The organism is Sphingobium sp. B12D2B (assembly GCF_025961775.1).
Classification (GTDB): Bacteria; Pseudomonadota; Alphaproteobacteria; order Sphingomonadales; family Sphingomonadaceae; genus Sphingobium.
On the sequence record NZ_JAOQOH010000002.1, the window covers coordinates 56,649 to 114,319 of the forward strand.

Annotated in this window: 34 protein-coding genes, 1 pseudogene and 1 riboswitch (2 of these 36 cut by a window edge); of the genes and pseudogenes, 5 read left to right on the plus strand and 30 right to left on the minus strand. The window is 62.1% G+C overall.

All coding sequences use genetic code 11. The features are described 5' to 3' along the window. Both M2335_RS16210 and M2335_RS16215 read left to right on the plus strand, forming a co-directional pair. Positions 1–976, plus strand: the 3' portion of a protein-coding gene (locus tag M2335_RS16210; RefSeq protein WP_264595487.1) for a nucleotidyltransferase domain-containing protein. Its footprint begins 11 nt before the window's first position; the window shows 976 of its 987 coding nt (coding positions 12–987); its start codon lies off the left edge, out of view; its stop codon occupies positions 974–976. A 96-nt stretch (positions 977–1,072) separates the two neighbouring features. Further along, positions 1,073–1,270 (plus strand): hypothetical protein, encoded by a 198-nt coding sequence (locus M2335_RS16215; protein ID WP_264595488.1) that lies wholly within the window; start codon positions 1,073–1,075, stop codon positions 1,268–1,270. Between the two features lie 6 nt (positions 1,271–1,276). Here the strand turns inward: M2335_RS16215 and M2335_RS16220 are convergent, their stop codons facing one another. From M2335_RS16220 to M2335_RS16315, 20 genes are all read right to left on the minus strand, one after another. Beyond that, positions 1,277–4,093, minus strand: a complete 2,817-nt coding sequence (locus M2335_RS16220; RefSeq protein ID WP_264595489.1) for a conjugal transfer protein TraG N-terminal domain-containing protein — start codon at positions 4,091–4,093, stop codon at positions 1,277–1,279. An 18-nt stretch (positions 4,094–4,111) separates the two neighbouring features. Continuing rightward, positions 4,112–5,509 (minus strand): conjugal transfer protein TraH, encoded by a 1,398-nt coding sequence (locus M2335_RS16225; protein ID WP_413716152.1) that lies wholly within the window; start codon positions 5,507–5,509, stop codon positions 4,112–4,114. Between the two features lie 56 nt (positions 5,510–5,565). Further along, entirely contained in the window at positions 5,566–6,396 is an 831-nt protein-coding gene (locus tag M2335_RS16230) for a conjugal transfer protein TraF (protein ID WP_264595491.1), read from the minus strand. Then, on the minus strand, positions 6,380–6,619 hold the full coding sequence (locus M2335_RS16235; RefSeq protein WP_264595492.1) for a hypothetical protein: 240 nt from the start codon (positions 6,617–6,619) through the stop codon (positions 6,380–6,382). The genes M2335_RS16230 and M2335_RS16235 overlap by 17 nt, the downstream gene beginning before the upstream one ends. Before the next feature lie 65 nt (positions 6,620–6,684). Next, positions 6,685–8,520 (minus strand): conjugal transfer protein TraN, encoded by a 1,836-nt coding sequence (locus M2335_RS16240; protein ID WP_264595493.1) that lies wholly within the window; start codon positions 8,518–8,520, stop codon positions 6,685–6,687. Further along, complete coding sequence (gene trbC / locus M2335_RS16245; RefSeq protein ID WP_264595494.1) at positions 8,517–9,260, minus strand: type-F conjugative transfer system pilin assembly protein TrbC; 744 nt, start codon at positions 9,258–9,260, stop codon at positions 8,517–8,519. The genes M2335_RS16240 and trbC overlap by 4 nt, the downstream gene beginning before the upstream one ends. Before the next feature lie 10 nt (positions 9,261–9,270). Then, positions 9,271–10,290: a conjugal transfer pilus assembly protein TraU gene (traU, locus tag M2335_RS16250; RefSeq protein ID WP_264595495.1), complete on the minus strand. Its 1,020-nt coding sequence runs from the start codon at positions 10,288–10,290 to the stop codon at positions 9,271–9,273. Further along, entirely contained in the window at positions 10,287–10,556 is a 270-nt protein-coding gene (locus M2335_RS16255; RefSeq protein WP_264595496.1) for a hypothetical protein, read from the minus strand. The genes traU and M2335_RS16255 overlap by 4 nt, the downstream gene beginning before the upstream one ends. After that, positions 10,556–11,212 carry a type-F conjugative transfer system protein TraW gene (gene traW / locus M2335_RS16260; RefSeq protein WP_264595497.1) on the minus strand — a complete coding sequence of 219 codons (657 nt, stop codon included), beginning with the start codon at positions 11,210–11,212 and terminating at the stop codon, positions 10,556–10,558. The genes M2335_RS16255 and traW overlap by 1 nt, the downstream gene beginning before the upstream one ends. Beyond that, complete coding sequence (locus M2335_RS16265; RefSeq protein ID WP_264595498.1) at positions 11,209–11,745, minus strand: S26 family signal peptidase; 537 nt, start codon at positions 11,743–11,745, stop codon at positions 11,209–11,211. Before M2335_RS16265 ends, traW begins: the two co-directional genes overlap by 4 nt. Beyond that, positions 11,726–12,403: a type-F conjugative transfer system protein TrbI gene (locus M2335_RS16270; protein ID WP_264595499.1), complete on the minus strand. Its 678-nt coding sequence runs from the start codon at positions 12,401–12,403 to the stop codon at positions 11,726–11,728. The genes M2335_RS16265 and M2335_RS16270 overlap by 20 nt, the downstream gene beginning before the upstream one ends. Further along, entirely contained in the window at positions 12,396–12,686 is a 291-nt protein-coding gene (locus M2335_RS16275) for a hypothetical protein (RefSeq protein WP_264595500.1), read from the minus strand. The genes M2335_RS16270 and M2335_RS16275 overlap by 8 nt, the downstream gene beginning before the upstream one ends. A 71-nt stretch (positions 12,687–12,757) precedes the next feature. Beyond that, the gene (gene traC, locus M2335_RS16280; RefSeq protein ID WP_264595501.1) at positions 12,758–15,349 is read right to left on the minus strand and encodes a type IV secretion system protein TraC; all 2,592 of its coding nucleotides are present in this window, start codon (positions 15,347–15,349) and stop codon (positions 12,758–12,760) included. A gap of 1 nt (position 15,350) precedes the next feature. Further along, positions 15,351–16,259, minus strand: a complete 909-nt coding sequence (locus M2335_RS16285) for a TraV family lipoprotein (protein ID WP_264595502.1) — start codon at positions 16,257–16,259, stop codon at positions 15,351–15,353. A gap of 83 nt (positions 16,260–16,342) precedes the next feature. Beyond that, positions 16,343–17,221 (minus strand): DsbC family protein, encoded by an 879-nt coding sequence (locus M2335_RS16290; protein WP_264595503.1) that lies wholly within the window; start codon positions 17,219–17,221, stop codon positions 16,343–16,345. Then, positions 17,208–18,545, minus strand: a complete 1,338-nt coding sequence (locus M2335_RS16295; protein ID WP_264595504.1) for a TrbI/VirB10 family protein — start codon at positions 18,543–18,545, stop codon at positions 17,208–17,210. Before M2335_RS16295 ends, M2335_RS16290 begins: the two co-directional genes overlap by 14 nt. Position 18,546: 1 nt before the next feature. After that, the gene (locus tag M2335_RS16300; protein ID WP_264595505.1) at positions 18,547–19,359 is read right to left on the minus strand and encodes a type-F conjugative transfer system secretin TraK; all 813 of its coding nucleotides are present in this window, start codon (positions 19,357–19,359) and stop codon (positions 18,547–18,549) included. Further along, positions 19,359–19,925 (minus strand): type IV conjugative transfer system protein TraE, encoded by a 567-nt coding sequence (locus M2335_RS16305; protein ID WP_264595506.1) that lies wholly within the window; start codon positions 19,923–19,925, stop codon positions 19,359–19,361. The genes M2335_RS16300 and M2335_RS16305 overlap by 1 nt, the downstream gene beginning before the upstream one ends. Position 19,926: 1 nt before the next feature. Then, a complete protein-coding gene (traL, locus tag M2335_RS16310) occupies positions 19,927–20,217 on the minus strand; it encodes a type IV conjugative transfer system protein TraL (protein WP_264595507.1) in 291 nt (96 codons plus the stop codon). 58 nt (positions 20,218–20,275) lie between these two features. Next, on the minus strand, positions 20,276–20,596 hold the full coding sequence (locus M2335_RS16315) for a TrbC/VirB2 family protein (protein ID WP_264595508.1): 321 nt from the start codon (positions 20,594–20,596) through the stop codon (positions 20,276–20,278). A 371-nt stretch (positions 20,597–20,967) separates the two neighbouring features. On the opposite strand from M2335_RS16315, the gene M2335_RS16320 reads away from it, so the two are divergent. Beyond that, positions 20,968–21,429, plus strand: a complete 462-nt coding sequence (locus M2335_RS16320) for a hypothetical protein (protein ID WP_264595509.1) — start codon at positions 20,968–20,970, stop codon at positions 21,427–21,429. Positions 21,430–21,475: 46 nt separating this feature from the next. Continuing rightward, positions 21,476–22,051, plus strand: a complete 576-nt coding sequence (locus M2335_RS16325) for an XRE family transcriptional regulator (RefSeq protein WP_264595510.1) — start codon at positions 21,476–21,478, stop codon at positions 22,049–22,051. 27 nt (positions 22,052–22,078) lie between these two features. Here M2335_RS16325 and M2335_RS16330 read toward each other — a convergent pair whose 3' ends face one another. Continuing rightward, positions 22,079–23,071, minus strand: a complete 993-nt coding sequence (locus tag M2335_RS16330; protein ID WP_264595511.1) for a lytic transglycosylase domain-containing protein — start codon at positions 23,069–23,071, stop codon at positions 22,079–22,081. Between the two features lie 68 nt (positions 23,072–23,139). On the opposite strand from M2335_RS16330, the gene M2335_RS16335 reads away from it, so the two are divergent. Beyond that, positions 23,140–24,435 (plus strand): hypothetical protein, encoded by a 1,296-nt coding sequence (locus M2335_RS16335; protein ID WP_264595512.1) that lies wholly within the window; start codon positions 23,140–23,142, stop codon positions 24,433–24,435. Positions 24,436–24,623: 188 nt separating this feature from the next. Here M2335_RS16335 and M2335_RS16340 read toward each other — a convergent pair whose 3' ends face one another. The 9 genes and pseudogenes from M2335_RS16340 to M2335_RS16375 all read right to left on the minus strand — a co-directional run. Next, on the minus strand, positions 24,624–25,934 hold the full coding sequence (locus M2335_RS16340) for a hypothetical protein (protein WP_264595513.1): 1,311 nt from the start codon (positions 25,932–25,934) through the stop codon (positions 24,624–24,626). Between the two features lie 285 nt (positions 25,935–26,219). Then, a complete protein-coding gene (locus M2335_RS16345; RefSeq protein ID WP_264595514.1) occupies positions 26,220–26,546 on the minus strand; it encodes a hypothetical protein in 327 nt (108 codons plus the stop codon). Then, positions 26,547–35,894, minus strand: a complete 9,348-nt coding sequence (locus M2335_RS16350) for a hemagglutinin repeat-containing protein (RefSeq protein WP_264595544.1) — start codon at positions 35,892–35,894, stop codon at positions 26,547–26,549. A 5-nt stretch (positions 35,895–35,899) separates the two neighbouring features. Further along, positions 35,900–36,586 carry a hypothetical protein gene (locus M2335_RS16355; RefSeq protein WP_264595515.1) on the minus strand — a complete coding sequence of 229 codons (687 nt, stop codon included), beginning with the start codon at positions 36,584–36,586 and terminating at the stop codon, positions 35,900–35,902. A 13-nt stretch (positions 36,587–36,599) separates the two neighbouring features. After that, positions 36,600–37,784, minus strand: coding sequence for a ShlB/FhaC/HecB family hemolysin secretion/activation protein (locus tag M2335_RS16360; protein ID WP_264595516.1), 1,185 nt, complete (start codon positions 37,782–37,784; stop codon positions 36,600–36,602). Positions 37,785–37,808: 24 nt separating this feature from the next. Continuing rightward, positions 37,809–38,279: pseudogene (locus M2335_RS16555) on the minus strand (POTRA domain-containing protein); the annotation flags it as partial. Between the two features lie 25 nt (positions 38,280–38,304). Further along, positions 38,305–38,381: riboswitch (cyclic di-GMP riboswitch) on the minus strand. A 194-nt stretch (positions 38,382–38,575) separates the two neighbouring features. Beyond that, positions 38,576–39,103 (minus strand): helix-turn-helix domain-containing protein, encoded by a 528-nt coding sequence (locus tag M2335_RS16365; protein ID WP_264595517.1) that lies wholly within the window; start codon positions 39,101–39,103, stop codon positions 38,576–38,578. Between the two features lie 236 nt (positions 39,104–39,339). Continuing rightward, positions 39,340–45,786: a YDG domain-containing protein gene (locus M2335_RS16370; protein ID WP_264595518.1), complete on the minus strand. Its 6,447-nt coding sequence runs from the start codon at positions 45,784–45,786 to the stop codon at positions 39,340–39,342. A 125-nt stretch (positions 45,787–45,911) separates the two neighbouring features. Beyond that, on the minus strand, positions 45,912–57,671 hold the 3' portion of the coding sequence (locus M2335_RS16375) for a YDG domain-containing protein (protein ID WP_264595519.1). It continues 693 nt past the right edge of the window; only the last 11,760 of its 12,453 coding nucleotides appear in the window; its start codon lies off the right edge, out of view; its stop codon occupies positions 45,912–45,914.

Here is a 57,671-nt window from a genome sequence, read left to right on the forward strand (position 1 = left end):
ACCATTTTCCGATGAGCAAGCAAGGGTCATCGTCAATCTTGAACAGGCCTATCAGGTCTGGATGGAGACCCTGCGCACGCTCAACGACATGCCCTATAATATGCGGATCAAGGAGGTCTCCGGACGCGAATATCTCTATGAGGTAACGGATCGCCTCGGCTCCATGAAAAGCAAGGGTCCGCTCGATGCTGAAAAGCAGGCAGACTTCGATCAATACAAAGTGGAAAAGGCGGATCTCAAAGAGCGCCTCGCCCAGAGCAAGGCGACCCTTAAGGAACAAGGCAGTCTCTACCGCGCGTTGCGGCTGCCGATCTTGCCCACGGAAGCCGGCAAGATCCTGCGCGAGGCGGATCGGATGCGCTTTCTGGGCGAGCAAGCCATGGTTGTTGGGACCAACGCCTTGCTTGCCTATGCGCTGGAGGCGAACGGCTTCATCCGCGATGCGCCCGATACGACGATGGACTTCGACATGGCCCTGACTGCGATCGAAGCCGATGATGAGCGACCCACGTTATGGAAAGTGCTCAAGGAGGTCGATATGACCTATTCGGTCAACGCTGAGCGTCCCTTTCAGGCGCGCAATGCCAAAGCCTATGAGGTCGAAATTCTGTCGGCGCCAAGCCGGTTGGGCGGACAAACGGCACGCGACAAACCGCGCCCCGTCCCACTCCCTGAGCAAGAATGGTTGCTCAACGGTCGGCAGATCGATCGTGTGGTTGGCGTTCGCGATGGCGAGGCAGCGAGACTGGTCGTTCCCGACCCTCGATGGTTTGCGCTGCAAAAGCTCTGGATGGCGGAGAAGCCCCAGCGCAATCCGCAGAAGAAACCCAAGGATCGCAAGCAGGGCATCGCGATCCTGAACGCCGTCTGGCAGTCGATGCCCCACTACGCACTGGACGAAGCATTTCAAGAGGAGCTTCCCGATGAACTAAAACCTCATTTTGAGCTCTGGGACGGTCAGAAACCGGAGCGGTAGGCTTACTTTGGGAATTCCACCCGTTCATCGCAGTCAGAGCATCTTGTCGAGGCGCCCGAAATATCATATATCTTAAGATGTTCGGGAGCACCGTCGATGTACGACCTTAGAACTCATCAAAGCACCAAAGATATGCCCGGTGGACCACAATATATCCCTCAGGAACACCTCGTGCCTATTCAATTTGCTGATCGCGATGACAATCAACCGCTGACGCATGGAAAGCTAATCGGCAGCATCGTTTCGCTTGGGTTGCTTGCAGCGACGGGCGCCTACTTATTGTTGGCATTCTAGAGGAGTTCATTTCCGCAGATTGGGATCTGTAAAGAATCCGTGGTCATGGTCTTTCGCTACCTCAGATTGCAGAGCAACGGTGGCTGCTCCTCGATTGGTCCTGGCGGCTTGCGCTGAAGCCTGATCATCGCTCAGCTTCGCGCGACCTTCCTCTATGATGCGGGCGGCAGCATTAGGGTCTCCCCCGGCATTTCCACCACTGACCCGATCGACGCCACGTGGTCGATATGAGGCCCGCACATCGGCGACAGATCCGACGGTGGTGTGACGCACGTCAACAAGCGACGGCTCAGCGATGCTGCCCTCGATTTCCCGCCAGAGAGCATCGCGTTTCTCCTGCGACCACTGATGGATCATTTCCGCCCGAACGGCTCGCTGTTGATCGGTCAAGTCGGTCGCCCAAAGCTCAGGCGCCTCCATGTTGGGATGCATCGCCTGCTGGTGGCGATACCATTGCGCAAGGTCCTGGCTCAAATTCTCACTGAGCTGCATCCCATGTGTTTCGGCGTAGCTGGCGTCGCGCGACAGGGATTCAGAGAGTTCCTCCATCCGCCGCGCAGCCTCGGTATATGAGCGCGCTTTCGCCAGAGAGTCCTCGGTACTCTGCGACGACGAAGACGTTGACGACCCACGGCTGAATACACCGGAGCGATCATAGGTAGCATCCGACGTTGATGCTCCGCGACCGCTCGAATGCTCATCGCGAACGCCGCTTGAGGAGGCGCTCGAGTTCTCGGTGGAGCGGCTTTCATCTGTTCCATATCTCAGGTTGTCATTCTGCGTGCCTGTTCTGCTCACCCCGAGGCTACCTCCCACGCTTGGAAGGCCGCCTCCCGCCTTGCCTCCAACTGTGCCGGATCCTCTGCCGGGACTACTTCCCAGTCCGCCGGCCAAGGAGCCTGTAACTTGATCGCTGGAACCAGCAGTTCGGTCATGACCCTTTGTTATCCGTTGGCTCTGGCCGGTCGACGAGCGTTCCTCCATTCCCTGCGAACTCGATCCGGTCGTCCGGTCGAATTGCTCGATGTTGGTGTTGGAGGAACTGCCTCTGCCGGTTTCGAAGCCGGACGAGCGCTCGGCCGAGGTTCCGAAAGCGCTGCGGTTCGTATGTGTGCTGGTGAGAATTTCCTGTGCGGCGTTTTCGAACGATTGCGCCTGGCGGTGGGCCTCGTTCGCCATCTCGCGCCACTCGGCGACCGTCCCGCTGTTCATTGTCGGCGTGAAGCCGAGGCGCGAGATTGCGCCGCTCGTGTCGATGACGTCTTGCCCATTGCCAAATCCCGACACGACCGCGCCATTGTCCTGGCGCCATCCTGTGCTGGTCGCGCCGCCTATGAAACTCGGGGCGACCGACCATTGATCGCTTTGGCGCATGTTGGAGGTGGCATTCGCCCAGCTCACATTACCATAGGAATAGTTGCCAGTTGTCTGCTCAACCGCCGCCGCTTCGGCCGCGTTCTGCGCAGGCGCCAGCATTGAGGTCGCCTGGCCAGCGATCGACATCGCGCCGCGCGCCAGCCCGGCCGCCAGAAACGGAATGCTCATGAGCATGAAGCCGGCGATCGTCGCTGTCTCGCCGTTCACAGCACCGATGCCCGCATAGGTGCCGAGCGTTACGCCGCCACCAGCGACACCGGCGGCCGCGGCCTCCGCTCGGGTCATGCAGATCATGTGGAGGATGACGTAGAGTGGTCCCCAGGCAGCCAGATAGAAGAAGCCCATCGCATAGCCCTTGAGCGATGCAAGCCCCGTTTGCGGCATCAGGAAGAGAGGGAAAATGACCGGGAACATTGCGAAGAAGACGACGGTCAGCACGATGTTGAGGATTGGCACCCAAGCCATGGCCTGCTGGGCAATCGAATTGTAAGTGTTGCGTGCCTGAACATCGGCACGTGTCTGGGCAAACGTATCGATCGTTGCTGCGCCCGACCCTCCCGACATGCTGTTGCGAGCCTGCATGAAGGCGTTGATCGCCGTGTTCTGCCGCATGGCGTCGCTATAGTTGCTCCCCGACCCCGTGAAGGCGGCATTGGCGATCGGGAGATCGTGTCTGAGCTTGTCGGCCGCCAGCGCGTTGCTGAGCTTCGGGTAAAGCGCCTTGCCCCAGAGGGGCGTGTTCGCCTCGATCATCGGCGCCCACTGAGCACTCAGCATATCATAGGCTTGCCGGCAGGTGACGATCGCGCTGGTCACGGTGCCGTCACCCTGCCGTTCAAGCCATTCCTGAGATCGAGCCTCCGATCCAGGGCCGATATCGGTCCACAGATCTTTCGACTGCGCGAGAACCGTGAGCGACTTCCGATAGAGCATGACGTCGCCAAAGAGGCACTTCTTGAAGTGCTCCTCCAGATTGGTCGAAAACTCCGCGTCACGAATGACGAAGTTGCGGGTCGCGTCGTAAAGGCGCGCGCCGTAGACCATGCCGTTGGTTGAATAGTTGAGCTCGCTTGGCATCACGAACACGGTCTCGGCGGTCCGGGTGAGCCAGTCTCCAATCTGGGTCGTAAAGCTCGCGAGCACGCCCAGCCCCAGGGGAACATTCGAGACCGTGGCGGGCGCCAGCGACGGGTTTATCCGATCGGTCACCTTCACGTCGATGGTGGGGACCATGAGGCAAAGGTAGATTGCCGTGGACTGAAGAAACCAGTTCATCCAGACGCGGAAGTTCATCGTGAAGGCGACGACGAGCAGGGAGTAGATCAGCCCCATCACCATCACGACGCGGAGGAGGGATTTATAGCCCCCTCCCCCTGACCACGCGGCAACGGCGTTGAAAGTGTTGACGAGATACTCCCCGCCCCCGACCGTGAAGACTTCGAGCATCGCGCTGGCTCCCCTGCCCTACATCAGGCCCTGTGCGTTCAACCCGCGCGAGAAGTTCAGCGCGGAGGACATGCCCGGCGTCATCGAGTTCTGAAGGGTGGACTCCAGCATGATGCTGCGGTCGATGATCTGCATCGTCACCTGCAGCTTGTTGGACAGCTTGACATCGCGCTGTGCGAATTTCTGGCGCGTGGCGGCAATCTGTTGCTTCCACTGGGCGGCAGTCGCCTGATCGAAGGTCTGGTAGTGGGTCTGCGCCTGCTCGACCCGGTCCAACATATTGTCGAGCATGGCCGCCAACAGGTCGACAGCCACGATCTCCGAGAGGGTTTCGATTTCGCCGTCGGTGAGCGCGTAGTGCGCATAGGCCTGGACCGCGAGGATCTTGTAAAGCGGCACGGTCGCAAGATTAAGAAGTTGCTTCTCTGAGGCGTCGAGCGCGGTGTCCGTCCGGATCTTGCTGCTCATCGACCGAATCATCCCACCGATCCGCGGCTGTAGCGCCGACGATGCTGGAACGGACAGGGTCTGCTCGCCTACATCGTAGCATTCGGAATCGTTGCACTTGAGCATCTTGACGGGAGGCGCATCCGCTGTGCCGTCGAGCAAGGCAGTCACCACGGCTTCCTCGGCCGGACCGAACATCACGACCTTGCCGCCCACGGTTGGATCGGTCGACGGGGTCGTCACCACCGTCCCGACCAGGGTCATGATATATTCCGAGAAGGACTGGTCGAACGCCCCGAACTTGGCCGACTTCTTCAGTGCCTCCCAGGTATAGTTGTGCGGCTCGCCGACGAGCTGGTCCTTCATGTTGGCATCAGTGTTGCCCGCAATCGTGCTGTCGCGCCGGTTCCCGTTGTTGCAACCCTGCCGGGATGCGGCCCAGTCCGAGAAGATGCCCTGACTGTTTCCGACAGCCTCACAGATCGTCGACCTGGTCGTCTCCATCTGTGGCCAGATCCCACCGACGAGCGCCTGCGCGGTTTCGCAGCTAGAGATGTTCATCTGGTTGAGGAGCTGAGCCTTCTGGCTGAACTCGTCCATGACCTTACCGATTTCGGGCGACACGGAATCGATCGCGAGCTTGAAGGCAAACCCGAGCGCATTGTTCGCCGTCGCCTTCAGCATCGCCACGATCTCGGAAGCGTTGATGAAGGAGAAGCTGCCAGCGAACAGATCGATGCCACCGCAACCCGCCCGCGCAGCTGGGAGCTGAAGGTTGAAGGGCGTCACGCTTTTCTGGGGAAAGCGGGTCCAGACATTGCCGAGCGAATAATAACCGGCCGACTGGCCCTGAAAGGCGGTCGGTCCGGTAACATTCGCGGCGCCGCCGGCATCGTTGAAAAAACCGTTCATCTGGGATGCGACATCTGCCTGCGCGACGCCGATAAGGGCGACGTGCGAAGCGGCCATGAGCGCAAGGCCAGCACCCAACCGATGGCGCAGCGCGCCCTTCTTCCCGCATGCCATCAGTAGTCGCTCCCCACCTTGGTGTTGGTCAGCATGAAGATGCGGTCCATGATCTCGTCGGCGCTGAGCACGCCGTACCCGACCGGGATCGTCCGCTTGGTCTGGGTATCGAACAGGACAAGCGCCGGCGTCTCATTGCCGGGAACGCCCATCCGCGCCCGCTGGCCTGAATCGACGACGTAGTTCGGGAATTCCCTGTTGGGGCCGCCATCCATCGAAACGGCCATGACGGTCAGCCGATGGCTGTCGGTCACCGAACGCAGGATCGGCGCAAACACCTCGCAGGCGCCGCAGCTCTGGGCGTAGAAATAGAAAAGACCGTAGCGCTGCCCAAGGCTCGTCAGCACAGCATCGCGGTCGGCTTGACGGTTGTCGAGCCAGAGGCGTTTCCCCACCGTCGAGACCGGACGCTGCAGCGTGTAGTCGAGATCGGGGTTCTGCCAGAGCGCGCGCTGCCAGGTGTCAGAGAATGTGGACGCACGATCGAGCTGCTCGCGCTGGAACCGCACATAATTGATCACGTTGGCCTCGGTTGGATCGAGGATCGCCTTCGCCTTCAGCTCGTCGAGCTGCCTGCTAATCGCAGCGATGCGGTCTGTCGCGCTCACCACTTTGCCTTCCCCCCTTTGCAGGGCGTTTTCGGCGGGCTTTGGCTTTGCGCAGTAGAACCACTGGCCTAGCCGCCGCTCACCGCAATAGAAGTCGTCGGGTTGATCCTGCTCGATCGCGTCGCGCTGCCCGGCCGGCGCCTCTTGCGCCAATGCAGGCGGAGCCCAGATAGCGGCCGACAAGATGGCGACCAGCAGCGAAGTCTTACCAAAGACCGACATGGCTCGCTTTCCTTTCGCTATCTTTGGGAGTGTCGCGGAGGGGGGTAATCAGGACGAGGTCGAGGTGCCGGTCCCAGTCCGCGAGGTGGACGTAGCAATCCGCCACGGTCCGCGGATGCTGGCCGCCGCACGGGATCGGAGCAGGGCGCGTGGATGGGTTGGCGGCAGGCTCCAGAATGAAGGCCGTGGCGATGATCGGCAGCTCAATAAGCGGCAGTGGCATGATCGTTCTTTCTGATGTCTAGCCGCACCGCGGCCTCCTTGAGCGCGGGTGCCAACGGGCGCCCGTTAATGGCCATGGAGGTCGTAGTAGGACTGAATTTTGGTCTGGATGTCCGCCATGGTCTGGACCTCGTCGGGCAGCTTCGCGGCATCCAGGAAGTCCGAATAGACGTCGGTGAAATCCATCACCGACAGGTCGAGCCGCGCAAACTCGTCGACCGTGAAGCCCTCGCAGCTTTCCTTCTTCGGGCTGCCCCAGGGTTTGCCGAGCTGCGGCCGGCCTTGCTCCTGGAGCACGCGCGAGAGCTTGCTCTCGAAACAACAATAGGCGGTCCGCTTCATGGAGCAGATCCCGAGGAAGCTCGACGAGCAGTAACTGCCGAGATTATGGCAGAGGCCCATGCGGTCCTTGATGTCGAGCTTCATCTCGTCCTGGCTGCACGCGAACAAGACGAGGAACGGGGTCACGAGGCCCGCGATCGCCACGGGCCCGCCCGCCAGCGCGGCTGCGCCGGTCGCCAGCGGGATCGCACCCGACACCTTGCCCGCGCAGCAATTGATGAGGCCGAAAACGGGCTTGTGGCATGTCTCGCGGTCGCCCGAGAAGACACGGTAATTGGTCTCGTCGAACTCCTTCCCAGCCTGGTCGAGCGCGTGCAGCCCGACGAGGGCATCGCGGAACTCGGTGGAGGCCTCGCGGACGATGGGCTCGCACTCGCCGTTCACGCAATAGACGTCGTCACCACAGATATATTGATTGTCGGTCGGCACGCTGCTCGCCGGCGTCGGGCAGCGGTAGACCTTTTCGGTCACTTTGCAGGGGCCGTTCTGGGGATCGTCGAGGCAATCATCTCGGACATAGGTGCAGGCGGCATTCGCATCGAGAGAACCGCAGTCGTTGCCGGCAGTCATGACCTTGCAGGAGAAATCCCGCTTCCACGCCCAACAGGGTTGTGTGATCGGCACGCCGTCGATGATGCGGGTCTCAGGCCCTTGCGTGCACACCTCGCCTGCCGGATCCGCGGTGCACATGCTGTCGCCAGCCAGGCCCGCGCAGCCATCCACCCGTCTGACACTGACCTGCGTCTCGGTCGTCTTGGCGTGCCATCCCTCCCCCGTGATCGGGCTCGGAAGCAGCGCGAGGTCCGTCAGGTTCGCCGAGCAAACATATTCGGTGGCGTTGTAGCCGTTACAAAATTTGTTCGTATCGAAGCCGTAGATCAGGTGTGCCGCGCAAGCCTTCATGACGACGCCGGTCGGCCTGCAGGTGCCGTCCGCAATATGGGGCGCCATTGCGTCATAGCGCGCGAACGGCGTGCCATAGGCCCCGTTCGGAACGACGAAGAACTTGTAAGCATCCCTACTCGTGGTCTCGGGGACCATGGTCACCGAGCAGGATCGCGGCTGATCCTCGATCTTGGTGCCCTGGTTGCAGGTCGCTTCATAATAGCCGGATCCGCTGGTCGACGGCGGCAAGGGCGTACAGGTGCCCGATCCGCTCGTGATCGACTGGCCCTCGAGATAGGTCGTTGGATCGTGCTCGACCGACGTCGCCCGGTTGGTGGTCGCCTTGATGTCCGCGTTGCTGAAGGTCGGGCGGACATGATCCGCGTCGGTCGACACCCGATAGCTCTCGCTGCTCGACTTCATACCCTGGGCATCGGAGATCAGCTTGTCGGGATCGTCGTAATAGATGCTCTGTGGTTGGCTGGCGCCGGTATAGCCGGGCACTGCGGTTGCCTGGGCGTCGGTCGACGGCACCAGCGAGGAATCGGTCCTCTTCTCCTGGGCGATCGCCTTGCCTTCCTGCCGGGCCTGATCGACGGTCATCGTCTGCGCCGCGGCAGTCCCGGCCACCAGAAGGATCGAACAGAGCGCGCTCATGAACAGGCGGGCGATCATGGGTTTGACCGCTTCATGTTGGACAGGGCCACAGCGGCGACACGGGCACCCGGGCCACTCCCCTCGGCAAATGTGGTCAGTGCATATTCGACCGTCACGTTGCCAATCATCCGGTCATAGGGCGGCACCTTCGTCGTGCAGGAAAAGCCAGCACACAGATCGAAATCGGACGAGACGCTCACATAGGTCGGCACCGCCTCGACCTGGAAGGCGCGGAAGAGCCGTGGATCGATGCCGATGCTCGCGAGCTGATCTTTGTCGACCACCTTGCTCAGCCGAGACACGAACGCCCTCGCCGAATTGTTCGGGAATCCGCGGAAGACGACGACGCCGCCGGCCGACGCCGTATCGCGCACGAGCTGCCTCAGCGCGTCATCGGGCATCGACAAGCTCGCGAAGGCAATAAACTGTGGCGCCTCGCCGCCATTGGCGGTCATGTTCTTTGCAGCGCCCTGAACGATCTCATCGAAGTCCACTGGACTTGCTGGTCCCTTCGGAAGCCCCTGAGCCGCAATGCGCCGCATGTTATCTGTGCCAGCGTCCCGCGTCGTGGCGGCGTCCTCCCGAAACCGGTCGCCACGATCCTTCACCTGGTCCACGAAGGCCTGAGCTTCCGCGGCCAGGTCTGCCGAGCGCGTCTTGACTGCCTGGACGTCAAGGCCGTCCACGGTCTGCGCCAGCAGCGCCGTCAACCCCGCGGTTCCCAGCAGGGCCAAGATGCCCAAAGTAAGAAGGCGCATCGTGGATCTCCTAGAGCACGCAGCAGTTGCGCTTGCGCCAGACGAGGTAACCCATGTCCTCGCCACCGGCAGGATAGGCGCGGCCCGCGTCGGGCGGCATTGTCGACGCCCCGATTGCCGAGCAGGCAAAGCGGCCGCTCACAGTCGGGATCGGATTGACCATCTGAAAGCGGTATTGCTGCTTCCGCATGATCGGCATGAGGTACTTTGCGCAGAGCCCCTTGGAGCCCATCGTGCCCCAGGCCAGCGCCTCACGGTGCATCTTGTAGGCGAAGCGTGAGAGCGCGAGCCGCGACGACTGAACATGCCCGATCGAGGAGGGGATGTTGCCGTTCAGCGGATACATCGAACCCTGGCAGCCAGAGCACCAGAAGAGCGGATCCAGCGGCAGGTTGACGGTGCCGGCGATGCAGTCGCCCGCGCACGCCGCCTGCGCGATCGGATTGGCAAAAACAATCGCCTCGGGGTTGATGAGCGCCGCGAGGGCGTCGTCCTGCCAGAGAGGGTCGATCTCGGTGATGTAGGCGATATCGAACGAGGCCTGCTCGAAGCAGACGAAGTCCGTCAGGATCTCCATCCAGTAGAGAAGCGGATAGACATACCAGTGGACGTGCCACTTCGCCGTGCTCTGCGACCGGCCGCCCACCATCGATGGACCTGCCAGATAGCCTTGGCCAATATCGAAACCTGGCGCGATCCGGATGCCGCCGAGATTCGGAAAGCACCAAGGCTTCATGGTGACGTCGGCGAGGCGCGCCGGCTCCCAGAATCCAACCGAGATGCCGATGCGCGGCAGCGGATCAGCGCAGGCACAAATCGGCGAGGTGGGGTTGCTCGGGTCCGGCCTGCCGCTCGGCCAGATCTTCAGGCCGCCAACCGAGAGCGGGAAGAGACACGACCAGCAGACGTCCGTGATCGGATTGACGAACTTGCCATTGCAGGTCGGCGTGGCCTCCGAGCGCTGTGCGAAAGCCGAGATCGCGAGGACAAGCGCGAACGCGCCCACGAGCGAGCGAAGCCAGCGCGTCATTCGGTTTCCCCCAGGCTGTCGAGGTAGGCGGTGTCAGCACGCTGCTTCCGGAGCAAGTAGAGGCCGGTCCAGACGCCGCACACGAACAGGAGCAATGCCATCGTCATCGGGGCGTATCGGCCGACCGCGCGATGGAAGGGACCAAACAGGCCGGCGCCGGCCGCCGTTGTCAGGCAAAGCCCCTGCCAGATGAAGCGCATGCGGCGCAGTCCCGTCGTTTCGGGTGCGGCCATCGGCGTTCGCAGAAGGTCAAGCCAGAGCGGCATCAGCCGGCCCTCCCCTTCGGCACCACCTCTTCCGACACGCGCATCGCGCGGCCCGTCTGTCGGACCACCGCCGGCGTGTGCTCGATCCCGAATTTTGAGGTGAGCTTGCCTTCCTGGTCAAAGTAGAAGCGCCTTTTCCGGGTCGTCATCGCCTCGATCGGCGAGCCCCTCACGAAGATGATCTTGGCGTTGAGCTCGGTGAACTTGCTTGTCGCCCAGGCCATCTGGTCGGCGTTGTCTCCATCCACAAAGACGAGAGCCTGCCGTACACCCACGAAGTCGAGCGGGTTGATCCGTTGGCCTGCCGTCGCGATCAGATTGCCCTTCTGGTCGCGAATATCGTGCTCGACCTGGACGGTCGGATCGAAATCCCACGCCCGCGCCTCCTTGGCTGGCGAGATGGCAGAGACCGGGGTCGGGCGCCGGACCTTCGCTTCTGCCCGCTTGGCGAACATCTCGTTGGTGCGAGCAAGTTCGCCGCTTGCCTCCGCGCGCTTAAGCCTCTTCTCGATCGTCGCCAGCAGGTCGGGCTCGAGCACCGGGAAGGCTTCGCCCGTCTGACCATAGTCGCGCGCCTCTGTGCGCACCGACGTAACTACGAGGCCACCGATCACCAGGGCGGTCGCGGCAGCGGCACTGGCAAGGATCCTCTTCATAGGATCGCCTCCCCGACACCGATGATCTGCCGCGCGCAAATGAACCCGATCTCAGCATAGCGGCTATCGAGCCCATCCGGGTGCGGTGAGCCGGCATAATAACAGCCGGTGGGGATCGCCCCAACGGCGCCCATCGTCAGCGGCTCGCCGCTGCGCGTGTTGGGTTTCATCCGCCCGACGGCCCTCCCGTTGATCAAGACGACTTCGCCCTGATGCGCCACGACGTCTCCGGGCATCCCGTAGACGAGCTTGCCGAACATCCGTGGCTTCGCCCCGAAATGGCGCCGCACAAGGTCTCCGTGCGGCGGATCGAAGAAGACGAACTGCCCGCGCCTTGGGAGCTGCTGCCGATGGATGACGAACGCCCAGTTGGGCAGCGAGTTTGTCGCGTTGATCAACAAAAGATGATCGTCGCGCCAAGCGCTGATCGCACTGAGGCACGTGGTGCCGATCACCACCATAAGCAGCGCAGCCCACAACTGCTTGCGCGGCCGGCAGCGGACGGGCGCAGCGTTATTGGCCGCCGTTGCCATCGGGGCCTCCGAAGGTCGAGACTGACGCACCGAGCACTTGGGACGGGATCTGTTGAGAGGGAACTGGCAACCCGACCGGCATTTGCGGCTCCCCCGCCGGGACGCCAGCCATCGGATCGATCGTGGCGCCGGCCGCGGCCTGTGGGGCGGCACGCAACGCGCCGAGCGCGGACTGCGCGGCCGATAGCTCTTGCAGGCGCTGGATCTCCTCGACCGACATGCGCTTGGGCTCTGGCACGCCCGAGGCGAACACCGCCTTCTTCAGGCTGTCTGTGATGTCCGGGACGTTCTTGGTGAGCACCGCTTCGCCGACCAGCACGATTTGCCCGTCCGTGCTGCGCCGCTGCAGCTCCTTGTCGAGCGACGACATGAACGCCTGCATCTCGGCACGGACGCGATCGGGCGGCGACCCCGAAAAGCGCTGGGCCTCGACATAATCGCCGACGAGCGCGGACAGCCTCGCAGAGACGATATGATCCTCTTTCGACAGGGTCAGCGCCCGGGTCACCCACATGCCCCAGACGATCGCTGCGATCACGATCAAGCCCAGGACGATCTGAAGCCGTGTAAAGCCGCCAAATCCGATCCCGCGCTTAATCGCGCATGTCTGAGGCGCGGATGGTGGGACGGGAAGATCGAGTTGGGGTTGGTCAGCCATGGCGCGGGGCTCCCTCCTCATCGCGGCGAGGCAGGATGCGATCGGCGCGAAGGGCTATGACGGCGGTGGACAGGATCATGTGCGCGATCGCGAACATGTTGAGGAAAGCACTCGTGCGCGTCGGGTCGGCCGCGACGTAGCGGGTCGTGAAATTGTTCAGCTGGTGGACGAAGCCATCGAACGAGAAGCCGCCGATCGCCAGGAAGAAGAGGCAGAACAGGCCCCAGGTGATGAGCAATGTCGAGGCCACGAACCCAAGACCGTGCAGGAGGGAGTAGAGCATGCTCTGCCACTTACGCCGCGTGAGGCCTGCGAGCCGGCGATGCGCCTGGTCTGGATGGGTCGCCATCGCCGCTACTCCGCCGCGACCACGACCTCGTCCGCCTGGACGAGATTGCTCACCCATTTTTCCGGATTGTCCGGGAACGCGATCCGCTCGATCGCCTCATTCATGCTCAGCCCCTCGGCAATCAGTGCGTCGATCGCGGCGAACGTTTTCGGGCTCGAGGAGAAGAGCGTGGCCGAGTAGGGGTCGAGGACCAGGCGGCCCACAGCAAGAGTGTCGGGCCCCTTGATCATGATGTCGGAATATTCAAAGCCGTTGCGCTTGAGCGAGCGCAGGAGGGCATCGGTATAGTCGTCCATCTCGAAGCGGTCGTGCTTCTTGAAGTCCGCGATCGTCTCTGGCTTCTGCTGAAGGATAACGAACCAGTCGGAGTTTTCGAGCGCCGCGACCGATCCCGCTGACTTATAATAATCATTGAGCGATTGGGTCGCCGTGACCAGCGAGGCGCCATATTTCCGGCATGTGCGAGCATAGGTCTCGATGAAATCAGCCATCGCGCCGCCGCGAAGCATCTGCCAGGCTTCGTCGAGAAGCAGCGCCTTTGGGATCGACCGATCCAGCTTGCGCATCATCTGCTGCGACATGAACATGATCGCCGTCAGGACGACGCTGCGCAATTCCTCGCGGGCGGACAGGTCCGACAGCTCAAAGACGGTGAGCTGGGCCTCCAGCTCGAACGACACCTCGCCTTGAAAGAAGCGGCCATAGGTGCCCCTTGAGGAGAAGGGCCGCATCGCAATGGCGAGATTGGCGGCGAGACCGTTGCCGGTCGCGTCGAGCGCCTCGATGACGAGGTCTATCGAACCCCGACTGCCGTGTGCCTCCCAGACCTGGTTCACGGCGCCGTCAATCAGGCCCCGCTCCGTGTCGTCCAACAGATTTATGTGCCGCGACATCTGATTGATGATCGCCTTCAGCATGGCCATGCAATCGAGCAGATAGTCCTCGTCTTCGGCCGCCTGCGCTTCGTCGATCATCGAGAAGGGATTGAGGCAGAAGCCCGAGCTCATCGTGAACTCGACAAAGGCCCCGCCCTGCAGCTTGGCCGAGTGCTCGAAGGAACGGCCATCGTCGATTACCACGACGCGCGCGCCGGCCCCGCATAGCGATCCGCAAAGCTCCTGAAGCGCGACCGACTTTCCCGAGCCCGACTTGCCGAACACCGCGACATTATGGTTGCCGGCACTGTTCTCGAACGGGCTCCAGAAGAAGGGCTGGCCGCGGCGTCCAATCAGCAGCAGATGGGGGATGCTCCCCCCGAGATACTCGCCCTGCAGAGGCGCAAGGTTCGCGGCCGTCGTCGTGAGGAGCGTGCGCATCCGCTTCATGCGCTCGAGGTCCTTCGACAGCCCGTTGGCCATCGTCATGGGCATCGCGCAGAGCAATCCCATGACCTGCAGGTAACGGTCATCCAGCAGGTCCCAGCCAGCTGCCCGATACACGGATTTGAGCACACGCTCATTGCTGTCGCCCTGCCCTTTGGGCGAGAAGGACGTGGCACTGAAGAATACGCGCACGAGCTTGCGCCCCTGCCGAATCTCGTCGTTGACGTGCCGCCACTCCTGGGACTGTTCGCGAAGCTGCGGCAGGAACCGGGACGACTTGGAATCGGCCAGGCTCGTGGTCCGCATGAACTTGTAGCTGGCCTTGCTCGTCGAGGCCTGCTGGTCGGGAAATTCGATGCAGAGGTTGGTCGCAACCGGACACGGCAGGCGCAGCTTGTCGGTGAACATGTCGCCGATCAGGCGCGCCACATCCCAGGGCGCCCAGCGCGTCGGCAGGTTGCGCACGGAAAAGGAGCGCACGTCGAACACGTCTGGAAAGATCTCGCCGATCTCCGGCGCACCGTTGAGCGTCTTGCCTGTTGGGCGGAAGCGCTCCGTCCGCAGGAGCATCCGGTCGGGCTCGATATGAAGCTCGATATCGCGGCGGATCGCCTGGTCGGCGATGGGGTCGAGCGGATTGTAGCTGACCGCATCCTCACCGGCGGCCGTTGTCGGCGAGGTTATGTCGTCTATCCACCCGATGAGCGCGACCGGGTCCATCTTGCGCGCCGCGACGTTGATCGACTGCAGCGCCGAGATCAGCCCGTCCATGAGCGAGGTGATCTGCTCGACCGAGATGTTGGACGATTCCGGCGTCGAATAGGAGAGCGCGACCCGGTGATTGCGAAGGCAGAAGGGCGCGTCGGCCGACAGCGATTTCCAAACGCCATCGGTCAGAAAGTCCACCCGATGCTTGGCCATTCGCTCATAGACGCCGCGCACCGAATATCGCGGCAGATACCATTTGGACAAGCGCTCGCCGATGCGCGGCGACATCCATTGGTGGATCTGCAGGCACCCAGGCGCCGGAATGCCTTCCGAGAGAAACTGTGAGAGGATTTCACCCGTGCGCTCATCAGCGCCAACCAGCGGCGCCGCCTCGATAACGAAGCCGCGCGATGCGCTGTTGTAGAAGATGCCGGTCTTGGGATCGTAGCTGCGATAAGGTAGCCAATGTGCCAGCATCGGAATGGCGAGGTCCGGGCGCTGCGCGTCTGGCCGCTTCGCATCGCCGAAGATGCCCGACAGCATTTCGTCGAGTAAACCCCGCGCCATCTCAATTCTCCTCCGGGATGGAGGCCGGGAAGCCGGCCGCGCGAACAGTCGCCCGCGCCTTGGCATTGGTCGCCGTCACAGCGCCGGTCTGGCCGGCAGTTCGGGCATCGCTCTCCCCTCGGGCGGCCTTGTCCCTGAGCTCCGGTGATGCCTTTACTCGCGAGAGTGCTTCGGCTGCCTCCGTCGTAGGGGCAGGCGAAACTGTGGCATCCTGGATTGGCTTCGTGGTCTGGGCACCGACCGGAGGCTTCGTTTCGCCTCTCTGCGGGGAAGGAAGGACGCCCCCGACGCTCTTGGTCTCCACCCGCCGCTTGGTGATTCCAATGGCAGGCTCCCCAGGTGTGCGGCCCGCCCTGGGGGTCAGGCGGGCCGCAACGTCGTCCTGGATCGCCTTGACGGGATCGGCGCGCCGAGCACGCGCCGCGGCGACGGCCGCAGGATCGGGAAGATTGGGATCGACGTCCCCAGGCTGGATCGTCGCGAGGTCCGCGCGCTCGACAGCATCGGCAAGCGATACCGGTTCGGCACCAGATGCCTGGGCATTGCGGTCGGGTATCGCGGTCGTGTCGGCGAGTGCCTGTTGCTGCCATTCGCCGCGCTGCACGACGGCATGCACCGCGCTTGTCTCATGGAGCCGACCTCGCTCATCAATGTAGGGCTGGAAGATGATCCGGAGCACCCGCTCCTGCGTGCGGTGCGCATCGAGCGGCGCGGCGGGCCCGCTTTGGCCTGTCGCGGCGACACGCGCCGTCCGCAATGAGTGGCGTCGCGCCGGGCTGACAGCGGGGATCTCTCCGGCCGCGGCTTCCCCGGCGATCATAGCGATCGCACGATCGTCGATCGACGATGAAGGAGCGCATATGCCGTCGGGCGCCGCGCAGGCGAAGCTCCCCTTCACATTGCTGCCCAAGGTCGTACAGCCTCCAAGCAAGGTCAGTGCGAACAGTGCACACGAGCAGAGCAGCAGTGGCCGCCGGCGCGGTGAGGCGACCGTCACGACTTGGCCCCCCGGAGCCAGGCTTCCAGAAACTCTCTGGGGCGATAGCCCTCGAGCACGGCGCCATCGCCGCGCACGATGATCGGCGTCGCATTCAAGCCATGTTCGCGCGCGAACCGTTCATTGGCATCGAGGCCTTTGGTGTCGCACGCTGCCGGCGCCTTGAATGGCTCGCCGGCATAAGCCGCGTGAAGGGCCAGCTCTTGATTCTTGGAGCAATAGACCCGGTCGGCGATGTCGCGACTGCCCAGCACGGAGATCGGCCGCTCGACCACTTTCACATCCATGCCGCGCAGCACGTTAGTGAGCGCTCTGCAGTAGCTGCAGCGAAAGTCGGTGAAGATCGTGACGCTCTGCTTGGCTGCCCGGTTGCCCCAGACAATCGCACCGTCAGTGGAGAGGCCTGAGAGGTTCAGTGCGACTGGGCGAACCGGCGAAGTGAGCTTACCAGGCCCAGCGACGGGTGTCGTTGCCTCGCTATCCTCGCCGTCATTGGCCGCGACCGCGTTCGCCTTGGCGGCGCCCCCGATAAGCAAGTCCGGGTTGATCTCGAGCAGTCGCGCCGCAGTCAGGTCTTGCCGCGTCTCCATGTCGTAGACGCGACCGATCATCAAATATCGCGCGCCATGATTGACATAGAAGAGGTTTGCGCCGGCTGTGATCTCGCACAGGCCCTCGATCTTTTCGCAATCGACCTTGGTCAGCGGCGTCTTCGGCAGCCGCGTTTTGAGCAGCGCGGCCACCTTGGTCTCGTGCATTCCCCCGAGGTCAGCGGCGAGCGCGATGCCCGCGATGCAGAGCGTGCCAATCGCAGCGATCGTGGGTGCGGGACGGTAGAGCGCGCGAAGCGCCTTCAAATGGCTAATTGCGAACATAGACACCCTCCAGAAAGACGATTTCGACGTCGATGCCGGTCGGCATCTCGATGACAGGTTGGTATTGCTCGGCCCGCTCGATCAGATATTTCGAGACGTCCTTGCCGGCCTCCTGCGCGCCGCCTCCGAGCGCGCGCAGGCCGACGCTCCCCAGGTTCGGGGTGCGATTGATACCCCCCTCCCCGTCGGCCGAAATGTTCGCGAGCGGCTGATTGAAGGCGGTGTTGAGCGCGTTGCCGCCACCACTGACCAGACCGGCCAGGAACGCCTGCATCGCGAGCGACCCCTCGCGGCTGACAACGCGGCCGCGCACGCCGGTCTTGCCGCCGAACGCGATGAACCCCTTGACCTCGGACACCGCGTAGCGGCCGCCGGGCTGGGGGCAGGTCATCTTCTGGAGTTTGACATAGACCTTCTCACTCGACAGCTCGCCGCGCGCCGCGCCGTTGACGAGGCAGCCCTCGATCTTCGTCGTGAGGAGGCGGCCGTTCTGATAGACCGAGCGCGCAGGGCCCGTAACACGCAGAACCACCGGCAGCGGATCGGTCTGGCTGTTCACGCCGGCGCTCGCATCGACGCCCACGATCACCTTGGCGCTCGCGAAGCTGTTGGGTGGAAGATAGTTGATGCTGTCGCTAAAAGTGGTCGTGCCTTTCGCGACCTTCGTTGCATTGCTGGCTTCCGACGTCTGGAAGCTCACCAGCTTGACCTCGGCGCTACCCGCCATCGGCATCGGGCGACCGGCACCACCGTCACCGTCCGGACGCTGATAGACTTGGGTGCCGTTGGGTCCATACAGGGCGTTCGGCCCCGTGATGGGTGCGGGCGGCGGCGCGGAACGGGCTGAGGCGATCTCGCGGCGCAGCGCCTCATTCTCCTGCTGGTAAGCCGAGAAGACGCGGGAGCCGTCGGCCCGCATCGCCTGGTTCTCCCCCCTGAGCAGCTCGACCTGCTGCGAGAGCTGATCCATGCGTTGCTGCTGGCCGTTTACCGATTTCAGTTGGTTCTCGACCGACTGCATCTGATTTTCCGAGAGGGCCATCCACTCCTGCTGGTTGAGATTCTTGTTGACCATGTCCTTGGTCGAGACCTCGACCTTGGCCGTCTCGTCGCCGCTATCGCCGGCAGATTTGTCGTCGCCCCCGAAGATCCAGAAAGAGGATGCGATGAGCCCGATCCCGGCCACGCCGGCGAGGAGCATCCGCTGCTTCTTGCGCACGCTCTCGTTCGCCGAGAGGTCGGTCGAGATCGGCGACAGGCCGTCCTCTCCTCCACCGCTATCCAGCGGTTCGCGCTTGCGCCGGAAGATGTCTGTCCAGGCCATATCACTGCCTCCCGTTTTGCGAGACGAGGTAGGCCATCGTGACCTTCCCGGGATTGAGGTTCGGCTCGGCGATCGAGACAGCGAGCGCGCTGGTCGGAGCAACCGTGGCTTCGCTGAGCGTGACGGCTTCCGGTCCCCGGTTCTCGATGCGCAGGACACGTCCGGTCAGATCGGATCCCCGATATTCGGCGATCATCTGGACCTTGAGGTTGCCGACATAGACTGGACGCAGGGTACGCTGACGCATCTCATAGCCATCGGCAATGCTGTTCGAATACATCGCCTGGACGAGTTCGACGGCCGCTTCGTGGGGGCTGGGCACGATCGCGGCAACCTTCGGCGATCCATTCTCGTCCGCCTTGGCCTTCGCGATTGCAGGGTTTGAGATGAAGAGCTGGACGGCTTGCTCGCCGGCAACCCGGCACACGATCTTGTAAACATAGCCGCGCTTGCTGGTGGCGAAGAAGGAGAGCGCCGGCCGGGTGAACCCTTCGGGCACTGAAAGGTAGATGTCACCGCGCACCGGTTCACTGACGACCGAGAAGTCGTCCTGAGGGTTTCCCGTCGATATCTTGGACACCGAGGCAAACTCATCCTCAACGAGGCTGAGGCGGGTTAAATCCTTGGCCGACGCGGAGCAGTCGACCAGGCTGCCGTCGGAGGCCATCACCGTCTGATCAGCCCTGGCAGGCGCTGCGACCATGAGCGCGCCCATCGAGACCAGGCCTGCTCCCAGGAAGCGGCTCAGGCGGCAGGAGGCGCGTGCGAGGGAGGTGGCGCCCGTTAAGGCGCTGCCAATGGCGCAGACCGACATCACTGATCCTTTTCCTTGCCGGACGTCACCATTCCGAAGCCCACAAGCTTCAGGGACAGGCCGGAATATTGCCAATCGAAGCGGAAGGTCCGGCGCTCGTTAGAGACGACCTTGTTCCCCACGATCGTGTGCAGATCGCCGGTGACGGTCGACTGCAGTTTCTTTGTGTCCAGTTCCATCGTCTGGATGGTGAAGAACTGCGCGATCGAGGAGCCGCGCTGCTCGTTCACGATCTTCATCAGATCGCCGCGGATCTTGCCTTGCGCGCTGGGCGCGGTGATCTCGAGCACCGATTTCATCCAATACTCAAGGTTCGCCGGACTGCGATCGAGCGTCAGCACCGCAGTGTCGCGGGTGATGAGCTCGAGATATTCGCGGCTGACCCCCGAACTGTTGACTGCGAGCGGACCATTCAGGATCGGCTGCAGGACCACCTCGCGATCCCGGGAGGCGGTGATCAGGCCGAGGACTGCGCACAGCGCGCCCAGAATGCCCGCAATGATCAAGAGCATATTGCGTTGCTTGAGGACGCGTTGGCTTTGGGCGTGGGTGTAGGAGATTTCCATCTCAGCCAGCCATCAGACGGAGATAGGAGGGTGGCGTGGCCCGCATGCCGGTGAAGCCGGCAGGCAGATGCCAATAGGCCATATGGAGCAGCCACGAGACCGCGCGACCCGACTTAGCTTTCTTCAGTCCCCACCAGCCTAAGCCCGCGAGCAACATGCCAATGAGAATATGCTGAGTCAGGATTCCCCAGACGAAGGGTCCAACCATCGCCAGGAACTCATCCAGGGTCCACAGCCCGATTAGCTCAGGATCATCCAGATGAGACGGTATGACATACTTGTCCGAAGCCATTTCACCACCCTCCCCGCAGGCCGCCCAGATCTGCTATTCCGGCCGGCCGTTGGCTTGTTCAGATCGTTGCCGTGACGGTGGAGGTGACGATCGGCACGCCGGTGCCGGCGCCGACGCCCACACCGACGGGGATGGCGATCTGGCCCATCGAGAAGCGCCCCGAAGCGAGCGCGACCACGCCGCCGGCGAGCGAAAGTACCGTGATGATCTTGCCGCCCGAGCCTTCCAGAAAGTCAGTGAACTTCGTCAGCGCGGTGTCGAACGTGGTGTCGGCGCCAGCAAATGCCGGGCTGGTCACGAGGAAAAATGTGAGCGCGAGAGCGACAAGGACGAAGATCGCCAGCTCCGCACGGCCGCTGTGCTTGATGACAGACTGCATGAGAGTTTCCCTTCAATCGGAACGCGACTGATCCGCGCCCAATGAAAGGCTGAGCTTGCACCTGAGGCGCGGCAACGCAGATCCCGGCAAGGGGCTGGGCCAGGTCGCGTTTTATCGAATCGAACCAGCGGGTGCCCCGGCAGTCGGGGCACTTTGCCCTGACGAGAGGGGCAATCTGCCCCGTCTTGTGGACCATTGCGCCCTAATTTGCGGGGCACCGTCTTTTTCGAGTCGGAGTTGCCCCCAATTTGGGCGGATCTGCTGAAAGGTTAGTTCCAATTAACAATTTCGGCGCACATCAGTCAGCCACCCTTGACCGGATTCACGATAGGACATTCGTGGCCGTGTGAATGAAAGGGGCCGTAGATTCGATGAAGGCTGGTCAGATCATTCTGTCACTCAACATATCGGAGCAGCTGTGCGCGCTGGCCAGGGATTGCCTGCGCCTGCGAGACAACGAGACGAAGTCGCTCTACACAGTTGAGGCACTTCTATCCGAGCATTTCGATCCGCTTTCCGTGGCGGACGACCTCGCCCCTCGGACGATCCGCCAATATCTGTCAGCGATCCCAACGTCCGGCGCGGTGAGCCTGATTCTAAGTGTCAGCTCAGCCTGTGCGCAGGACCTTGAGACGTTGAGGCAAATTCTCAGTGAGAGACTCGAAACAGATCTCAGCATCGCGGAGGCGATCTCGATCCTATTGTTTCACTATATGGTTGGGCAGACGGCTGAACGCGTGCTTCGACGCGTCGGCTTTGCAAGCTCGCAGGCGAGCCCAATCCTGGGCGCAACTCTCCAACATGCGTCAGACAATGTGATCCGCCTGCGATAATCTCGACGGCTCATTGCTTTGGGATGAGAAATCCGGCGCTTGCCAGTTGAGCGGTGCTGTGTTTCGATTTGCTCAAAAGCAATTGGGGGTCAACGATATGTCAGCCCTAGCGCGGATCGACGATGATGCCGGCTGCCGTGCGGCCAGCTTGAAGCGGTGTGATGTCATCCCGCTGATCCTCGAGGCCATGTCTGAGCAAGGGCTCGGCCAACGTAAGTTGGCGGTCAAGACCGGTATCAGCAAGACAAGGATTGGCCTTTTACTTCACAGCGATCCCACGAAACGCGCGCCCATCTTTTTCTGGGAGTTTCTGCAAATTCTCGCCGCTCTTGATATCAACGTCGCCCAGGCGGTGATCGCGCTCGAGACATATCGCGACCCGAAGCTCTTCCACGATGAGCGGTTCCAAACCTCAATTGCGATGCTGACCGAGCTCTTCAAGGGATTGCCGGCCATGCTTGTTGATGCGCTCGACGAGATTGAAGGCATGGACGGAACCGAGATCCGTAAGGAATGGGCCGGCCCGTTGCGACAAGCGGTCATCGAGAAGCTCGTGAAGGAAGTCTGCGCTGTTATGGCGCGCAGGGCTCACCTCACCCAGATCTCCGGCCTTGAAGCTTAGGGGCTTCGCTGCCTGACCGGCTCAAATCTAGTAAGACGAGACGACTGCCGCCCTGCCTGTCGGCTGCAGCTGGTTGATAACGGGTGCCTCTCCCTTCTGAACAATCGCGTGCTGCGTTGAGCTTGCCAGGCGATGCCAGTTGGTGAGGATATTTTCGACATAAGCCTGAGTTTCCAACATCCGCGGGACGAGGCCATTCTTAACTCGGCTTGGCCCTGCATTATAGGCCGCTAGCGCGAGATGGGCCGCGCCAAAGCGATCAAGCTGCTGTCGTAGATAGCGGGCGCCACCGTGCAAATTCTGCTCAACATCATAGCGGTTCACGCCGAGGTCGGCGGCCGTGCCGGGCATGAGTTGCGTCAGGCCATAGGCGTTTTTCCTCGAATACACGCCCGACCGATAGCCGCTCTCGCGGATGATCATTGCATCGAACAGCCCGACCGGAATCCCGTAGGTACAGGCAATACTGCTCATCATCTCATAGAAGCTGAGACGCCGATTTTCGGTTTGTGGATCGAGGAAGCCGGATGGCCGGTAGGCGGCCGTCGTGCAGCTGGGCGAGAAGCTGGTCGGAGCCCTCACGAACGCCTCTCCGTTTGTCATCCAACGCGGAATAGCAATCATCGGCGCGGGAGAAATGCTATTGCGCTGTGAAAGCGAAGCTGGCTGGGACATCCTTTCACCCGCTCTCCCGACGTCGGTAGAGTTCAATCCGCTGGCCATTTCGAATGCCACCCACCGCCGGCTAAGATCATGGGTGCGTAATGCCGCAATTACCGGGGCGGCGTCAGAGCTCGCACGAGGCGCATGGCTGCCGCTCTTATTGCCCGCGTCGCGTTCATCCGCACTCTTCGGGAATGCCCGCTCACTCAGAACAATGACCTCCGCCCTCCGCTCTCGGCTTTGGTGCGCCGTGCCTTCAGCTGCTGATCCCAATGCAACCGTAAGCAGCGCGGCGCTCGCCACCATTTTCGAAGTCATGAGACGCTCCATTCCCGTGATTTCGAAAGTGGAGATCATGGCGATTATTGTTGTCAATCATGTGCCCGACCGAAAGCATGAGCCAAACCAGTCCAGCAGGCGGCTCCATGTGGTTGATCGATCGGCATAGCGTCGGCCCCGGCAATGGCCGTATCTCCCTCCCTACCGCTCTTCGTGATGCGCTTGTGCGCTGGTATGTTGGTGAAGGTTCGCGACATGACGAGGAAGCCGGGATCATGCTCGTGCAGCAAGCCCGGATCGGCTCCAAGTGGCTCGCTTGCGACTGCTTGGGCGGAAAGGCCTCTCCACCGGTCCTGACGCCCGCCTTCTTATCCGAAGCAGAAACCTACTATCTCCGCCGGCTCACTGGCGCGAACCGACCTGAGCATCGTGCCGATTGCCCCTTTTTTCGTGACCAGGTCACGAATAGGATCACGCAAACGCGGAGCGCATTGACGCCGGCCGATCCGCCGGTCGGCTATTTCGAGGTGCTGCGGCCGGCGCCCGAAAAGCTCGCGCAGCGCCCCGTCGACGAGGCGAGCGACGACCGCACGCGCAGCGCGTCCGTGCCGCGTCTTGCGCGCCTCCTTTGGCGGCTCTTGGACAATGCGGGCCTCAACCTGGTCTTGCCTCTGAGCGAGGAGGTGCCTGTGCGGTCGATCACCAATGAATTTAGAACGCTCAGCGCGGCCGCAGCGAAGATCGAGATCGCCCCTGGCATTGAACTTGGCCGAGCCCTTTGGACCCATGGCAATGCGCTGCACAGCAAGCGAGCCTTTGCCGGCATTCGCGAATTGGCGCGCAACTGGCCGCCGGGCCATGCTCCTCAAGGTTTTCTCGCCCTCTTCGCTCCGGAATTCAATGGCTCTACCGTCAAAGCAGCAGGCTGCGACCCCGTCACAGTAGCGAACCGTGTGCAGTCGCCATCGGTTCGCGGAAATCCGGTCCAGGGCCCCTATCTCGTCATCATCGTGCTGGGTGAGTATCCGGAGGCCAGAGGCTATGCCCCGTTGCGCGCTTATGCTCAGCCCATCTTTTCGGGCAATCGCTTCCTCCCGGTGGAATCTGACTTCGAGCGCATCGTCCTCCGCGAGATTCTTCGCGCCAAGATCCGGGTCGACCGCGCTGGCACCGATCTCACGATACGCAAGCCGGTCTTCGATATCCTTACGCCCCTCGGCCCGGGCCGCCCCGACTTCATCATTGAAGCGCAATCCCGTCACACGGGTGAACTCCGTCAGGTCATCGTCCAAGCGATGGGGGGATCTGCCGCTGGCTATCTCGCTCTCAAGGCCGGAGCGCGTAGGACGCTTGAGCAAATCGCCGACGTGATCGAGGTGACGCCAGCGGATATTGACGAGGGGCGGTTCATATCGAGAATGTCTCGGTCACTTGGCATGTGACCGCCTGCGTGCAGAGCTCGATGCTTTGACGAGTTTTCACTCGGTCAATAAACAGTCATTTGAAAAATGAAAAACGGTGTTTCCGATCGCTGGCTTTCTCTCTCTTCGCATAAATTTGCCTAAGTAGAAACGTCTCTAATCTTTTGGGTGACGTCTTAGGATACAGCAAGGCATGCTCTCTCTCATACTCAATGAGAACACGCTGTGCGTCCTTTTGAGACCCTTGGAAAGTGATGCTGCCAGGCGGCTTGTGCAACCTTGCCCAGATGGGCACCATGGCAACCCCGGACTCTACTTATGAGTGGAGGAACTTTGGGGAGCACGTCAAGTTCCGCAGCTTTTCGGTCAAGGCCTGTTTCCGCCATCACCTTCTGCACGGCCTGGTCCAGGGCATAGCTTCCCAGTGCACCAATGGGCCCTTTTCCGAGGCTCAGACCGATCTGCATTGTGGCGAACAACGCGGGGTGGCTCGTCGCAAGATCGGTCAGATAATCCTGAGCCACCACAAGATTGTGGGCGACGGCATCGCCCAGCTTGCGCTGGCCATTTACGACAAGATCGTCTGCCGTTCCCACCGGCGCACTGGAAGCGGCTCCCGAAGTGCCGATTCCCAGCCCGATCAACTGGGCCAGGTCGGTGATGTTGCCAGCCCCGCCCAGAGACACGAGCGCGTTCGCGTTGGTGCTGAACCACCCTCGCACGACAGGATTATTCACTGCCTCGCTGCGAAACTGGTCCGCCGCGTCCTTGCCGAGCGTCCGCTCGATGTAGGCCGCCCGGTCTTCGATCTGGATTGCCGCGATCTCATCCGCACCCTTCCCCGCAAAACGGGGATCGGTGCTCTGCGCGATGACCTGTCCAAGATTGACCGCATCATTGCCGCGCAGCAGCCGGTCGATGCCGCCTAGCAGTCGTTCGGTTGCCCCGCTCTCGGCAAGATGATCCGAGAAGGACTGCACCTCGCCCACCACCGCCTTGATCGCCGCGAGGGGATCGGCGGCAAGCTTGTCACCGGTGGCGAGGATGGCGCTCTGGCTGCGGTCGCCGGTCGCGAGACCGATGCCCTCGCGGATCGACGTCGCGCTCGTGTAGAGGGTGGCGCCGCTCTGGCTGTCCTTCGTGACCACCTGCGTGGCGGTGAGGTCGCGGTTTACATCCGCCAGGGCGGTCCCGCCTTCGAGAGAGGCGACACTGACCGTCCCCTGCCCGATCGTACCGCGCGTCTCCTGACGGACCGTGCTGTTGGCAAAGGCGCCATCGATGGTCGGCGCGCCGAGCTTTCCTCCGCTCGCCTTCAGCGGATCGTTGACCGCTCCGGACAAGCCTATGGAGATGCTGCGGCTGTCGGCATGGTCGGCAATATCGGCGACCGCGAGCGTGCCGGTCTGAAGCGAGAGCTTGCCGCTATTCGCGCCGCTTCCATCCACTGCCGCCAGCACGCCCCCGGTCGGGCTCGTCTTGCCGGCCACATCGATATCGAGGACACCACCCTGTGCCATGATGCCGCTCTGCTGCGCCACAAGGGCGGAGGAGGCACTGCCCTTCCCATAAGAAACGCTGGCAGAACCGCTGAGACCCGACTGGCCGCCGCTCGTCCCGAACACCGACACTGAACCGCCAAAGCCACTGTCCTTGCTTCACGACGACGCCACGTCCTGACGGCTCTCGACGATCAGATCCCGTCCAGTCTCAACCGATACGTCGCGCCCCGACAAGGTTGCTGCGATCTTCGGTCGGCTAAGGCCTGATCGCGATGACCCGCCCCTAGCCGCCCTCTGAGCCGATCAATCTTCCTTGCGCCAGTAGACCGAGCCCGCAAATTTTTCGAATTTCGGAAAGTTCTCAGGGGGACCATCATCAACGATCACCCGCGAGCGCACTGCGCCCTCTGCATTGTCTTCTGACAATATCCAAAGCTCACTTGCGAATTCTTCAGCTTCTTCGCGATCTTCCGGATCGTCCTTCTCAAGGATCACCTCGACAATCCAGTCTTCGCCTTCCTTTCGAAGACCCACCCTCCTCATGTTGTTTGAGATATGCCTGTTGGTAACGCCGACGAGCATTCTCATCATCATATTCCATTCCTGGAACGCTTCCTGCTCGATCCTCATCTATTTCTGTGCCTTTGAAGGAGAGGTCGGTACCACGCTCACGCTCTTTGTTCCCTTGATAATGAATATGTTGGTGGGTTGATTATCATATCCAGATCCGGCGTTCTTATTAATTCCAACGATGCCATCGACCTGCACGATCGGGTCGCCCTGAACAGTCTTTCCTACAATTGTTGCATTCCCTGCATGGTAGGCATCAAGAACGGCCTGTGCATCGGAGAGGCTTGCCATTTCACCGCCTGCGTCAGGATCTTTATCCCGACCACCGTTCACATGCCGCTCCTGCTTCTGACGACTGATCGTCGCTACTTTCTCCGGGAAATCAGCCTTGCTTAAGGCAGGCACCTCACCCTTGACGACACCCTTAACCCCGCCCCCGACTATAGCGGCGAGGGCGGTATCGGCAACGATGCCGATCCCGGTTGTCTGATTGTAGGTGGGATTGTCGGCACTCTTGTCCTGGTTCTCGGCATGGACCTGAGAGAAGCTATCGTCACGCAGCAGGGCGTCGCCGCCGACGACAATAACTTCCTTGCCCTTCTCGATTAGAGCGCCTGCGCCACTGACCTCCAGCACAACTCCGGATACGATTCCGCTGAGACCGCCCATCACCGTCGTCGCCGCCGCAATGCCTTTCTTCATCCAGTCGGGCGCATTATTGTAAGCCGACCCCAACTTCTCGCTGGTCTGCACCGCGAGATGGGTGACCCTACCCATCGGTGTCTCACGACGACCGATCACTACAATATCTTCCCCCGTGATTTCGCTCATCTGCTGCTTGAACGTCGCCTGCGCTTCCGGCGAGGTGTTGCCGCGGGCGACGAACTCGCGAATGGCCGATTTGACCGCCGCCACCTTCTCAGGCGGCAAGGGCAAGCTCCTGCCCAGATCTGTATAGGCCTGCTCAAGCTCGCCAGAACGCTCGAACACGCCTTCCGCTGTCATCCGCTCGACGGTCGCAGCGGTTTGCTCTGGCGTCAGGCCGGCAGACTGGATCGCAGCCGGCGCGCGTTCGATCTGCTCCTGCACCTGACGATGCGCATAACCGGGCACCATGCTGTCGACCTTGTCGACCAGCGTCTCCAGGGCGCCAGAGCGCTGCTTCCCGTCGCCGAGCGATTTGGCCTCACCCACCACCGCCTTCACGATGGCGAGGGGGTCGGTAGCGAGCTTGTCGGCCGTAGCGAGGATGGCGCTTTGGCTACGATCGCCGGCTGCGAGGCCGATGCCTTCGCGGATCGACGTCTCGCTGGCATAGAGGGTGGCGCCGCTCTGGCTGTCCTTCGTAACCACCTGCGTGGCGCTGAGGTCGCGGTTTACATCCGCCAAGGCGGTGCCGCCTTGTGGAGAGGCAACACTGACCGTGCCCTGCCCGATCGTGCCGCGCGTCTCCTGACGGATCGTGCTGTTGGCAAAGGCGCCATCGATGGTCGGCGCGCCGAGCTTTCCACCGTCTGCCTTCAGCGGATCGTTGACCGCTCCGGACAAGCCGATGGAGATGCTGCGGCTGTCGGCATGGTCGGCAATATCGGCGACCGCGAGCGTGCCGGTCTGAAGCGAGAGCTTGCCGCTATCCGCCCCGCTTCCATCTACTGCCGCCAGCACGCCCCCGGTCAGGCTCGTATTGCCGGCCACATCGATATCGAGGACACCACCCTGTGCCATGAGGCCGCTCTGCTGCGCCACAAGGGCGGAGGAGGCGCTGCCCTTCCCGTAAGAAACGCTGGCAGATCCGCCAGTGCCGGACTGGCCGGCATTATTCCCGAAGGAAGACAGGGAGACCCCGAACCCACTGCTCTTGCTTGATGAGGCAGTGATATCCTGACGGCTCTCGACGATCAGATCCCGCCCGGTCTCGACCGATACATCACGGCCGGTCGCCACCGCGCCCGCCAATGTCGTGTCGCGGCCGGACGACAGGGAGAGAGTGCCGCCCGCGCCGAGTTGGCTGTTGACCTGCTCGATCGCGCTCGACTGGCCACTGGACCTGCTCTGCGAATAGCTTATCGAGCCGCTGGCGGTGACCCCGCCCGCCAGCCCCACGCCCACGCTCAGCCCGATCCCGCCGCCGCTGCTTTTGGCTTGGGACTGGCTGGTCAGGCTGTTCTGGCCGGACTCCAGAACGATGTCGCGACCCGCATCGAGGGTCAGATCGTTCGCCGCCTTGAGGGTCGAACCGGCGACACGGATATCGTCCTCAGCCTTGAGGACCACATTCTGGCCCGACACCGAAGACCCTGACACGATCTCCGTCTGCGTTTGTGTCGAGGAGCTCGACTTGGAGAACCCCAGGCTGACCGATATGCCCGCCGCGTTGGTCGCAAGCGTCCGCACCGCGTCAAGCGTCCGGAGCCCTTCCGAGACGCCCGTGATCGCCGTGCCAGCTGCACCAGCGCCACCATCGGCAACACGCCCCGGCAGACCGGCCACGCTTTTCACAGCGCCCGAGATATTTTCATAAGCGCCGATACTGAGACCAAAGCTGGAGGATTTACTGGCGCTGGTCGTGTCCAGCGTATCGGTGACATGCTCGACCATGATGCTCTTGCCGGTGAGACTTGTCGTGCCTGCGCTGACCACATCGCTGCCTGCGACCTTTATGCCACCCCCGGCCGTGATCGAGACATTGCCCTGAGACGAACCGACCAGTGAGCCGGTGTGGGTCAGGCTCTCGCTGCTGTTCTGGTTTGCGACCTTGGCGACGCCGACGAACACGCCGCCGCCACCGACGCTGAAGCCGGACTTCTTGACGCTCGTCGCGCTGCTTTCGCTCTCGCGGTTCTCAACGGCAGCGATGGTTATGTCGCCCCTCGCAGTGAGGGCAACGTCCTTGTCGGCAACCACATTCGAACCGGTAACCGCGATGTTGCCCGCGGAGCTCGTGACGCTGACGCTGCTCCCGGAGACGGTGGATCCGACGCTGGTGTCGGAGGTGTAGCTGCTCGTGGTTGTGGTTCTGGTCGAGGAGAGCATCCCCGACTTTTTGGTCTTCGTCAGACTGTCCGCTGCGTCATGCTCGTTGGCCGTGCCGATCTCGACGCCGCCCGTCCCAGAGAGCGCAACCGCGCCCGTCTCGGAGGTCACCGAAGACGCGCTGAGGGTGAGCTTCGCGGTCGGATCGATCAGTCCAGCCGCGATCGAAATATCCCCGGCTGCCGACACGCTCGTGCCGACAACCGTCTCGTCATGGCTGCTCGACTGGGTGTAGCCGTTGCGGATCCGCAGGAAGCTGTTCTTATCGACGCTATCGGTCACTGACCCCAGGGTGACATTGCCACCGGCGGCGAGGCTAGCGGTTGTTCCTGCGTCGATCTGCGCGCCCGCGCTGCTGATATCGCCGAGCGCCACCATCTTGAGGGAGCCCGTCGCATCGACGATGCTGACCTGATGACTGGTGATGGTCCCGAGGGTGCTGTTCCCGGAATATCCAGTTGCGACATGGGTGGTGACCGCCTGCGCGCCGAGATCGATGTTCCGGCCGGCCGACAATGTGAGATCGCCGCCCGTGAACACGCCGCCGCGCGAGACGATATCCGTGCCTGCTGTGATCGTCGCGGTCTTTCCGCCTGCGATCCTGCCGCTGTTGGTGAGGCTCGTGCCGGCGCCGATGTCACTGTTCAGCGTCGCGCGAATGACGCCGGCGTTGGCGAGACTGTCACTGGTGCGGATCGTGACCGTGTCGCCGGCGATCAATGCGCCCGACGAGCGCAGGTCGCCCTCGCGGACATGCGTGAGATAGACGATCGGCGCGAGCACCTGCGCCTTGCCGGTCGGCGTGTCGACCTCAACCATGACCATGATCACGATGTCACTGGTCAGCGTTGCCATCTGCTGCGCCGACAGGCCAATGCCCGGCGCGAGCCCGAACGCCTGCACCGTCGCAGCACCTGCGCTCATGAGCGCCTTGTACTGGTCTTCCGCGGTGCGATAGTCGCCAAGGCGATTGCGACCGGTGAGCTGCGTCAGCTGCTGGGCGACATATTGCTGCTCATACCAGGCATCGCCAAGCCGTTGGCCGACCCGCACCGGGTCCCACCCTAAGCGATCGAAGAAATAGTCGCTCGAGACGAACGCCTTATAGTCGATGAACTTGGGATCGGTCTCGATGAGATAGGAAGAACCGGGCGCCGCATAATCGAACAGGCCAATCAGCCGAATGGAAAGGGTCGGCAGGACCGGCGCGATGCTGCCAAGCGATCCCGTGCCGACCGGCGCGCCGCTGAACAGCGAGGTTCGCACCGCCCCTTCCCCGCTGACCGCGTTCGTCGTGGCCGAGGCGTTGAGGGTCGAGCTGGTCGCAGCGCCAAGGATGCTCTGCTGAGCAGAGCCCGCACTCGCGACATAGTCTCCTGCGGCCGATCCGCTGGTGGTGAGATTGCGATTGTCGATCGCCTTTGCTGCGATCTCGACGCCCTGATTGCCTGCAGCGATCGCTGAGACCGTGAAGGTCGCCGTCTCATCTTTGACCTTATAGGGGTCGATCGAGTTCGTCTTCCAGGCCTTGCACCCGAATATCGGACAGCTACGCCCCTGATGATACGTCGCCCCTTCGCTGAGGTCGGTATGCTGCCCAGTGTAGGCTTGGTTGGTGACGGATCCACCGCTTGCATCCAGCACGCCATTGGCACTGATCAGCGAGATCACATTGTCGGCCGTGCCGAAGTCCAGCTGGATATTGCTTCCAAGGATCGCGGCTTCGCCGCTGTCCGCAATGATCTCGCTCTCCGCGATCGTGCGCGTATATTGCAGAAGATCACGGTTACGCTTGTTGAACTTATTCTCGACCGAAACAGGCGTCTGACTGAGGATCGTGTCCTGCACCGTGAAGAGCGTGCGGACGTTGCGGAGGCTGGTCGCCGCTATGGCAATGTCACCTTGCGCCTCGATCCGCGCCGAACTGTTGACGAGAGCGCCGGCACGACTGCCCGGACTTGTGCCGCCAATGGCGATGTTTCCCGAGCTGTAGATGAGAGCGCCGTCTGTATTGGCGATCCCTCCATTTGAACGCAGAACGATGCTGCCTGAGCGGGTCGCAATGACCGCGCGCGCGCCATCGTTCCAGAGCGCTGCACTGGTGACCTTGCCGTCGCCCAGTTCCCTGCCCCCGATATTTGCACGGCCATCGCCCGTCTGGCCGCCCACATCGCTGTCATCGCTATCCGTCCCGGTCGATGGATCCCCGCTGCCGTCATCATCCGGATCATCCTCGGGCTCGGTGATGATAATCGAAGGATCACTGATGCCGGTGCCGTCTTCGAACACACTGTCGTTGGGATTGATGGTGATGGGCGCGGCACCCACAGCAATCGTGATGCTGTCGCCATAGATGCGTGCGATATTGTGGAGACTGGCGGCAGCAAGCGTGACGCTGCTGCCATTGATGAGGCCGGCATTGTGGAGCGCGCCGGTCACGCTCGCATCCAGCGTTCCAGCCTCGATCGTGCCAGTTGGGGCGTTGCTGAGCGACGCCGCGCTTATGGTGGCGCTGGTCGCTGCCGTGATTTTCCCTTCATTACGCAAGGCGCCTCCAAGGGTGAGCTTGAGCGCGTGATCCGCAATCAGGCTCGCGCCGCTGGCCAGGGTCCAGTCACCGCTTGCGGTCAGGTCGAGCAGATTGCCGGCGACAAGCTTGCCAGGATCGAGGCTGTCGAAACTGATCTTGAGATCATGGCCCGCGCCGATCACCCCGGCGCCGTTGGCGATCGATGCCACGTTCAGCGTGACATCATCGTTTGCAGCAATGCTCCCGGCGTTGGTGAGCGCAGCGCCTGACAGTTTAAGGTCGGTGTCCGACCAAAGTGCGCCACCGCCGCGATTGTCGATCGATCCCGTTAGCTCGAGGATGAGGCCGTCGGTCCCACTCGCGGAAATAGTGCCACCATTGATGAGATTGTTGCCGCGAAGGATGAGCGCGCCGACAGCTCCGACTTTGCCAAGGCTATTGTCGAACTGATCAGCAACATGCAGGTCGGCCCCGCCAGTGCCTGCAAGCACTCTGCCGTCACTATTGGTGAAGCTTGGGGCAGACAGACCAATCCGCTCGGCCGTGATCACGCCGCCGGCATTGTCCGCTGACGCCGCAATCGTCGCGTCCATCCCCTTGCCTGCAGACAGCTCGCCGCCATTGACCAGGCTACCCAGGGCGAGCGTCGCATCACCGGTCGCCGTGACCACGCCGCCCCGATTATCCAGGCTGGCGGCCGTGAACTGAGTGAGTGCGCCCAGCGTTCCGATCGTCCCGCCCCGGTTGTCGAGACCGGCTGCAGAAAGGCTTAGATCCTCATCGGCGCGGATGGAGCCGCCGCTATTGTTCAGCGTCCCTGAAATGCTGAATGTGGTCGCGCCGGCCGCCTGAACATCGCCTGCGCTATTGTTGAAAGCGGCTGCCGCGATGGTCTGACCGCCATTGCTGAGGATCGAACCGCCGCCATTGTCGAACGAACCGGTGGCGGTGATTTTTGCGAGGCCGGCGCCCGCGTGAACAAGTGCGCCCGCATTGTTCGTGATCGTCGCGGCCGATAACGAGAAGCTGTCGGCCGCGACCTCGATCCGCCCGCCTGTATTATCGAGCGCTCCAGAAAGGGTGATCGAGGCAGGGGTCGCTCCCTGAAGACTGATCGTACCGGCCCGGTTGGTGAGCTTGCCAAGCGTTGCATCAAGGCTCTGGGTGATGAGCCGTCCGACACTGGTGTCGAGACCGGCAGCGTTGAGGGTCACTGCATGGCCATGGATGAGGCCGCCCTGGCTGGCATCGATCGTTCCAGCGACGCTGAGGTCGATGGTCTGCCCATCCACCGTTCCGCCGGTCAGGCGAAGATCGCCGCTCGTCGCGATCAGGCTGACATCTTGTCCCGTGCTCCGACCCGCGCCAGCGTCCAGAGTGCTGCCCTTGAGGCTTGCCGTTCCGGTCGCCGCGGCCAGAGCGCCCCGGAGACTGATCGTGCCCGTCGCAACGGCCTTGAGGGCAGACGCGTCCCCCGCCTTGCTGAAATCACCGGCCAGAAGCTTGCTGCCATCCATCGATATGCTCAGGGCATTCATGGTCAGCCCCTGGCCGCCAGAAACGGTGCCGGCGCCCGACAGTGCCCCGCCCGTGATCGTCATCTTGCCATTGGCAAGGAGTTGCCCGGCGTTGGACAAGGTGCTGCTGACGCCAAGCGACTGATTGCCGACGGCGTTGACCATGCCTTCATTGTCGAGTGTTGCGACGGCGAGTTCGACATTGCCGTTTCCAGCGATTGTCCCCGCGTTCGCGAGGTCACCGACATTGAGCGCAAGCGCACCCGCGCCATAATGGCGCAGGGCCCCGTCAGCGCCGATCGACATCGTACTGGCGGTTAACGCAGCATTGCGCGCCGCGACTTCGATCTGCCCGTCTTTCAGGTCCAGCGCATCGCCAAGCGTGAGCGCGAACAGGGTGACGCCCGAGCTTGCCAGACTGCTGCCATGGATCAGCGACAGGCTGGACGCATTAAGCGTGAGATCGGCAACCGACAGCCGGGAGGCGTCAAACAGGATATCTCCTGCCGATATGTTGGCCGTGCTAATGGCGCCAAGTTGCGCATTTGCGCTGAGCGTCAACGGACCGGCGTGCAGATCGAGAGTCTGGCCAACAATCGCGCCGCCCGCGACCGAGACAGTATTGCGCGCATCGATCGTAAGAGCGCCGCTGGCGTCGATCCGGCCGCTGCCCAGCGTGATCGATGACGCGTCGATCGTCACGGCGCCATTGCCACCGATCTGGGCTCCTGACGCGACCAGCGCGCCGGTCAGATTAAGCGTCATCCCTTCCGTTCCGGTCGACACGAGCCGGCCGCCTGTAAGGTCAAGGGTGCCGGCATTAAGTGCCAGCAGACCGCCCGTTTCGATCGTCCCGCCTCGGCTCGACGCACCGCCCGTGATTCTCCAGCTTTGAGCGCCCGTAGTGGCGAAAATGCCGGCATCATTATCAAGGGCGCCCACCTCGAGGACTGCAGTCGCGCTGCGCACAGCGCCGCGATTTATGAGGCTTGAAGCTGTCAGCCCAAGATTGCCGGTCAGGTTTAAAGTCGCTCCGGCGCCCTGGCTGATTGCTCCGGTCGCCGACATAAGGGCACGGTCGGCTTGGATGGCGCCTTCAAGGTCGAGCTTCCCTGCATTCAATATGAGACTGCCTGGCGCGATCATCTGGCCGCCAAGCTGGACCGCGCCGGATGCGGACAAGCTCACATCGCCCGATGTGCCAAGGCTGCCATCAGCCTCCAGGCCTGCGGCAAGAGTTCCTGAAGACCCGATCGCCTGCGCCTTGAGGCCGATATTCCCCTCGGAACCAATGACACCACTATTGGCGAGGGTTCCAGCGAGAGAAAGACTGGCGCTGGCAGCACCATAAAGCGTTCCGGAGACTGCGACATCGCTGCCACCGGTGACGGTGGCACTTGTGTTCGCGACAAGCTTGCCGCCTATGCCGATATGTCCGGCCGCGTCGAGCGTGACGCCCTGTTCGAGACTGGCAAGCGTACCGTCGATGCGCACGCCGAGACCGGCTTCCGTGCCGATCAGCCGGATCGAACGCGCATACATGCCGCCGATCGCGGCAACATCCAGAGCGAAGGCCGGCGCGACCACTTCGTTCGACGCGCGCCCTGTCACAACGATCGGATCGTCGCTCCCCGCGATCGCGATATCGCCCACGCCTGTCGACGCATTGATCCGCTCGGCCCAAACGCCGCCGTTGATCGCGATCGCGCGGGCAAAAAGATCAAGCCGGGCGCCCGAAGCGTCGAGCCCTTTCCCGCCCACGGCAAGCTTGCCGCCGTCGACGGCGAAACCACTGAGGCTCCCGGCAGGCCCGAACATAGCCTTGCCCGCGGCAAGCGTCGCCCAAGGGGTATTGATGAAGCCGCAGCCGTCACAAGTGATGCCGTTGGCATTGGCGAGGACGAGCTGGGCGGCAGGGCCGGCGACCTCCATATAGCCCGCGAGATGCGAGGGGTTTGCGCTCACCACCTCGTTGAGGATGAGCTTTGCAGGACCGCTGGTCTTCAGGTTGCCATTGCCATCGATGTAGCCCGCGAGGCTCGTCGAGACGATCTGGCCGCTATTATTGAGGATCAGACCCCGGCCATCGACGCTGAACTGGTCATATGTGTTATGGCTGACGCCCGCGCTGTTTGGCGTGGTGATCCGCACAACCGGCGTTCCGTTCGCAGCCATATCCATGGTCGGCGCATTCTGGCCGCCAGGCGCCACCTGCGCCATCACAGGCGAGGCGACCATCGATACGATCGATACCGCATGGACCAGCTGACGGGCGATGGATGCGCGCGACGTTGTCGCGCGCCAAGTCTGCCGATGCGCCTTGGACATCTGGGTCACGTGGATTTCCTCGATTTTGCGAGTTTGGGGTCTGCCAACCGGTGCTTTGGTTGTCGGTCGGCGCCGTCATTTGCCGCGGCAGAGGTCGGCGCGGCGTCCAGGATGCCGCTAATGGCTTTTACAGCCTCGCGAAGACTGACCCGACCGTCATCCTCGCGCAGTTGGCCGAACAGCTGATGAAGCGGAGAGAGGGCCCACCAGAGTGCGGGGCCATCGGTCAGATCATCAACCAGGTGCCAGGCGCGGGAGGATCCGCGTTCGCGCAGCTCGACCTCGTAGAAACCCTCGCAATTGCGCAGACGGCAACAGCGCAGGAAGCGAGACGGGCTATCGGCATAATTTCGTGGATTGGGCGCGCTCGCGTTGAACGAAATGAGGACCAGTTCGCCGTGAATGCGCACCTGCTCGCGCACTTTTTCCAGTACCTCGAGCCCCCACAGGGTGCGGTATTTCACTTCGACCAACAGCTGCTCCGTCTCGTCGGATGTCATGACGACAAAGTCCGGCAATGTGCGCAGCGCTGTCGAAAAACTGAGCGCTTCATACTCCTCGACGCTGCGACAATTGAGCGCAGGAATGACCTTTTCGATGCCGCAATCGGTGACCCGGTATCCGGCATCTTCAAGGACAGCACGAACGATGCCCTCGCTCATTTCCTTCTTCAATCTGTTGATGAACTCCATCGCCCCCTCCTGCTCAAAGGGTCCAACCGGCGGTGACGCCGATCATGGAAGGCCGGTCTCCGGCGAGACTCTTGGGTACGAAGGGAATCGCGATCCACGCATCGAGGCTTGCGCCAAAGGCCTGGGCGCGCAGACCCATGCCGACACCGATCGGCGTTAGATGCGTGCCGCGCACATGACCGGTATCGGCAAGAACATAAGGCTGGAGATGGTCACCCAGACGCGCAGTCAGTTCCTGGCGCAAATACCACCCGGCCCTGCCGATCAGGGCCTGGTCACTGTCGAAACCCCGCACGGTGAACGGACCGCCGACCGAAATCTGGTCCGACCCGTAAAGCGGACGGTCACTCCATTGTCCGTGAAATGCCCCTCGATAGGCCAGAACTGGGCCCAAGGGCGCGTTGAGCGACACATCGGCCGTGGTGATGCGGTAGCGGGCCGTCGGGAGGCTCGCCGGACGATCGTCTGTTTCTGCCTGCGCCCCCAGCCAGGGCATGCCCCGGCGATGGGAAAGCTGCGTGTCGATCTGCACGCGGCCGATGCGATGCCGGTCGACCAGCGCAAACTCAAGATCCGTCAGATCCTGACGCTGCAGGCCAATCTCGATGCCATCAATGAAGCTGCGCCCGCGCCGCCGCTGCACGGATAGGCGCAGGGACGTCTTTGAGGTTCGGTCGCGGTGAATGACACGCTCGACCCACGCCGAGACAGTATCAAGCCGACCATCCGTCTGGAAATCCTTGACCTCGCCAATGACGCGCTGTGCGTAATCGCTGCGATTCGCAGAGACCCCCAAGGTCCACCAACCGAACGGGATCGTGAAACTAGCGCCCGTGCTGCGGCTGTCGGCGGGCAGGGATGGGCTCTGCAATCGACTGTTGATCGAGACTGTCGCGATCTCCGAAAGTCCCAGCAGATTAAGCGTCGAGAGCTGCGCAGAGCCTTGCCAGCGTCCTACGGTCGGTCCAGCAAGATTATTGCCCGACAGCGTCAGCGAGACCGGCCGCACATCCTTGACCGCGACATCGAGAAAGCTCTCGCCCGGCTGATCTCCCGGAGCGATGTCCACCTTGACCTCTCGGCCAGGCACACGCCGCATCTGGTCCAGGCCCTGCTCCATAGCGCGCAGCGAAAGGAGATCGCCCTCACCTTGCGGGAAAGCATGACGCCAGGAGCGAACACCATGCGCGCCTCGCATGCCGGACACTCTTCCCGGCACGATCGCGACGCGCAATGTGCCCGCGCTCATATCCTGCTGCGGATAACCCGCCCGCGTGGTCGATAATCCCCGGTCCAGGAAGGCTGCCTGCAAGGATGCAAGAATATGGTTGAGCCCCTGGCTTCCAATGCAGCGCCCATTCAATTGCGCCAGATGCCGGGCCACCCATCGCAGTCCACGCGGCGCCCCGCCGTCAATCACGACATGAGAAATCACACGGCAGTTCGCCTCTATCGGAAAGCTCCCGAGAGGGCCGGTCTCCTGATCACCAAGCGCGCTCAGCGGCGCACCTTCCCGCGCGTTTCGCTCAGCTGCCTGAGCTTCCGCCGCGCGACGGGCCTGCTCGACATCGAACGGGTTTGCAGGCGGCTGCGCCCGTGCGGGGCACAGCGCGGCCGACATCATGATGATCGCGCATAATCCGCGAACATTCTGGTAGCGCGCACGGCTCCCAGGCCGCGCGCAGGCAATCATCTGCAAACTTTCTAACCCCCTGACCTTCGGCAACCCCGCTGCCTCAGGAAGAGGCCGGTGGCTTTGCGTCCCGCCTTCACAAGCGGTTTGCCTTTATCGGGCCGTCGAGCCAGCTACGCGCACACCGGCCCGACAGGATCGGAGAGTGCGGCATAGGACAAGCCAACGCCTGATGCCTTTGACTTCGATTAACTCTTAAAACGCCATATCAATGTGGGGGCGGCGACGGGCGCGGCCTGCACCAAAAGCGCGCGCCTCGGTCATAAGGTGACGACACCTCTGCCCCATTTTGTCATTCAACCCACATGCACGCTTTGAAGCCCAGTTTGGCTGGCTGCGACATCGGCGATTGAAGCGCCTTCAGCCTCTATCCGCTCGGACAGCCATGTGCTGAAATAGGCGGCATCTGGCTTGCTGATCCAATAGCCCTTGCGCCATTCCGTCTGGATCATCGGCGGTAGCCCAACACCCGCCAAAGCATAGCGCAGTTCGCACATATAAACCTTGATCGTGCCCTGGGAGACGGTCCCGAGTGCGCGCGCAATATCGCCAGAAGAGCAGAACGAGCCTGCATTATTGACAAGCAGCATGAGGATCTTGCCGCCGCGCAGCTGACGCAGGCCCAGCGCCTTGCGGACGACCTGGTCCTCACGACTAAGATCGTGGCGCATGGCAAGAGTGAGGAGCTGGCTCGTAAGCAGACGGGCGTTTTCCAGGTCTGAGGCGCTGCAGCGGCCGATAAGAGCCGTTTGCAGTTTGCGGGCAATGGAGATCACCGATCCGCTCTCCAGACTGTTCATGTTGGTTGGCTCCATTGCGGTCATGCGGGCGGGCCTTCGTGCGTTGCGTTCGATCGTCAAATCAGCGACAAGAGGATGGGAGGACTGCCCGTCAGCAGCCCTCCCGGCGCACGGCGTGGGAACGTGCGCCAAACCGGGACGAGGCGTGGAAAACTCAGGTCGGTTTTGGCCTTCGGGGAAGAAGGCCAAAGTCGCGGCTTTGCCGCAACCGCGGGATCGCAAGCGCCTGCGCCCGCCCGATCCGGACAAGTTGCCAGGAGTCATTGTGCACTACCGACATAGTAGACGTTGGCATCGGACAGCCGGACCCTTGGCGTGATCATCTGAAGATCGCTCGCCTGTCCCCTTTGGACGATCCTGGCGGTCGGCAGCTGCAAATCTGTGCCTGCCACCTCGGTATAAAGTGAGCCGCGCGGCCCGCGTTCGCTAGCAAGGTCCCGGACGAGCAGTGGGTTGAAGCTGCTCCCAAGCGGCGATCGCACATCGCGAACCACCTGCCAGGGCGTGGGATCTCCCATGTGGATGACCCGATCGGCTTCCCTCTGCAGCGGCACCCACTGATTGGCTACCCTCTCCACACTGAGCGTCCCGGAGCGGTAGCTGATCGTATAATTCGGCGCCGTGCCGTTGCTGGCGTTGAGGACGTAACTGCCCACCGGGGCGTTGCCAAAGCCCTCGCTCGAGAAGGTGACGCCCGTCACAATGTCAGGCCGATCGGTGCCGACGAGGCCTGCAAGCGTATAAGTGACCATGGGCTCAGGACCATTCGCCTCTTTGCGCGCGTCATTGACAGCAAGGATCAGCGTGGCGGGCGATATCGAGACTGTGAGGCCCATCGGTTGACTGATCCGATAATTGCCGGCATCCGCTCCAGCTAATGTGAGCGCACCGGTGACCGCTTTGCCAACGCCGACATTCTTGTCGGTCATCAGTCCCGTCTTATCTCCGAGCGCCACCGCGTCACCGGCGATAAGGCCTGCAAGACTGTTGCCCTCGATCGCGACGAGGCGGCTGCCATCATAAATGCGATCGACGGCCTTTGCCCCAACCAACGCCAGCGTCACGGCGGAGATATTGACGGTCAGTCCGGTGGGTTGGACCAGCTCGTAATTCTCGAGGCCTGTGCCCGTGACGGTGAATGATGCAGCCACTTGCTTGGCGGTTCCAACATTCTTGTCGGCCATCGTACCGGTTTTGGTGTCGAGTGTGATGCTATCGCCCGCAGCAACCCCTTGGAGTGTGCCGTTGATGACGACTGCGGTTGTCCCATCATAGCTCCGGTCGACCGCCTCTGCGCCGTCAAGTCGGAGAACAGCCTTGGTAATGTTGGCGCTGAGCCCCGTCGGCTGCGTAATCGAATAGTTGTCCCGATCCGCGCCCGAGAGCGCAAAACCCGATGCCGTAACGATCTTACCAGTGCCCGCATTCTTGTCTGCGAAGGCGGCATTGCCTCTGACCAGCTGGAGATCGTCCAGCGAAACGACACCATCCAAGCGGCCGCCCGAGATCTGCGCGGCCAATGTCCCATCATAGACTTTGTCTTCTGCCACCACATCGAGCACCGTCACCGCCTTGCGAAAGATGGTGCTGGTGGAATTGGTGGCCGTGGTGCTGCCGAGCGTATAACCATAGATCGGCTTGCCGTCGGCTGTGGTGGCGCCGATGAGACTGATGCCGGTTGCCTCATATGTCTTGTTCCCGGTGCCCGCATTCTTGTCGGTGAAGGCAACGGTCCCAAGATCAAGGGTGATGTTGTCGTCGCCTACCGCACCGCCAGCAACAACCACAGGCGCGGGCACGTTCGTCGTGCCGTCATATGTCTTCTGAGTGGAAAGCAATGTCGGCGTGATGATCGGCGCGCGGATGAAGAGCAAACCGTTGCCAGTAGCCTGAGCGACGGGCGTCACTGCATAAGTCGCGGCATATTGCTTGAAGTCGAAGGACAGCGAACCCAGTGAGACATTGTTGGGGCCGCTGGCCCAGAGCAGCCAGCGACCGTTGGGCGTCGAGATCGTCGCATTACCCATATTGAGGACATCGCCGACAAACTGGACGGCGTCGCCCGACCCATTTGCGATGAAGCTTGCTCCGTTGAGCGTCTGCAGGGTTCCGGTGCCGGGGCCACCGCGCGAGATGGCGGTGATAGTGTTACCGGTTAACGAATTGAGTGTAATCTGGGCGCCGCTCGCGTCGGTACCCGCGCGGATTTCCGCATGAATATTGCCGGTACCAGCATCGATATTGGTGCCGTTGGCCATCGTGATCCGCGCCACACCGGGGTCCCGGTTGGCCGGAATAACGCCATTGGCAGGCCTCTCATTGGCAATCAGCGTTACGTCGCCATCACGCGTTGTTATGCTCGCATTGATCAGGATTGACCGACCCGCTTGAAGCGTGAGCGTGCCCACTCCGCTGCTTCCCGCTGCGACGGTGATCGCATTAGAAACTGTGATGTCGTTGGACGCCTGCAGCACGACGTCGGTCCCACTTTGCAACTGGCTCGCGATGCCGGCGGCGGCGAACCTGATGGTGCTCGTGGGCGCGTCGCCAAAGCCTCTCCCTGGGACACTGCCTTCGCTAATGAAGTAGACACCGCCGCCGACGTAGCTGCTATCCCCCATCTCGTTATACTTCGCCGCACCGATGGCGAGCAGGTTAGCGTTTCCGTTATAGGCGAGCGCCGAGCCCAGTTCCGTTCCTGGCGCGACAGCAAGGTCAACATCGCCCGGAGCTGTTTGATTGAGACCAATCGTGCTGGTGAGGGCGGCGCTCATATGGCTAGTGTCACCGAACTCGATCAACGACACTTTGCCGACGTTCGCATTGCTACTGTCGCTATAGGATCGGGATCCGACGGCAAGCTTGATCCCTGCATCGTCCAGGGCGACAGCCGAGCCGAAGCGTTCACCCGCCGAAACGACCAAGCCCAACCCAGCGGGCATGGCATAATCTCGCCCCAAAATCGCGTGCAGAGTCTCATCCAGAAGGTTGGTGAGCGGAAACTGATAGGTGTAGACGGCGCCTGCGTCGCTTGAATCAAAGTTCGCTCCCTCGTTGCCGGGGGATCCGACGGCCATTACATTTCCAGAACCGCTCAGCGCCACTGAGGAACCAAATTGGTGGCCAGAGCCCAACGCCTCAAGACCGTCACCATTGTTGTAATAGGCGGCGCCCAACGTGCCGAGGCGCACAACATTGCTAAAGACGTCGTCGTCGAAGCGATATTTGTACACAGCACCCGCTTCGTCAGTGGCATTGTCGCCGCCGTCATCGCCGGGCGCCCCTACGATAAGTTGATTACCAGCATTGTTTAGCGCGACGGCACTGCCGAACCGGTCATCATCTTCCAGACGAATTTCGTTCCGGTCCTTGCTGTCCAGATAGCCCAGGCCAATAATGCCTTCCAAAGCGCCGGATCCGAAGGCGACCGCGGGATCATTGAACGAGAAGAGATAAACCGCGCCCGTCTCAGGGTTGTTGTCAGCTGCGCCAGCATCCCCGGGAGCACCAACCGCCAAACGATCGCCCGCGCCGTTCAGCGCCACGGAAGATCCGAACCGATCATCGGAGCCAAGACCGATGTCCCGGTTGTTGCCACCGGCATAGCCTGCGCCAATTTTGGCTGCCAGGGTGGCATTTGCGAGGTTCCCGCCGCTCAGATCGAAGAGATAGACCGCGCCCGCGTCAAGCACGTCATCGTTGATACCGTCGTCGCCGACAGCACCAACTGCAAGCCGATCGCCGCTGGCGTTGAAGGCAACCGAGAAGCCAAAGCGATCATTGCTAAGGGTTGGCACTTGATATTCGACAGGAATATCCTTGGGAGTCCCCGCTTGCGCACGATAGCCCGCACCAATCGTACCCTCCAACAGAGGATTTTCAAAGGTCGCTCCGCTGAAGGAGAAGAGATGAGTGGCGCCCGCTCTATCGCGGTCGTTAGCTGCCCCCCTATCAAATCTTGCTCCCACGGCCAGCCTGTCTCCAGCGGCGTTTAAGGATACGGAGTTGCCAAAAAAGTCCTGCGCGTCGATGCCTGGAACAATGACCGGATCGGGGTAAGAATAAGGGGCATCGCCCAGAAAATGGATGGGGACACCGTTGTTGAAATTGCTATCGTCAAAGGCCAGAAGGAAGACACCCGGAGTGTCACCAGTCATGCCGATGGCGAGGCGATCGCCTGCTCCATTGAAGGATAGGCCGGCGCCAAATTGGGTGCGGGCTTGCAAAGCAATATTAACGTCGTTTGGGCCCGAATAATCATGTCCGATACGCCCGCGCAGCGCACTGCCGGCGTTAAAAGGATCGCCAATGTCGAACAGGTAAACTGCGCCCACCGACAAGCCCGCCGTCGCGGCCGTCCCGGGGGCGCCAACGGCCAGACGATCGCCTGCGCCGTTTAATGCAACTGCAGCGCCAAAACCGTCAGCCGCATTGAGATTAAGATCGAGATTGCCTGGTTGCGCATAGTCGGCGCCGATGACATGCTTGAGCGAACCGCCCTCAAAATCAGAATTAGCAAAGCCGAAGATGTAGACCGCGCCAGCCCCCGGACGGGAAGATGTCGCTCCACCATTATTGCCAGCCCCGACAGCCAGGACGGTACCAGCGGCGTTGAGCGAGACCGAACTGCCAAAATTGTCGTAATCCTCAAGCTGGACATCGATGTCGTTCGTGTCGGTAAAGCCTTCACCGATCGTGGCAGCTTTACGCCCATTGGTGAAATTGGAATCATCGAACGCGATCAGGGCTACAGCGCCGCCACCGACAGTTTGGAATGCGCCTACCGCAAGACGGTCGCCCGTCGCATTGAAGGCGACACTGGATCCGATTAACTCGAACGCTGAGTTCGATAGATTCACATTCTTGCCGCCCGAGAACTCGTTCGACACAATGGCTTCGAGTGCTCCGTTGCTGAAACTGTTGTCCGTAAAGCTGAACAGATAAACTCGGTTTTCGCGTAGGCTGCCGACGGCCAGGCGATCGCCGGCGCCGTTCAACGCTACAGACCAGCCAAAAAAGGCAATATCGCTCAGCTCTTGGGAGGTAGGTGGCGGCGCAACAGCCTGAAGTATCCCGTCATAGGCCCAGCCTGCCACCGAATCTGCATTACCAATAACGATGTTCTTGGGGTCCAGGAGGAGCGTACCACCTTTTCCGAGCGTCACGTTGGTGACATCGAGCCGGCGCAGCTCACCTGCTGACGAGATTTCAACCGATCCAGGATGAACGCCTCGAGCGTCGATGCCACCAAGGAAAGTGGTCTGCTGATCGGACCAGAGAATAGCTGTGCCGCCATTGCCCAGGGTGGAGTTGGCATTGATGCGTGTGCCGCCGCTCACATAGAGCGTCTTGGTCTGCGCGATCGGTGTGAGAGCCCCCCAGCGCCCAAGGAAGCTTTGATGGTAGGATTTGGACGTATCAGGTGCCTTGCCGCCCTGGAATGCGCCGCCGATACGAATGAGGCCACCAGCCTGGAGGCCCGAAGCGGCGATTGTCGGCGAGAGAAGCGAAACGCCGTGGCTGGCCGTCAGGTCGATCCGCCCACCATGGCCATATTGGCCCTGCGCGAGATAGGTACCGGAGGTCGTGTAATTGGTTGCGGCGCTGGCCGAGATTGTGCCGGCGTGGGTGAGGCCCGAGACGTTGGTAACCCCCGTTGATGTCTCGAGAACACTCCCAGCTCGATAGCCGATGGTGCCACCCTGCCCTAGCGCACCCACAGCCTGGACTTTGTCCGCCAATGAGAGCTGGCGCTGCGCGTCAACAGCGACGCTGCCGCCATCCTTGCCCGAGGCGGTGATGAGACCGCCCAGCGCCACCGAGCCGCCCGAGATGGTGACCTGGCCACCCTGCCCCTGCGCGCTGTCGGCAGAGACCAGGCCGGTCGAGGCGATATGGCCCGAGCCGGTCAGCGAGATCGTGCCCCCCTTCGCCTTGATCCCCTCGGCCCGGATGATGCCGGTCGAGTTAACCGAGGCGTTGACAACCTCGCGTGCCGCCGACGCCGTCAGCATCACCCGACCGCCATTGGCCTGCACCGTGCCGCTATTGTCGACCAGCGCCCCGCTGCCATCGCCCAGGGTCTGCTGGATCGCACCATCGGGCGCGAACTTGATCATCCCGTCGCCGTAGAGGTCCACCACAAAGCCGGTGCCGGCCCCCAGCGCCACCCGACCCATGTCCGCCACGATCACGCCGCTGTTGCGCACGCTCGGCGCCACCAGCGCCGCAAGACCTGCGTCCCGCACCGTGATCCGGCCTTCGTTGACGATTCCCGCCCCAGGCACACGCGCGCCGTTCGAGAAGCTCAGCGCGCCTGTCGCCATGAACCCCTCGGCATCGATATCGGCCGTGGTCGCCACCAGACCCGCAACATCCACAACAGCGCTCTTGCCGAACGCGATCCCGTTGCGGTTGATCAGCACCAGCTGGCCATTGGCGCTCAGATTGCCAAGGATCTGCGAAGCATCAGCGCCGGTCACCCGGTTGACCGCGATCGCATCCTTACCAGGCTGGACGAAGCGCACGTTCTCGCCCGTCCCCACCGAGAAGCTCTGCCAGTCCAGGATCGCCCGGCCGCTCGACTGGTTGATCGTGACCGAACCCGTCCCTTGCCCCGCGATGACCGCATCGCCCGCCACCACGACGCCACCCGCAGGATTAGCCTGTACCGGTACCGCCAGCGACAACGCCGCAATCAGCGCCAAACCGCTCGCCCCACACCGCATCCGACGCCAATTACTCTTGCTTGTGCTCATTCTGGTCCCAATCGATTGAGAGGATCGAAAATGAACGCCTGCGGATTCCCCCCTCCCCCGCAGGCGCCCTCGCCTTACTGATTGCTGCCGACGTAAAAGGTGGCGCTGTTGGGCAGTTTCACCGGAACCGCGATCGGCCGGAACCGCAGTTGGCGCCGCCATTCGTCGAGCGGTTCGCCGGTGATAACCGTGCCCGTTTCCCGCACCGCAACAGTGTTTTGGGTCACTGCCGAGGCACCGAAAGGCCGCCGAGCGGCGCCGTCCCCCGCCAATTGCTCTGCCTCGGTCGCCTTGCGATCGAACTGCAACGCACTGTGCAGGACCCGGTTCAGCTCTGACCGCCCCGCGTCGAAGGTTCTTGGATCGCTGGGCGTCGGGTTGCCGGGTTCCGGTGCGTTGGGATCCGGGACGACACTGAGCGTGCCAGGTGCGTAGCGGATTGTGTAATTCTGGGCGGTCGCGTTCGCCGCCTCGATCGAGTAGCGCCCGACAGGAGCCGCCCCGACGCCCGCACTGGCGAAGCTAACGCCCGTGACGACATCGACATTGTCGGCCCCTACCAGACCATCGAGACGGTAGGTGAATACGGGATCAGGACCGCCAGCCACGCGATTCTTGTCATCCACCAGCAAGATAAGCGCTGCCGGCTTGATCGAGGCAGTGAAGCTCCTCGACGGAGCGAGTGCATAATTCGCGGCATCCGCGCCAGTCAAACCCGAACCCGCGACCGTGACGACCTTGTCCGTTCCCACATTCTTGTCGGTAAAGCTTGCTGTGCCGGTGGTGAAGCGGACGTCGTCGCCGGCATAAATGCCGGTCAGCGTGCCACCACTCATGGTTGCCTGGACGGTGCCATCATAGACCTTGTCAGCCACCGAAGCACCCGCAAGGGTCAAGATACGGGCGGTGATGGTGGCGCTCAGACCGGTCGGCTGCACCAGCTGATAATTGCCCGCGTCGATGCCGTCGATCGTGTAGCTTGTTGAGACGGCCTTGTCGGTGCCAACATCCTTGTCATCGAGGGTCCCAATGCCGCCCAACGTGACCACATCGGTACCGACCCGTCCCCGCAGCGTCCCGGCGAGGTTCACCACGCGTGTGCCATCATAACTGCGACCGATCGCCGCAGCGTCCTCCACGATCAGGGTCGCAGGGGTGATCTGACCGATTTTGCCGGAGATGCTGCTGGACGCTAGTTTGTAGTTAGCCGCATCAGCGCCTGACAGGCTCGTCCCGTTGACCACGACGTCCTTGTCCGTACCGACATTCTTGTCGGCATAGCGACCCGCGCCGCTCAGCGTCACACGGTCGCCATCCAATGCTCCGGTCAGCGCATAATTGTCCGCGGACAGGACAATGGAGTCGGTCCCGTCATAGACCTTCGCCGCCGAACCGGTCAGCATTGCGCTGATCTCGCGAGGACTGATCGTCACCAGGATATCGGTCGGCTGGACCAGCACATAGTTGGCCGCATCAGCGCCGCCCAGGCTATAGGCGCCCGTAACGCGCTTACCGGTCCCTGCACCCTTATCGGCCATGTTTCCGCCACCGCTGAATGTGACGGTGTCGGCGTCGATGAGCCCGGCAAGGCTTCCATTCTGGAGAACGACGGCGGCTGTCCCATCATAGACGCGGTCGACTGCCCGACTGCCGGTGACCGTCAGCTGTGCCGCCGTGATCCTGCCTTTTGCCACGCTCGAGGTGTCCACGCCGTAATTGCCGGCATCGGTGCCGCCGAGAACGACATTAGCGAGGGTTACCGCCTTATCGTCCCCGACATTCTTGTCGAGGAAGGTCCCTGTGCCGCTCACGAAACGGACATCGTCGCCGTTGAAGATGCCGCTCAATGTGCTCTGGCTGACCGTGGCGCCGAGCCCGCCGTCATAAACCTTGTCGGCGATGATCACCGAGCCGGGCGTCAGCATGTGCCGACTGATGTCGACGCTGACGTTGGTCGGCTGTGTTATCTCATAATTGTTCGCGTCGGCACCGCCCAAGGTGAAGGCGGCAGCGACCTGATAGGTACCGACGTTCTTGTCGGCGATCGTTCCGCTACCGCCCAGAACGACGCTGTCGCCTCCGAACACCCCCTCAAGGCGACCGCCGATGACCACCGAGCGCGTGCTATCATAAGCGCGGTTGGTGGCCACAGCGTCTGCAACGGTTAGCAGCGCCTTGGTGATCACGCCGCCATCGAAGGTGACCAACGGCGAGGCTAGCATATAATTGTCGGCGTCGGTCCCCGTCAGCGAGCCGGAACTCATGACGCGGATGTCCGAGCCAACGTCCTTGCTCGCAAAGCTTGCGCTGTTAGAGCCGCTGAACACCACCATATCGCCACCAAGGACGCCGGTCAGCGTATATTGCGCTGGCGTCAGAACGGCTGTGGTGGTGCCGTCATAGACTTTGCTGATGGGGCCAACCAGCGAGGCACTGATCTGCTTCTGGCGGATCTCAACCGAGAGCGGCGATGCGACAACATCATAATTGTCCTTGTCCGCGCCCGTCAGCGTGACATTGGCCGCGACCGACCGACGGCCGGCGTCCTTCTCGGCCGCTTGACCGGTGACGGACATGAAACCGACGTCGTCATTGCCGATGATATCGGCCAGCTGGCCGTTGCGGATCGCGATCGCGCGTGTCGCATCGTAATCACGATCGACGGCCTCGCCCGTGAAGGTAAGAGTGGCCCTGGCGATATCGACCTCGATGCGGTCGCTTGGCTGTACCAGGACATAGTTGTGGTTGTCTGTGCCGGCCAGTTCATAGTGCGCGGTCACAAGCTTACCCAAGCCGGCATTCTTGTCCGCGATGCTGCCGGTGCCACCCAGAGTCACGGTATCCCCGCCGACGAGATTCTGCAGACCGCCGGTCAGGCCAACCAAAGTGGTGCCGTTATAAGTCCGATCCATCGCATCGGCGTTGACCACGGTGAGCTGTCGGGCGGTGATCACACCGCTGTCGCTCGAGACGGCGGTCGAAGCGAGGCGATAATTGCTGGCGTCGACGCCGCTCAAGGTGCCTGAACTGGTCACCCGGATCGCCGAGCCTACGTCCTTGCCAGCGAAGGTCCCAGTGCCCGAGCCGTTGAAAGCAACGTCGTCGGTGGCCAGAACGCCGTTCAAGGCGTAGCTACCTGCGGCCAAGCTGACCGCCACGTTACCGTCATAGACCTTGCTGATCAGCCCAACGAGCGCCCCGCTGATGTCCTTCTGGCGGATTTCGACCATGAGGTTTGGGGCGACGACATCGTAATTGCCGCGATCGGCACCGCTCAGTTCGACCTGGGCGGCCACGCCTTGGGGCCCGGCGTTTTTCGAAGCCGCCTCGCCGATGACATTGGAAATGCGGACGTCGTCGGTTCCGAGAATATTACCCAGCTGACCGTCGCGAATGGCAACCGTGCGGGTCGCGTCATAGTCGCGATCGACCGCCTGTCCGGTGAAGGTCAGGGTCGCACGGCCGATATCGACAGTCATCGGGGCGGTGGGCTGGACCAGCACATAATTGCCGGAATCAGCGCCGCTCAGGGTGTAGCCGGTTGTGACCAACTTCCCATTGGCAGCGTTCTTGTCGCCAACGCTGCCCACCCGATTGAGATTCACGACGTCGCCGCTGATCAGATCGTCGAGATCCCCCGTCAGTTGCACGAGGGTGGTTCCATTATAGACGCGGTCGACGGCATCGGCGCCCAGCACCGTCAGCTGGCGCGCGGTGATGCTGCCGCTGTCGATCGAGACGGTGGTCGAGGCCAGGCGATAATTACCGGAATCGGCCCCTGCAAGGCTCCCAGTACTCGTGACCCGGATAGCTGTGCCCGCGTTCCTGTCCGCGAAGGTGCCCGTGCCCGACCCCGCAAAGACGACGTCATCGCTACCGAGAACGCCGCTTAGAGCGTAATTGCCCGCGCCCAGCCCTACCGAGAGACCGCCATCATAGACCTTGCTGATCGGCCCCACGAGCGCTCCGCCGATCTCCTTCTGGCGGATTTGGGCCGTCAGTGTCGGGGCGACAACATCGTAATTTCCTCTGTCCACACCCGATAGCTGGACTTGGGCCGCCACATTGTGTGTGCCGGCGCTCCTGCTGTCGGCAAGACCCCTGACTTGAGCGACGCCGACGTCGTCCAGGCCGATGATGTTGCCGAGCTGGCCGTTGCGGATTTCGATGTCGCGGGTCGTGTCGTAATCGCGGTCGACCGCCTGTCCGGCGAAGGTCAGGACTGCGCGACCGATATTGACGGTGATCGGTGCCGAAGGCTGAATGATGACGTAGTTGCGCGCATCAGCTCCGGCCAGACTGTAACCGGTGGTGACCAGCTTGCCCTGGCCCGCGTTCTTGTCGGCGACCGATCCCACCCGGTTGAGCGCCACAATGTCGCCGTCGATCAGATCGACGAGGCGGCCTTCGAGCGCAATAGCGGTTGTGCCGTCGTAGGTCCGGTCGATAGCTTTGGCATCGGCAATCGTCAGTTGCCGGGCTGTGATCTCGCCGACGCCCTCGACACTCGCCGAGGCAAGCAATTTGTAGTTGCTGGCGTCGCCCCCTTCGAGACGTGTGTTGGTGACACGTACGGTGACGGCACCTCCGACATTTTTATCAACATAGGCACCCTCACCAGCCAAGCGGACAACGTCGCTCGCAATGACGCCGCTCAGGACATAGCTCGACGGACTGAGGTTGACGTCGGTGGTGCCGTCATAAACCTTTGTGATCGCACCGGTCAGCGATCCGGTGATCGTCTTCTGGCCGATTGTCGCTGACAGCGCCGGGTCTCTCAGGTCGTAGTTGGCCGCATCCGATCCGTTAAGAACCCCTTGCGTAACGACCGAATAGGTCCCGATATTCTTGGACGAGATGGAGCCGTTGACACTGTCGATGCCGACCGAATCGCCGCTCACGGCTCCAGAGAATCCGCCGTGGGTAACTACGATCGAGGTTGTACCATCATATTCCCGGTCGAGCGCCTGTGGGGAGACCAGCGTCAGCAGTGCCTTGGCGATGTCGACATCGACGTTTTGGGTCGGTTGAACGAGCGTATAGTTGGCGTCATCAGCCCCCGTAATGCGGTAATTGGTGATAACCTGCTTGCCGCTGTCCGCCGCTTTATCCGCCATCGTGCCGCGCTTCGAAAGGAAGCTGACCTCGTCGCCTGCGACGAGGTTCTCGAGGTTGCCTACCAGTTCGACGACATTTGTGCCGTCATAGACCCGGTTGACGGCATCGGCGCCGGCGATCGTTAGATCCCGCTTGCTTATGTTCGCCGTTACGCCTGTCGGCTGTGTCACCGAATAATTGTCGGCATCAGCGCCCGACAGGCTGTAACCAGAGATCGTAACCGCCTTGCCATCCCCGGCCATCTTGGTGAGAAAGACGCCGGTGCCTCCGCCGACCAGCACGGCATCGCCATTTACGATGTTATTGAGCGTGGCGCTATTCAGCGCAGCGGAGAGCGCGCCGTCGTAGACCTTGTTCTGAGCGGTGACGCTGATGGTCAGCGCGCGCTTGGTAATGTCGGCGGTGACACCTGTGGGCTGGGCCACCGTGTAGTTGACGGCATCGGCACCCGAAAGGGTGAAGCCCGAGATCGTGACGGTCTTGCCGGTTTCGGCGGCTTTCGTGAGGAAGGCGCCCGTACCGCCGGTCAGCGAAATATCGTCGCCGCCGATGGTGTTGTTCAACGTCGCGCCGGTGAGCGCGGCGCTAAGCAGGCCATCATAGACCTTGTTCTGGGCCGTCACGCTGACCGTCAGCGCGCGCTTGGTGATGTCGGCCGTTACACCAGTGGGTTGCGTCACAGTGTAGTTGGCGGAGTCCGCGCCCGACAGGATGAAGCCGGCGACCGTGACGGTCTTGCCGTCCTCGGCGGTCTTCGTGAGGAACGTTCCTGTGCCGCCGCCCACTGACACGGTGTCGCCGCTGACGGTGTTGTTCAGCGTCGCGACGTTAAGGCCTGCGGCGAGGGAGCCATCATAGACCTTGTTGTGAGCCGTAACGCTGATCGTTAGCGCGCGCCTCGCAATATCCGCGGTGACGCCGGTGGGCTGGCTCACCGTATAGTTGCCGGCGTCCAAACCCGACAGCGTATAGCCCGATATCGTTACCGTCTTACCATCTTCGGCAGTCTTGGTGAGAAATGCTCCGGTGCCGCCACCGACCGCAACCGTATCGCCGTTGATGACATTCGTGAGGGTGGCGGCGTTCAACGCGGCCGCCAAGGAGCCATCATAGGTCTTGTTTTGCGCAGTTACGGTGATTGTCAGGGCCCGCTTGCTGATATCCGCGGTCACCCCGGTGGGCTGTGCCACCGTGTAATTGGCGGAGTCCGCCCCTGAGAGGGTGAAGCCTGAGATCATGACCGTCTTGCCGTTCTCTGCGGTCTTGGTCAGGAAGGTGCCCGAGCCGCCGGCGGCCGAGACCATGTCTCCGCTGACAAGATTGTTCAGCGTCGCGGCGCCGAGACCGGCCGTGAGCGAGCCATCATAAACCTTGCTCTCAGCCATCACGTTGATCGTCAGCGCACGCTTCGTGATATCTGCGGTGACACCCGTGGGTTGCGTCACCGTATAATTGCCGGAGTCCGTCCCAGCCAGAATGAAGCCCGAAATGGCCACTGTCTTGCCAGCTTCGGCAGTCTTGGTCAGGAAGGTGCCGGTGCCGCCGCCGACCGAGATATCGTCGCCGTTGACGGTATTGTTCAGGCTGGCGGTGGAGAGTGTGGCGCCCAGACCACCATCATATTCCTTGTTTTGAGCCGTGACGGCGATTGTCAGCGCGCGCTTCGTGATGTTCGCGGTCAACCCCGTGGGCTGTGCCAACGTGTAATTGGCGGAGTCCGCCCCTGAGAGGGCGAAGCCTGAAATCATGACCGTCTTGCCGTTCTCTGCGGTCTTGGTCAGGAAGGTGCCCGTGCCGCCGACCGCCGTGACCGTGTCTCCACTGACAAGATTGTTCAGCGTCGCAGCGCCGAGACCTGCCGTGAGCGAGCCATCATAGACTTTGTTCTCGGCCGTCACGCTGATTGTCAGCGCCCGCTTCGTGATATCTGCGGTGACGGCGGTGGGTTGGGTAACTGTATAATTGGCTGAGTCTGCCCCCGATAGGGTGAAGCCCGAAATGGCCACCGTCTTGCCCGTTTCAGCGACCTTGGTGAGGAAAGCCCCGGTGCCGCCGCCGACAGAGACTGCGTCGCCGCTGACGACGTTCGTAAGCGTAGGCGTGTTCAGGGATGCGCCGAGATCACCATCATACACCTTGTTTTGCGCCGTAACGTTGATCGTCAGCGGCCGCTTGGTGATGTTCGCCGTAATGCCGGTGGGCTGCGTCAGCGTGTAATTGGCGGAGTCCGCGCCAGCCAGCGTAAAACCGGAAACTGTAACAGTCTTGCTGTTCTCAGCATTGGCAGTCAGAAAGGCGCCCGTGCCGCCGGCGACCGAGACCGCGTCGCCCCCGACTATATCATTGAGCGTGGCGGTGTTCAGGGATGCGCCAAGAACACCATCATAAACCTTGCTTTCTGCCGTAACGTTGATCGTCAGCGCTCGCTTGGTGATGCTCGCAGTAACGCCGGTTGGCTGAGTCACCGTATAATTGCCAGAATCCGCCCCGGATAGTGTGAACCCGGAAACGACCACCGTTTTGCCGTTTTCCGCGGCCTTGGTGAGGAAGGCGCCAGTGCCCCCACCGACGGATACCGTGTCACCACTGACGACATTATTCAGCGTCGCTGTATCGAGGGCCGCCGCTAGCAGGCCATCGTAGATCTTGTTCTGCGCGGTGACGCCAATTGTCAGCGCCCGCTTCGTGATATCCGCGGTCACACCGGTGGGTTGCGTCACCGTATAGTTCGCAGCATCAGCGCCAGACAGCGCGAAGCCCGAGATCGTAACCGTCTTGCCGTTTTCCGCGGTCTTGGTCAGGAAGTTACCAGAGCCGCCGGCGACCGAGACCATGTCTCCACTGACAAGATTGTTCAGCGTCGCGGCGCCGAGACCTGCCGTGAGCGAGCCATCATAGACTTTGTTCTCGGCCGTCACGCTGATCGTCAGCGCCCGCTTCGTGATATCTGCGGTCACACCGGTGGGTTGCGTCACCGTATAATTGGCTGAGTCTGCCCCTGACAGGGTGAAGCCCGAAATGGCCACTGTCTTGCCGGTTTCGGCGACCTTGGTGAGAAAAGCCCCGGTGCCGCCGCCGACCAAGACCGTATCGCCGCTGACGACGTTGTTCAGGACGGCGGTGTTCAGCACGGCACCTAGGCTGCCATCATAGACCTTGTTCTGGGCCGTCACGCTGACCGTCAGCGCGCGCTTGGTAATGTCGGCCGTTACACCAGTGGGTTGCGTCACCGTGTAGTTGGCGGCGTCCGCACCCGATAGTGTGAACCCGGAAACGACCACCGTTTTGCCGCTTTCGGCCGCCTTGGTGAGGAAGGCGCCAGTGCCCCCACCGACGGATACCGTGTCGCCACTGACGACATTATTCAGCGTCGCTGTATTGAGGCCCGCCGTTAGCAGGCCGTCATAGATCTTGTTCTGCGCTGTGACGCTGATCGTAAGCGGCCGTGCAGTGATCGTGCTGCCGGAATTGCTCGCTGATGATGACGCAAGCGAATAGCCGTAGACGGTCGCGGAGCCCTGCATTGCAGTAACGCCACCGATGGTTGCGCTGACGGTGCGGTTGGCATCACCCCTGTTTTTATTGTCGTAATTTGCGCTGATGCCAGACAGCGTGATCGTGTCGCCGCCCATGGCGCCGGTGAGTGCGAAATTGCTGGTGGTGAGGGCCGCGGTCAGATCGCCGTCATAAACCTTGCTGACGGCCCCCAGGCTCGCGCTGATCTGAGGCGCGAGTTGGTAGAGCACGCCATTGCCCGTACCCTGGACAGTCGGAGGCGCGGTGAGCGAATAGGTCGCCGCATATTGTTTGAAGTTGTAAGTCAGGCCCCCAAGCTTGTCATTTGCGTAATTCTCGGTCCAGACCAGCCAGCGGCCGCTGGACGCCTGCAGGGTGGCAGCGCCGGCGCTGCTGTTATTGGTGAAGCTTGGTGCGGCAATCTCGATCGCGGTGCCCGTGCCGCTAGCCTTCAGTACCGCCGCGCCGTTGAGGGTCACACCGGCGCTCGTTGCCGGGCCGCCATTATAGATGACGATCTTTCCCGCATCCACGCTGCTGAGGGTAATGTACCCCGCAATGCCGACGCCGGCCCCTGTCCGCATTTCGAAACGAGCCGTGCCTGTTCCGACATTGATGGCAGCATTGCTCGCCATGCTGATCCCGGCGGCGCCCGCGTCCCTTTGCGCCGCGTTCACACCGTTTGCCGCGACATCATGGGCGATGATAGTGAGATTACCGTTCTGGGTGGTGATATTGGCGTTGAGGATGACCGAGCGCCCGGCCTGCAGGGTCAGCGCCCCGACGGAGGAAGGATTTCCCGAAACCGTGATGGCGCTGTTGACGGTGATGTCATTGCTCGCCTGCAACGTCACTGTTGTCCCGGCGGCCAGGCGCGCGGCGACGTCGATGGCCGAAAGCGTCATCGTCGAGGATGAAGCGTCAGCGTAGGCGGTACCGAGCGCATTGGCCTGAAAAAGGGCGACGGCGCCGCCAGCGGTCGTCGTATTGCCGAGCTGATCATAGGCAGGGGCTCCTGCGGCAAGGCGATTGCCTGCCGCGTTGAGGGCAACGCTACGCCCGAGCCAACCATTGCTGAGCGTCACATTGCGGTCGTTGGCACCGCTGTACCCTTGTCCGAAGATCGAACTCAGCGTGCCGCCAGAGAAGGATCCATCGGTGAAGTTGAAGAGGTAGATTGCGCCATTGTCGGTCGCGCCATTCGAGACGCCGTCATCCAGCATCGAACCCACGGCGAGAACATTGCCGGCAGCGTTGAGCGCCACCGAGGCTCCAAACCAGTCGCCGGCTCCCAGCCGCGCCGAAAGATCAATATTCTTGCCGCCGGTGAAGCCTTTGCCGATCATCCCGCTCAGAGAACCGGCGGAGAAATTGGTATCGGCAAAGCTGTAAAGGAACACCGCGCCGGTGCCCGAGGAAATGCCATTTTCGGTTGCACCGACCGCGATCCGATCGCCTGCGCCATTGAGAGCGACGCTCGTCCCGAAATCAGTCCCGGTCTGGATTCCGGTGACATCGACACTGCCGGTGCCCGAATAGCCGCGTCCCATCTGGCCGCGCACAGCGCCGCCGGTAAAGCTCGTATCACTGAAGGATACGAGATAAACCGCGCCAGAGTTGGCAACCGAGTTGCCGGCGCCTGCATCGCCAGGCGCCCCGATTGCAAGCCTGTTGCCCGTCGAGTTCAGTGAAACGGCAGCGCCAATGTTGTCGAAGGTATCAGCGGTCAGGGCGATATTCTTGCCGCCTGTATAGGCATGGCCAATTCGCCCTTGAAGGGCGGCACCACTATAAGCGGCATCGGTGAAGGAATAGAGATAGACAGCTCCAGAGTCCTGTTTGGCATTGCCTGCGCCGTCATCATAGCGCGCGCCGACGGCGAGCCGATTGCCGGTCGCATTGAGCGAAACTGCGGATCCAAAATAGTCACCGCCCTCAAGCTGGCTGACGTCGACATTCTTGCCGCCCGTATAACCATAGCCCATCACGCCTAAAAGAGTTGCGCCACTGAAGTCACTTGCGGTCACCGAGAAGAGATAGACGGCGCCACTGCTGATCATGTTGGAGTTGCCGGCCAGGCCATCATCCTGGGGAGCGCCCACGACCAGCAGGCTGCCGGCTGCATTCAATGCTACGCTATAGCCCGAATCGCTAACCGGTTGCGATGTCCGCACCGCCGAGGTCGTCGCCCGCAACAGGCTGGAATAGGTCCAAGTCGAGGCCACGACATCGCTGCCGATCGTGATATTCTTGGGGTCGAGCAGGAGGTGGCCACCGGGTCCGGTCTCGACATGATCGATATCGAGCTTGCGCAACTCGCCCGCCGATGAGATTTCGACCGAGCCGGGCAGCGCCCCGCGCGCATCGATCGCGCCCAGTGAGGTCGTCTGCTTGTCCGACCACAGCACCGCGGTGCCGCCTTCGCCGAGCTTCGAGCTGACGTCGATCACCGTCCCGTCGCCGACGAACAGCGTGCCGGCATGAGCGAGCTCGCCAAGATCATTGCCCCAGCGGCCAAGGAAGGTCCGGTAATAAGGCTGCGCCTGGTCGGGGGTCTTGCCGCCCTGGAAGGCGCCGCCGATACGGATCAGGCCGCCCTGCGCCTGACCACCGGCCGACAAGGTGGCACCCAGCAGCGAGACTGTGTCCTCGCCCGTCAGGTCGATCCGGCCGCCACGGCCGTAGCTGCCTCGCGCCAGATAGCTGCCCGAGGAGGTATAGTCGGTGGCGGCGACAGCCTTGATCTTGCCGCCATGCGTAAGGCCGGACACATTGGTGAAACCACTGTCGGTTTCGATCACCCTGGTCGCCATATAGGTGACGTTGCCACCGGTGCCCAGCGTTCCGACCGCTTGTACCGCGTCGGCCAGTGACAGCAGATTCTCGGATGTCACGGCGACGTTGCCGCCAGTCTTGCCCGAGGCGGTGACGAGACCACCCAGCGCCACCGAGCCGCCCGAGATGGCAATCTGGCCACCCTGCCCCTGCGCGCTGTCGGCAGAGACCAGGCCGGTCGAGGCGATATGGCCCGAGCCGGTCAGCGAGATCGTGCCCCCCTTCGCCTTGATCCCCTCGGCCCGGATGATGCCGGTCGAGTTAACCGAGGCGTTGACAACCTCGCGTGCCGCCGACGCCGTCAACAGCACCCGACCGCCATTGGCCTGCACCGTGCCGCTATTGTCGACCAGCGCCCCGCTGCC

Coding starts and splice junctions, on each gene's coding strand:
- M2335_RS16275 (WP_264595500.1), bottom strand. CDS start 12,686: ATGCTCTACTCCCTCCTGCACGGTCTTGGGTTCGTGGCCTCGACATTG.
- M2335_RS16305 (WP_264595506.1), bottom strand. CDS start 19,925: ATGGAAATCTCCTACACCCACGCCCAAAGCCAACGCGTCCTCAAGCAA.
- traC (WP_264595501.1), bottom strand. CDS start 15,349: ATGGCGCGGGGTTTACTCGACGAAATGCTGTCGGGCATCTTCGGCGAT.
- M2335_RS16335 (WP_264595512.1), top strand. CDS start 23,140: ATGTGGTTGATCGATCGGCATAGCGTCGGCCCCGGCAATGGCCGTATC.
- trbC (WP_264595494.1), bottom strand. CDS start 9,260: ATGCGCCTTCTTACTTTGGGCATCTTGGCCCTGCTGGGAACCGCGGGG.
- M2335_RS16330 (WP_264595511.1), bottom strand. CDS start 23,071: ATGATCTCCACTTTCGAAATCACGGGAATGGAGCGTCTCATGACTTCG.
- M2335_RS16365 (WP_264595517.1), bottom strand. CDS start 39,103: ATGACCGCAATGGAGCCAACCAACATGAACAGTCTGGAGAGCGGATCG.
- M2335_RS16255 (WP_264595496.1), bottom strand. CDS start 10,556: ATGCCGCTCTGGCTTGACCTTCTGCGAACGCCGATGGCCGCACCCGAA.
- traU (WP_264595495.1), bottom strand. CDS start 10,290: ATGACGCGCTGGCTTCGCTCGCTCGTGGGCGCGTTCGCGCTTGTCCTC.
- M2335_RS16355 (WP_264595515.1), bottom strand. CDS start 36,586: ATGGAGTTCATCAACAGATTGAAGAAGGAAATGAGCGAGGGCATCGTT.
- M2335_RS16320 (WP_264595509.1), top strand. CDS start 20,968: ATGAAGGCTGGTCAGATCATTCTGTCACTCAACATATCGGAGCAGCTG.
- M2335_RS16265 (WP_264595498.1), bottom strand. CDS start 11,745: ATGGCAACGGCGGCCAATAACGCTGCGCCCGTCCGCTGCCGGCCGCGC.
- traL (WP_264595507.1), bottom strand. CDS start 20,217: ATGGCTTCGGACAAGTATGTCATACCGTCTCATCTGGATGATCCTGAG.
- M2335_RS16290 (WP_264595503.1), bottom strand. CDS start 17,221: ATGTTCGCAATTAGCCATTTGAAGGCGCTTCGCGCGCTCTACCGTCCC.
- M2335_RS16240 (WP_264595493.1), bottom strand. CDS start 8,520: ATGATCGCCCGCCTGTTCATGAGCGCGCTCTGTTCGATCCTTCTGGTG.
- M2335_RS16295 (WP_264595504.1), bottom strand. CDS start 18,545: ATGGCCTGGACAGACATCTTCCGGCGCAAGCGCGAACCGCTGGATAGC.
- M2335_RS16220 (WP_264595489.1), bottom strand. CDS start 4,093: ATGCTCGAAGTCTTCACGGTCGGGGGCGGGGAGTATCTCGTCAACACT.
- M2335_RS16315 (WP_264595508.1), bottom strand. CDS start 20,596: ATGCAGTCTGTCATCAAGCACAGCGGCCGTGCGGAGCTGGCGATCTTC.
- M2335_RS16225 (WP_413716152.1), bottom strand. CDS start 5,509: ATGGCCGCTTCGCACGTCGCCCTTATCGGCGTCGCGCAGGCAGATGTC.
- M2335_RS16350 (WP_264595544.1), bottom strand. CDS start 35,894: ATGTCCAAGGCGCATCGGCAGACTTGGCGCGCGACAACGTCGCGCGCA.
- traW (WP_264595497.1), bottom strand. CDS start 11,212: ATGAAGAGGATCCTTGCCAGTGCCGCTGCCGCGACCGCCCTGGTGATC.
- M2335_RS16230 (WP_264595491.1), bottom strand. CDS start 6,396: ATGTCGGTCTTTGGTAAGACTTCGCTGCTGGTCGCCATCTTGTCGGCC.
- M2335_RS16340 (WP_264595513.1), bottom strand. CDS start 25,934: ATGGCACAGGGTGGTGTCCTCGATATCGATGTGGCCGGCAAGACGAGC.
- M2335_RS16345 (WP_264595514.1), bottom strand. CDS start 26,546: ATGAGGATCGAGCAGGAAGCGTTCCAGGAATGGAATATGATGATGAGA.
- M2335_RS16360 (WP_264595516.1), bottom strand. CDS start 37,784: ATGCGAGGCGCGCATGGTGTTCGCTCCTGGCGTCATGCTTTCCCGCAA.
- M2335_RS16300 (WP_264595505.1), bottom strand. CDS start 19,359: ATGTCGGTCTGCGCCATTGGCAGCGCCTTAACGGGCGCCACCTCCCTC.
- M2335_RS16215 (WP_264595488.1), top strand. CDS start 1,073: ATGTACGACCTTAGAACTCATCAAAGCACCAAAGATATGCCCGGTGGA.
- M2335_RS16235 (WP_264595492.1), bottom strand. CDS start 6,619: ATGCCACTGCCGCTTATTGAGCTGCCGATCATCGCCACGGCCTTCATT.
- M2335_RS16270 (WP_264595499.1), bottom strand. CDS start 12,403: ATGGCTGACCAACCCCAACTCGATCTTCCCGTCCCACCATCCGCGCCT.